General features: G+C 35.1%; 45 protein-coding genes and 1 tRNA gene (1 of these 46 running past the window's edge). 24 read left to right on the top strand and 22 right to left on the bottom strand.

Annotation, left to right across the window (positions count from 1 at the left end; translation table 11 throughout):
* The 6 genes from DCO46_RS08380 to DCO46_RS08355 form a co-directional block, all read left to right on the top strand.
* A protein-coding gene (locus DCO46_RS08380) for a GntR family transcriptional regulator (protein ID WP_116752112.1) crosses the window boundary here: on the top strand, nucleotides 1–968 show its 3' portion. It extends 49 nt beyond the left edge of the window; 968 of the gene's 1,017 nt are visible here — the last part of the coding sequence; the start codon falls outside the window, past its left edge; it ends in the stop codon at nucleotides 966–968.
* 3 nt (nucleotides 969–971) lie between these two features.
* Entirely contained in the window at nucleotides 972–2,564 is a 1,593-nt protein-coding gene (locus DCO46_RS08375; protein ID WP_116752111.1) for a solute:sodium symporter family transporter, read from the top strand.
* A gap of 420 nt (nucleotides 2,565–2,984) precedes the next feature.
* Entirely contained in the window at nucleotides 2,985–6,011 is a 3,027-nt protein-coding gene (locus DCO46_RS08370; RefSeq protein ID WP_116752110.1) for a SusC/RagA family TonB-linked outer membrane protein, read from the top strand.
* A gap of 26 nt (nucleotides 6,012–6,037) precedes the next feature.
* Nucleotides 6,038–7,570, top strand: a complete 1,533-nt coding sequence (locus tag DCO46_RS08365; RefSeq protein WP_116752109.1) for a RagB/SusD family nutrient uptake outer membrane protein — start codon at nucleotides 6,038–6,040, stop codon at nucleotides 7,568–7,570.
* 189 nt (nucleotides 7,571–7,759) lie between these two features.
* The gene (locus DCO46_RS08360) at nucleotides 7,760–10,705 is read left to right on the top strand and encodes a discoidin domain-containing protein (RefSeq protein WP_116752108.1); all 2,946 of its coding nucleotides are present in this window, start codon (nucleotides 7,760–7,762) and stop codon (nucleotides 10,703–10,705) included.
* A 58-nt stretch (nucleotides 10,706–10,763) separates the two neighbouring features.
* The gene (locus DCO46_RS08355) at nucleotides 10,764–13,103 is read left to right on the top strand and encodes a glycosyl hydrolase family 95 catalytic domain-containing protein (RefSeq protein ID WP_116752107.1); all 2,340 of its coding nucleotides are present in this window, start codon (nucleotides 10,764–10,766) and stop codon (nucleotides 13,101–13,103) included.
* Nucleotides 13,104–13,326: 223 nt separating this feature from the next.
* Here the strand turns inward: DCO46_RS08355 and DCO46_RS08350 are convergent, their stop codons facing one another.
* The 3 genes from DCO46_RS08350 to DCO46_RS08340 form a co-directional block, all read right to left on the bottom strand.
* Nucleotides 13,327–16,635 (bottom strand): DUF5107 domain-containing protein, encoded by a 3,309-nt coding sequence (locus DCO46_RS08350; protein WP_116752106.1) that lies wholly within the window; start codon nucleotides 16,633–16,635, stop codon nucleotides 13,327–13,329.
* 18 nt (nucleotides 16,636–16,653) lie between these two features.
* Complete coding sequence (locus DCO46_RS08345) at nucleotides 16,654–18,063, bottom strand: sugar porter family MFS transporter (protein WP_116752105.1); 1,410 nt, start codon at nucleotides 18,061–18,063, stop codon at nucleotides 16,654–16,656.
* Nucleotides 18,064–18,191: 128 nt separating this feature from the next.
* The gene (locus DCO46_RS08340; protein WP_243416279.1) at nucleotides 18,192–19,121 is read right to left on the bottom strand and encodes an AraC family transcriptional regulator; all 930 of its coding nucleotides are present in this window, start codon (nucleotides 19,119–19,121) and stop codon (nucleotides 18,192–18,194) included.
* Between the two features lie 115 nt (nucleotides 19,122–19,236).
* Between DCO46_RS08340 and DCO46_RS08335 the strand changes: the two genes are divergently transcribed.
* Nucleotides 19,237–20,268, top strand: coding sequence for an aldose epimerase family protein (locus DCO46_RS08335; RefSeq protein WP_116752103.1), 1,032 nt, complete (start codon nucleotides 19,237–19,239; stop codon nucleotides 20,266–20,268).
* Between the two features lie 197 nt (nucleotides 20,269–20,465).
* On the top strand, nucleotides 20,466–22,394 hold the full coding sequence (locus tag DCO46_RS08330; protein WP_116752102.1) for a glycoside hydrolase family 97 protein: 1,929 nt from the start codon (nucleotides 20,466–20,468) through the stop codon (nucleotides 22,392–22,394).
* A gap of 60 nt (nucleotides 22,395–22,454) precedes the next feature.
* Here the strand turns inward: DCO46_RS08330 and DCO46_RS08325 are convergent.
* Nucleotides 22,455–22,528: transfer RNA gene (locus DCO46_RS08325), tRNA-Met, on the bottom strand.
* A gap of 152 nt (nucleotides 22,529–22,680) precedes the next feature.
* Here DCO46_RS08325 and DCO46_RS08320 point away from each other — a divergent pair.
* Nucleotides 22,681–23,073, top strand: a complete 393-nt coding sequence (locus tag DCO46_RS08320) for an START-like domain-containing protein (protein ID WP_026984135.1) — start codon at nucleotides 22,681–22,683, stop codon at nucleotides 23,071–23,073.
* A gap of 54 nt (nucleotides 23,074–23,127) precedes the next feature.
* A complete protein-coding gene (locus DCO46_RS08315; protein WP_116752101.1) occupies nucleotides 23,128–23,967 on the top strand; it encodes an aminotransferase class IV in 840 nt (279 codons plus the stop codon).
* Here DCO46_RS08315 and DCO46_RS08310 read toward each other — a convergent pair.
* The 7 genes from DCO46_RS08310 to DCO46_RS08280 all read right to left on the bottom strand — a co-directional run bounded on the left by DCO46_RS08310 (nucleotide 23,964) and on the right by DCO46_RS08280 (nucleotide 29,766).
* Nucleotides 23,964–24,524 (bottom strand): YqgE/AlgH family protein, encoded by a 561-nt coding sequence (locus DCO46_RS08310; protein ID WP_116752118.1) that lies wholly within the window; start codon nucleotides 24,522–24,524, stop codon nucleotides 23,964–23,966. The two genes, DCO46_RS08315 and DCO46_RS08310, sit on opposite strands and share 4 nt — an antisense overlap.
* A gap of 127 nt (nucleotides 24,525–24,651) precedes the next feature.
* On the bottom strand, nucleotides 24,652–24,924 hold the full coding sequence (locus DCO46_RS08305; protein WP_012022249.1) for an HU family DNA-binding protein: 273 nt from the start codon (nucleotides 24,922–24,924) through the stop codon (nucleotides 24,652–24,654).
* Nucleotides 24,925–25,106: 182 nt separating this feature from the next.
* Nucleotides 25,107–26,054, bottom strand: a complete 948-nt coding sequence (fmt, locus tag DCO46_RS08300; protein ID WP_116752100.1) for a methionyl-tRNA formyltransferase — start codon at nucleotides 26,052–26,054, stop codon at nucleotides 25,107–25,109.
* Nucleotides 26,054–27,949: an ATP-dependent DNA helicase RecQ gene (locus DCO46_RS08295; protein ID WP_116752099.1), complete on the bottom strand. Its 1,896-nt coding sequence runs from the start codon at nucleotides 27,947–27,949 to the stop codon at nucleotides 26,054–26,056. Before DCO46_RS08295 ends, fmt begins: the two co-directional genes overlap by 1 nt.
* Before the next feature lie 63 nt (nucleotides 27,950–28,012).
* Complete coding sequence (locus tag DCO46_RS08290) at nucleotides 28,013–28,546, bottom strand: AAA family ATPase (protein WP_116752098.1); 534 nt, start codon at nucleotides 28,544–28,546, stop codon at nucleotides 28,013–28,015.
* Nucleotides 28,547–28,578: 32 nt separating this feature from the next.
* Nucleotides 28,579–28,824, bottom strand: coding sequence for a hypothetical protein (locus DCO46_RS08285; RefSeq protein WP_116752097.1), 246 nt, complete (start codon nucleotides 28,822–28,824; stop codon nucleotides 28,579–28,581).
* A gap of 27 nt (nucleotides 28,825–28,851) precedes the next feature.
* Nucleotides 28,852–29,766 carry a carboxylesterase family protein gene (locus tag DCO46_RS08280; protein WP_116752096.1) on the bottom strand — a complete coding sequence of 305 codons (915 nt, stop codon included), beginning with the start codon at nucleotides 29,764–29,766 and terminating at the stop codon, nucleotides 28,852–28,854.
* Between the two features lie 267 nt (nucleotides 29,767–30,033).
* Between DCO46_RS08280 and DCO46_RS08275 the strand changes: the two genes are divergently transcribed.
* The 4 genes from DCO46_RS08275 to DCO46_RS08260 all read left to right on the top strand — a co-directional run bounded on the left by DCO46_RS08275 (nucleotide 30,034) and on the right by DCO46_RS08260 (nucleotide 33,408).
* On the top strand, nucleotides 30,034–30,330 hold the full coding sequence (locus tag DCO46_RS08275) for a DUF493 family protein (protein WP_116752095.1): 297 nt from the start codon (nucleotides 30,034–30,036) through the stop codon (nucleotides 30,328–30,330).
* Nucleotides 30,331–30,333: 3 nt separating this feature from the next.
* The gene (locus tag DCO46_RS08270; RefSeq protein WP_116752094.1) at nucleotides 30,334–31,065 is read left to right on the top strand and encodes a DUF4290 domain-containing protein; all 732 of its coding nucleotides are present in this window, start codon (nucleotides 30,334–30,336) and stop codon (nucleotides 31,063–31,065) included.
* A gap of 87 nt (nucleotides 31,066–31,152) precedes the next feature.
* Entirely contained in the window at nucleotides 31,153–32,466 is a 1,314-nt protein-coding gene (gene murA, locus DCO46_RS08265) for a UDP-N-acetylglucosamine 1-carboxyvinyltransferase (protein ID WP_116752093.1), read from the top strand.
* A gap of 66 nt (nucleotides 32,467–32,532) precedes the next feature.
* Nucleotides 32,533–33,408: a cation diffusion facilitator family transporter gene (locus DCO46_RS08260; protein ID WP_116752092.1), complete on the top strand. Its 876-nt coding sequence runs from the start codon at nucleotides 32,533–32,535 to the stop codon at nucleotides 33,406–33,408.
* Nucleotides 33,409–33,494: 86 nt separating this feature from the next.
* On the opposite strand, the gene DCO46_RS08255 is transcribed toward DCO46_RS08260, so the two are convergent.
* From DCO46_RS08255 to DCO46_RS08245, 3 genes are all read right to left on the bottom strand, one after another.
* The gene (locus DCO46_RS08255; RefSeq protein ID WP_116752091.1) at nucleotides 33,495–35,984 is read right to left on the bottom strand and encodes a DUF5686 and carboxypeptidase regulatory-like domain-containing protein; all 2,490 of its coding nucleotides are present in this window, start codon (nucleotides 35,982–35,984) and stop codon (nucleotides 33,495–33,497) included.
* Nucleotides 35,985–36,054: 70 nt separating this feature from the next.
* Nucleotides 36,055–36,468, bottom strand: a complete 414-nt coding sequence (gene aroQ / locus DCO46_RS08250; RefSeq protein ID WP_116752090.1) for a type II 3-dehydroquinate dehydratase — start codon at nucleotides 36,466–36,468, stop codon at nucleotides 36,055–36,057.
* A gap of 97 nt (nucleotides 36,469–36,565) precedes the next feature.
* Nucleotides 36,566–37,123, bottom strand: coding sequence for a porin family protein (locus DCO46_RS08245; RefSeq protein ID WP_116752089.1), 558 nt, complete (start codon nucleotides 37,121–37,123; stop codon nucleotides 36,566–36,568).
* Nucleotides 37,124–37,402: 279 nt separating this feature from the next.
* On the opposite strand from DCO46_RS08245, the gene DCO46_RS08240 reads away from it, so the two are divergent.
* The 7 genes from DCO46_RS08240 (at nucleotide 37,403) to DCO46_RS08210 (ending at nucleotide 43,658) form a co-directional block, all read left to right on the top strand.
* A complete protein-coding gene (locus tag DCO46_RS08240; protein ID WP_116752088.1) occupies nucleotides 37,403–37,966 on the top strand; it encodes an outer membrane beta-barrel protein in 564 nt (187 codons plus the stop codon).
* A 256-nt stretch (nucleotides 37,967–38,222) separates the two neighbouring features.
* Nucleotides 38,223–38,819: a porin family protein gene (locus DCO46_RS08235; protein ID WP_116752087.1), complete on the top strand. Its 597-nt coding sequence runs from the start codon at nucleotides 38,223–38,225 to the stop codon at nucleotides 38,817–38,819.
* Nucleotides 38,820–39,010: 191 nt separating this feature from the next.
* Nucleotides 39,011–39,568, top strand: coding sequence for a porin family protein (locus DCO46_RS08230; RefSeq protein ID WP_116752086.1), 558 nt, complete (start codon nucleotides 39,011–39,013; stop codon nucleotides 39,566–39,568).
* Nucleotides 39,569–39,744: 176 nt separating this feature from the next.
* On the top strand, nucleotides 39,745–40,308 hold the full coding sequence (locus DCO46_RS08225) for a porin family protein (protein WP_116752085.1): 564 nt from the start codon (nucleotides 39,745–39,747) through the stop codon (nucleotides 40,306–40,308).
* Nucleotides 40,309–40,389: 81 nt separating this feature from the next.
* Nucleotides 40,390–41,016: a porin family protein gene (locus tag DCO46_RS08220; protein ID WP_116752084.1), complete on the top strand. Its 627-nt coding sequence runs from the start codon at nucleotides 40,390–40,392 to the stop codon at nucleotides 41,014–41,016.
* 76 nt (nucleotides 41,017–41,092) lie between these two features.
* The gene (gene xerD, locus DCO46_RS08215; RefSeq protein ID WP_116752083.1) at nucleotides 41,093–41,989 is read left to right on the top strand and encodes a site-specific tyrosine recombinase XerD; all 897 of its coding nucleotides are present in this window, start codon (nucleotides 41,093–41,095) and stop codon (nucleotides 41,987–41,989) included.
* Between the two features lie 148 nt (nucleotides 41,990–42,137).
* Nucleotides 42,138–43,658 (top strand): PAS domain-containing protein, encoded by a 1,521-nt coding sequence (locus tag DCO46_RS08210; protein ID WP_116752082.1) that lies wholly within the window; start codon nucleotides 42,138–42,140, stop codon nucleotides 43,656–43,658.
* A 79-nt stretch (nucleotides 43,659–43,737) separates the two neighbouring features.
* On the opposite strand, the gene rny is transcribed toward DCO46_RS08210, so the two are convergent.
* The 3 genes from rny to DCO46_RS08195 form a co-directional block, all read right to left on the bottom strand.
* Entirely contained in the window at nucleotides 43,738–45,300 is a 1,563-nt protein-coding gene (gene rny, locus DCO46_RS08205) for a ribonuclease Y (protein WP_116752081.1), read from the bottom strand.
* Between the two features lie 210 nt (nucleotides 45,301–45,510).
* On the bottom strand, nucleotides 45,511–45,804 hold the full coding sequence (locus DCO46_RS08200) for a cell division protein ZapA (RefSeq protein WP_116752080.1): 294 nt from the start codon (nucleotides 45,802–45,804) through the stop codon (nucleotides 45,511–45,513).
* Nucleotides 45,805–45,809: 5 nt separating this feature from the next.
* Complete coding sequence (locus DCO46_RS08195; protein WP_116752079.1) at nucleotides 45,810–46,100, bottom strand: hypothetical protein; 291 nt, start codon at nucleotides 46,098–46,100, stop codon at nucleotides 45,810–45,812.
* A 181-nt stretch (nucleotides 46,101–46,281) separates the two neighbouring features.
* On the opposite strand from DCO46_RS08195, the gene DCO46_RS08190 reads away from it, so the two are divergent.
* From DCO46_RS08190 to DCO46_RS08180, 3 genes are all read left to right on the top strand, one after another.
* Nucleotides 46,282–47,967 carry a M23 family metallopeptidase gene (locus DCO46_RS08190; RefSeq protein ID WP_116752078.1) on the top strand — a complete coding sequence of 562 codons (1,686 nt, stop codon included), beginning with the start codon at nucleotides 46,282–46,284 and terminating at the stop codon, nucleotides 47,965–47,967.
* Nucleotides 47,968–47,984: 17 nt separating this feature from the next.
* Nucleotides 47,985–50,450, top strand: coding sequence for a carboxypeptidase-like regulatory domain-containing protein (locus DCO46_RS08185; RefSeq protein ID WP_116752077.1), 2,466 nt, complete (start codon nucleotides 47,985–47,987; stop codon nucleotides 50,448–50,450).
* A gap of 102 nt (nucleotides 50,451–50,552) precedes the next feature.
* Entirely contained in the window at nucleotides 50,553–51,275 is a 723-nt protein-coding gene (locus tag DCO46_RS08180; RefSeq protein WP_116752076.1) for a hypothetical protein, read from the top strand.
* 174 nt (nucleotides 51,276–51,449) lie between these two features.
* Here DCO46_RS08180 and DCO46_RS08175 read toward each other — a convergent pair whose 3' ends face one another.
* The 5 genes from DCO46_RS08175 to DCO46_RS08155 form a co-directional block, all read right to left on the bottom strand.
* A complete protein-coding gene (locus DCO46_RS08175; protein ID WP_116752075.1) occupies nucleotides 51,450–52,151 on the bottom strand; it encodes a DUF2971 domain-containing protein in 702 nt (233 codons plus the stop codon).
* 117 nt (nucleotides 52,152–52,268) lie between these two features.
* On the bottom strand, nucleotides 52,269–54,098 hold the full coding sequence (locus DCO46_RS08170) for an ABC transporter ATP-binding protein (RefSeq protein WP_116752074.1): 1,830 nt from the start codon (nucleotides 54,096–54,098) through the stop codon (nucleotides 52,269–52,271).
* 77 nt (nucleotides 54,099–54,175) lie between these two features.
* Entirely contained in the window at nucleotides 54,176–55,903 is a 1,728-nt protein-coding gene (locus DCO46_RS08165; RefSeq protein WP_116752073.1) for a phospho-sugar mutase, read from the bottom strand.
* A gap of 151 nt (nucleotides 55,904–56,054) precedes the next feature.
* A complete protein-coding gene (locus DCO46_RS08160) occupies nucleotides 56,055–57,011 on the bottom strand; it encodes a glycosyltransferase family 2 protein (protein ID WP_116752072.1) in 957 nt (318 codons plus the stop codon).
* 10 nt (nucleotides 57,012–57,021) lie between these two features.
* Nucleotides 57,022–57,564, bottom strand: coding sequence for a DUF4199 domain-containing protein (locus DCO46_RS08155; protein WP_116752071.1), 543 nt, complete (start codon nucleotides 57,562–57,564; stop codon nucleotides 57,022–57,024).
* Nucleotides 57,565–57,671: the final 107 nt, after the last annotated feature.

Below are 57,671 nucleotides of genomic sequence, written 5' to 3'. Positions count from 1 at the left end.
TATCCAAACACGAGCAGCTGGTTCAGGGAATAATTAATGCCATTGATGAAAAGGTAGTAACAAAAGGTGATCTGCTTCCATCTGTAAATACTTTTATAAGCGAATTGGGTTTTGCAAGAGAAACTATTGCCAAAGCTTACAAAGAACTTGTTCACAGAGGAATTATCGAATCAAAAAACCGACTGGGCTATTTCGTTGCGACCAATGATGTAAAACAAGAATTAAAAGTAGCGTTGCTGATATTTGCATTTGATATTTTTCAGGAAACGTTTTATGAAAATTTCAGAAAAGGACTTGGAAAAAATGTACAGTTGGACATCTTTTTTCATCACAATAATTTTGATACGTTCGAAAATATTATTCAAAGTATAAAAGGAAAATACGGAATGTTTGTTATCGCTCCGATTCCGAATAAAAAAACACCGGATGTTTTAAAACAGCTGCCAACAAACAGAGTATTGCTGGTAGACCGTTTTATAGAAACAGATGAAGATTACAATTATGTTGCACAAGAGTTTGGAGATTCGTCTTACAATGCTTTTGTGCAGCTTAAAGATAAAATTAAAAAGTACGACGAGCTCGTTTTCTTCTTCAAGCCTTCGTCTGCAGAACCTAATGAGATTTTAAATTCATTTAAAAGATTCATGAAGGATTATGATATCAAAGGCGTTATAAAAGAAGAATACACGGCGGGTTCTCTCGAAAAAGGAAAAGTATATTTTACAATTCACAATCTCGAACTTTGGGAAATGCTGAAAGACTCTAAAATAAAAGGACTTAAGATTGGTACCGACATTGGTTTTATTTCGCACAACGATGATATCGTAAAAGAAATCATTTTTGACGGTGTAACCACATTTTCTACAGATTTTGCTGAAATGGGAAAGAAAGCCGCTGATTTTGTGTTGAACAGAAAAAAGACACAAGAGATTATTCCAACAATTCTTATTGATAGAAATTCGTTGTAATTTATGAATGTTTTATCCATTGTTAGTTTTTTACTGATTACAGGTTTAGTCGCTGTTATTTCAGCCATAAAAACGCGAAAAAGAAAGGTACAAACCACAAGCGGACTTTTTTTTGCAGATCATAACAATAACTTTTTTATAGTTGGAGGCGCTTTATTGCTTAGCAATATAAGCGCCAACCAGTTTATAGGCGAAAACGAATCCATCTACACCAACAACATGAGCGTAATGGCATGGGGCGTAAGTTCTGTGCTGGCGATGCTGCTTGTGGCCGAGTTTTTTCTGCCTATTTATTTTCGTACGGGAGCTATGACAATTCCCGATTATCTGGGAAAACGGTATGATGATTCGACTAAAAGACTGGTATCGATTATATTTTTGTGCAGTTATATTGTCAACTTACTTCCCGCAGTATTGTACGGCGGAGCAGTTGCCCTGACCGGAATGTTCAATTTCTTATATCCTTTAGAATTAACCTACTGGCAGAATATCTGGGTTATGGTCTGGCTGATAGGACTTACAGGCTGTGCTTATTCGGTTTTAGGCGGTTTGCGAGCAATATCGATTAGTGACACGGTTTTAAGTATTGGCCTATTGATCATTGGTATTGCTTTTCCTTACTTTGGATTTAAATTTTTAGGAAACGGAGACTGGTTCAAAGGGCTTCATATTTTATTTTCAGAACATAAAGAACATTTAAATTCCATAGGAGGGCCGAAGGACGAAATTCCGTTGAGCACCATTTTTACAGGAATGTTTATTATGAACCTCTATTATTGGGGAATGGAACAGTTTATCGTTCAGCAGGCACTTTCGGCAAAAAGTTTATCACATAGCCAGAAAGGAATGGGACTTGCCTGTTTAGGAAAATTGTTATGTCCTTTTATTATCAATATTCCCGGATTGGTTGGAGTTCATCTTTATCAAAACCTTGAAAATACTGCTGAGGTTTTTCCTCTTGTTGTAAAAGATACACTGCCCGGAGTTATGATTGGTTTGACAGCTGCAGTAGTTCTGGGAGCTGCCATAAGTACTTTTAATGCAGGATTAAATAGCAGCAGTACCTTATTTGTGTTAAACCTTTATAAACCGTGGTTAGAGAAAAAAAATAAAGAGGTAACAGAAAAACATCTGGTTTATACCGGACGTAAATTCGAGATCATTGTATCGGCTTTGGCGATGTTTTCTGCTCCGTTTATAATCTTCAGCAAAGCAGGTTTTTATACCTATCTGCAGCAGTTGAGCGGTATGTTCTGCCTGCCTATTTTCACCATTATTCTGATTGGCTTTGTGTTTAAAAAAGTACCGCCTCAGGCAGCAAAAACCGGAATGGTATTTTTTATTCTAGGCTATATTATTTTTAACTACGTACTCAATATCAAATTGCATTACCTGCATATGCTGGCACTTTTATTTGTTCTTACTTCTGTGTGTATGCTATTGGTTGCTAAGTTCTATCCCGGGTATAATTATATCGAAATAAAACTGGAATCGGTTGAATTATCGCCCTGGAAAAACCGCTATTGGTATTTTGGGATTTTAATAATCGGTATGATAGGCGTCTTTGTTTTATTTTCAAAATGGGGAGTAGCGTAGGAACGTATCAGGGAAAAACGTAGAGATGCACTGCCGTGCGTCTCTACGTTTTTTTTGTTTATATCGGGTGAAATATCATAGAAATTGTTCCAAATTATTTCTACGATTTTGCAGGTAAATTATACCAGTTTTCTTTTTTAAAATTATAATCCTCTTCCATTTTGTCTCAGATTTCCTTAGTTTATACATTCCTTTATTTTCTTTTTCCTTTTTAAAGCTTGGTATTTATATCAAAGCCGAAATAAATCATCAAAAAAAATATCAAATTCTTAAAACATAAATTTGGATGTAATGAAAATATTTGTATGTTTGTATTGTTGTAGTATAGTATAGTATAAGTCAATTCGTTTTCTCATATTTTAATGCTCAATAAAAGAAAAAACTAACTCACTAATTTATTAACTAAAAAACCAAATTATTATGAGAATTGCAATAAGATACTTATGCTTCTTAGTAGTTATGATGTGTGCCGGTACACTTTACTCCCAAACCATAACCGGTAAAGTTACAGACAATGAAAATTTACCATTGCCAGGCGCCACTATTCTGGTAAAAGGTACACAGAACTCTACAGTAACAGACATAGATGGCAGTTATAAATTGTCAAACGTAAAAACGGGTTCCTCTATAGAGTTCAAGTTTATAGGGTTTAATCCACAAACTGTTGTTGCTAATAAATCTGAAATTAATGTTTCTTTGACTCCGGCTACTCAGGAATTAAATGAAATTGTAATAGTTGGAGCCGCAATGAAAAAGGGAGATCTAACGGGTGCTGTAAGCAGTGTTTCGGGTGATAAACTTAGAGAAACTCCTACGCCAAATGTAGTGCAGGCGCTGCAAGGGCGTGCCTCTGGTGTATATGTACAGCAAAATGCTGTGCCGGGTCAGACAGGTACAATAAGAATTAGGGGGAATAATTCTCTAAATTTTGGCGGTAACCCAATATTTGTAATCGATGGTTTGATTACCGACAGTAATTTTGAAAACATTAATCCTGACGATATTGCAAGTATGGAAGTTCTTAAAGATGCTTCTGCTACTGCATTATACGGTTCAAGAGCAGCTAATGGAGTAATAGTTATTACGACAAAAAAAGGTTCAAGATCAGGAGAAGCAAAAATACAGTATGATACATGGACAGGTATATCTGAATTTGCAAGAACTATTCCGTTGATGAATGGACAGCAGTTATTTGATCTAAGAGTTGACGCTTATGCAAATCGCTATATGGATGAGAATCCTGCCGCTGATCGTGCTGCATATGTTAATCAAATTAAGTCGGATGGTTCGACTGTATTTGCGCCTTATGAACTGGAATCTTACAGAACAGGTAAAAGTTACGATTGGTTAGATCAGGTAACGCGTTCAGGTTTTCAGACGAATCATAATTTGAGTTTTAGCGGAGGCGGAGAAAAGGGAACTTATTTTGTGAGTTTTAATTATGTTAATCAGGAGGGACTTCTTAAAAACTCTGATTTTAAAAGATATAATGGAAAAATTAACCTTACGCAGGATTTAAAATCATGGCTGCAGTTTGGTACCAATACTACTTTTTCAAGAAGCGAGAGCAATTATCAGGAAGGGAGTGCCTTTGGTGTCGCATTGGGAGCAAATCCACTATTACCGATAGACTCTAAAGCTACTTATCTTCGTTATGGTGAAGTATTCGACCAAAACCTTTATAATCCGATAACAAGTCTTGATATCATAAATTCAAGCATGCGTAATAGACTTACAAGCAGTAATTTTTTAAGTGCAAAACCGGTAAAGGGACTTGATATCAGGACTACTTTATCTGTAGATATTGCAGATCAGGCAAATTTTGATTATGTGCCAAGTTACACAGGACAGTCACTTAGAAATTCTATGGATGGGGAAGCACATCATTATAGATATTCACAATTGAATTATCAGTGGGATAATACCGTAAGTTATAGTAGAGTTTTTGCTCTAAAGCATGACGTAAGCATAATGGGAGGATTTTCTGTAATGAGTAATTCAGGTAACAGTACAGATGTAAGAGCTCGCGGATTTGTGAGTGATGATTTGACCTATATGGCATTATCAGGAGCATATCAAAAAGAGAATGCGCAGTTAAGCTCAAATTTTACAGATTATTCGAACCAATCGTATTTCGCAAGAGCGAACTATACTTTTGATGGTAAATACAATATTACAGGTACAATAAGAAGAGATGGCTCTTCTAAATTTGGTCCTAATAACAAATGGGGAACCTTTCCTTCAATAGCAGGAAGCTGGGACATTGCCAAAGAAAATTTCCTTTCAGGATTTGAAAAATTAAACCAGCTTAAGTTTCGTGTAGGCTATGGTATGGTAGGTAATCAAAATGTAGATGCTTACAGGTATTTTGCCTTATATAATGCACAAGTGAGTAATAATTCCGGGACTTACGTGTCTGATAATTATATTGATAATTTTGATTTAAAATGGGAAAAACAGAAACAATTTAATGTTGGACTAGATGCTGGTTTCTTTCAAAACAGACTGACTGCAAGTGCTAATTATTTCCATATAAATAATGATGATCTATTAATGCTGCGTAATATGCCGGTTTCATCAGGATATAAATATAAGCTGGATAATATTGGTTCTACAACTAATGAGGGTATAGAATTAGAACTTAGCGGTGACATTATTAAAAACAAAGATTTTAAATGGAATATTTCTGCCAATATATCATCGGCAAAAAATAAGGTTACAAAACTTTACGGAGATGCTACAGAGATATACAAATTGGGAGGTTATAGTAATAACGAGATCCAGCGTACCGGTAACTTTTTCTTAGGCCAATCGGTAAACACAGTTTATGTTTTTCAATATGATGGTATAGCACAGCAGGGAGAAGACCTTAGCGGAGTAAATTATGGAAGCCGAACTGTTCAGGCTGGGGATATTAAAATTAAAGACCGTAATGGTGACGGTGTAATAAATGACCAGGACAGGTATGTGGTTGGCGATTTGAATCCTGATTATTATGGTGGTTTTTCTACAGATTTTAAATATAAAGGTTTTGGACTAAACGCAGTATTTGCTTATTCAATAGGAGGTAAAAGACCAAGCGGTATTTACGAAAGCTATATGAACTCAGGAGGAATGAGTGCTGCACATACAGACCTTTTGGATCGTTGGACTCCAACCAATACCAATACAGATGTACCAAGAGCCTATTATGGAGGTGGTAGATATACTCTGGGTGAGACAGATAAAGCAATTCAGGATGCTTCATTCTTAAGATTAAATACACTTACATTATCGTATACATTACAAGACAAAGTTACAGAAAGTGTTTTTCTTAAAAATGTAAGGTTTTATCTAACAGGATCGAATTTGTTTATTGTAACTAAATATAAAGGATATGATCCTGAAGGAGGAGATTCTTATCCTTTATCCAGAATGATAGTTATGGGATTAAATGTATCTCTTTAATCAAATTAATTTTAAAAATTATTTTTATGAAAGCAAAAATTATAGCCTTTATGGCCCTGGCAATATTATCAGCCTCCTGTTCTTCTGATTTTTTGGATGAAGAGCCCAAAAGTTCGCTTACTGCTGCCCAGGCATATGGCAGTTTAGGTAAAATAGAGCCTGTTCTCTTAGGAGCTATAACGAATTGGAGAAATATGCAAAAAGACCGTGCAGGGCTTTATACTTCTCTTGGTACAGATGAAGCACAACAAGGAGCTTTGCAGGTAACCGGAGATGCAAATCAGGCAGGACTTGATTTGTACAATGGTTTTTTAAGCCAGGAGAATCAGGCAATTGGACAATTGTGGAATGACAGATGGCCAGTAATCGAAGTTGCTGCACAAACTATTAGAGCATTAGGGACCAATACCGAAGAAGATAGCGCAAAACGTGATCTTCTAATGGGCGAAGCTAGTTTTTTAAGAGCAACATTAATGTTTGAACTTACGCAATATTGGGGTGAAATACCTATTAATGATAAAGCAAAAACTGCAGAATATGGTTTAAAACGTCAGCCTCTTGACTTGGTTTATTCTACTATAGTTGCCGATTTAGAAAGAGCAATTCAAAAACTTCCTGTAACACAGAGCAATCCTGCATTTCCTGCAAAAGGTGTGGCTCAGGCACTTTTGGGAAAAGTATATCTATATGCTCCGGAAGCGTCAGGATACCGTGACTTCGCTAAAGCAAAGCAATGGTTTGAAGAAGTTATTAAATCTGGAAAATATAGTTTACTGCCTAATTACGCAGATGTTTTTAGCCCGGATCATGCTAATTCTCCGGAATCCTTATATGAATGGCAATACAATAATAACTGGCCTGATAACAACCAGATACAATGGCAGACAGGTTCAAGAGTTTTAGCAAATATAAACCAATATGCTTATTTTGGAGGTTATGACCTTATACTTCCTACTCAATATTGTTATAAAGACAAAACAGATGGAGGAATATGGGAAGCAGGTGATGTACGTAAAGATGCCAGTATCCGTTATGATTTTACTTATAAGGGAGTTACACCTACACTTCCTGCTGGTTTTGGTGGTGATGAACTCGATCCGCACATTAAAAAATATGAAGATATTCGTGTAGAGGGAAAACAATCATTCTGGAATTCAGGAAAAAATAAAATATACATCAGGTACTCGGATGTATTACTTAACTACGCAGAATGTTTAAATGAATTAGGAAGCACAACAGAAGCTGAAGGATATGTTAATCAGGTTCGTAAAAGAGCTTTTGGAGGAACATTACCTGACGCAATGAAATGGAGCGGACTTTCTCAACCTCAGTTTAGAGAGCAAATTCTTGATGAACGTATGCGTGAATTAGCTTTTGAAGGATGGAGAAGAATGGATCTTATCCGTACAGGAAAATTGGTGGAATTAGTAAAAGCCCGTAACAAATGGGCAAAACAAAACGGTACAATTGCCGCATTTCACAACCGTTATCCTATTCCAATCGGAGAGATCAAACTTAATGATGAGATTGGTCCGGAAGATCAGAATACCGGGTATTAATATCTTTTAGAAAAGTTTTAATATAGTTTTATCGTTTGGTCATGTGATTTTGGTTAATATCACAGTTTTTTGATTTGTAATGCCATTTTGGGTATAGGTAATAACAGTACTAATTGAGTTTTCTGTTAAAAAAACTTATTCCAAAATGGCATTCTTATTTTACAATTTTTTTATCATTCAAATAACAATATGAAATTCCATACTATTCAAATTTATATCTACTTATTTGTTTTAAATGCTCTGTCGTTGAGCTTTTATGCTCAGAATAAAGTAAGCCTAAACTCTTCAGATGTTGTCTGGAAAGTAAAACCGCAGGCAGAATTAGGAAACGACAGCCTCAAAATGTTTACTCCGGATTATTCAGCTGCAGATTGGGTAAAAGCGGTAGTTCCGGGTACGGTTTTTAATTCCTATGTAGTAAGTGGTTTAGAAAAAGATCCCAACTTTGGCGATAATATTTATCAGGTCGATAAATCAAAATACGATCGCAGTTTTTGGTATCGTTCCGAATTCACCATTCCCGAAAATTTTACCAAAGAAATCATCTGGCTCAACTTTGAAGGAATCAATCGCGAAGGCGATATTTACCTTAACGGAAAAAAACTAGCCACTCTTAGCGGAATGATGCAGCGCGGTAAATTTGATATTACAAAAACGGTACATCGCAAAGCAAAAAATGTCCTTACTATTTTAGTAAGTATTCCAAAACAGCCTTTAAACAATTACGGAAGCCCGACTTATATTTCAAGTGCAGGCTGGGACTGGATGCCTTACGTGCCGGGATTAAACTCCGGAATTACAGATGATGTTTTTTTAAGCAATACAGATAAAGTTACCATTGAAGACCCTTGGGTTCATACCAGTCTGCCCACTAATGCCCGTGCAGACCTCGAAATAAAAGTAGACCTTAAAAATTCATCTACGCAAAATCAGGAAGGAGTTTTGACTGGTGTGATAATGCCCGGAAATATTACTTTCTCTAAAAAAATAAGCCTAGATGCAAACGCAGTTACAAGTGTAAAATTAAGCAAAGAACAATTTCCGGAACTTTCAATTCAAAACCCTAAATTATGGTGGCCAAATGGTTATGGAGATCCTAATTTATATACGTGCCAGTTCACCTTTAAAACAGGAAATCAAGTTTCAGATTCCCAAAAAATAAACTTCGGGATCAAAAAATATACTTACGATACAGAAGGTGGTGTTTTGCATATTTCCATTAACGGAAAACGTGTTTTTCTTAAAGGAGGAAATTGGGGAATGAGCGAATATATGCTTCGCTGCAGAGGCGAAGAATACGATTTGAAAGTCAAACTTCACAAAGAAATGAATTACAATATTATTCGTAACTGGTTAGGTTCAACAACAGATGATGAATTTTACCAGGCCTGCGATAAATACGGTATTATGGTTTGGGATGATTTTTGGCTAAATGCAAATCCGAATCTTCCTTTAGATATCCACGTTTTCAACAGCAATGTAATCGAAAAAATAAAAAGGGTTCGAAATCATGCCAGTATTGCCATCTGGTGCGGAAATAATGAAGGTTTACCTCAGCCTCCGCTGAATGGCTGGATTGCCGAAAACATCAAGACTTTTGACAACAGCGACCGTTATTATCAGCCATGTTCTAATACAGGAAATCTGAGTGGTAGCGGACTTTGGGGCAATAAAGATCCAAGGTTTTATTTTACAAAATACCCGGAACCTTATGTGGGTACAGGCGACGGCCCAAGCTGGGGTTTAAGATCTGAAATTGGTACAGCCGTTTTTCCGAATATGGAAAGTTTCAAAAAATTTATTCCGGAAAAAGACTGGTGGCCAAGAAACGATATGTGGGACAAACATTTTTTTGGACAAAAAGCCTTTAATGCTTCTCCCGATAATTACGATAAAAGCATAACAGAACGTTACGGCAAACCAAATAATCTGGAAGAATATACCAGAAAAGCCCAATTATTAAATATCGAAACCAACAAAGCCATGTACGAAGGCTGGCTGGATCATATGTGGGAAGATGCTTCGGGAATAATGATCTGGATGAGCCAGTCCTCTTATCCAAGTATGGTTTGGCAGACTTACGATTATTATTATGACTTAACAGGAGCGTATTGGGGTGTAAAATCAGCCTGCGAACCTATGCATATTCAATGGAGTCCGGTAAATAATTCCGTTAAAGTAATTAATACTACAGGAACTGATTTCAAGAATTTAACTGCCGAAGCAACGGTTTATAATTTAGATGGAAAATCAGTAGCGAAGTTCAGCCAGAACGCCGTCGTAGATTCTTATTCAAATACAGCAACAGAAAGTTTCGTAATTCCGTTTTATTCCAATCAGAAAGATTTAGCTTTTCAAAAAAATGTTATTGCATCTTCTACAGATGGAGGAAACACTAAAGATATTACAGACGGCGATTCAAATACCCGCTGGGCAAGTAAATCAACAGATGATGAATGGATTTATGTAGATCTTGAAAATGAATATATCATAAATCGCGTAGTTTTAAACTGGGAAAATGCATACGGGAAAGAATATAAAATTCAAATAAGTACAGATGCCAAAAATTGGACAGATGTAAGTACTATTAAAGATGGAAAACAAGGACTTCAGAATATTTCGTTTGATGAAACAAAAGGCCGTTATGTTCGGATGCTGGGAATAAAACGGGGTTCCGGCTGGGGATATTCATTGTATGATTTCAAAATTTTTGGAGCAGAGACTAACGCCGATACTTCCAGTTTAAGTCCGGTACATTTCATCCGATTAAAACTAAAAGATGACCAGAATAAAGTAATCAGTGAGAATTTTTACTGGAGAGGTTCAAATATGAAAGATTTCACAGATTTGAATAAATTGCCAAAAGCAAACGTAAATGTTTCCAGTAAAGTGGTAAAACAAAACGGGAAATACGTTATTAAATCGAAGATTTCAAGCCCGTCAGGAATTGCATTCGGAATCCGGATACAAGCAGTAAATGACAAATCAGGAACTCAGATATTACCGGCAATTGTGAGCGATAGCTATTTTACTTTGCTAAAAGGAGAAAGTAAAGAAGTTACAATAGAATTTGAAGAATCAGTTTTAAAAAATGGAGAAAAACCAGTTATAAAAGCAATTCCTTATAACAAATAATCAGCCTTAATCCTGCAAGGTTTCTAAAACCTTGTAGGTATAATTTAAAGACTACAATATGAATATCAAAAAAATCAAAGCATTACTCTTTATACTAATCCCCATTTTAGGTTATTCGCAAAATAATCCACTGGAATTATGGTATACAAAACCGGCATCACAATGGGAAGAAACATTACCCTTAGGAAACGGGCGTTTGGGAATTATGCCCGACGGCGGCGTTACAACCGAGACATTGGTTCTGAATGATATTACCCTTTGGAGCGGATCACCACAGGACGCCAACAATTATAAAGCATATACTTTTTTACCTCAAATAAGAGAATTATTATTAGCCCATAAAAACAGCGATGCAGAGAAACTCATAAACGAGAATTTTGTTTGTACAGGGCCAGGTTCAGGAAGCGGCGACGGAGCAAATGTACAATTTGGATGTTATCAGGTTTTAGGAAATATGACCCTGAAATTTGATTATAAAACCAAATCGGAAGCCATAAATTACAGCCGAAACCTGGATTTACAAACCGCATTATCATCAACGCAATTTACCATTGACGGAGTTACTTATAAGCGTGAATATTTTGCAGGTTTTGGTGACGATGCCCTTTTCGTAAAACTGAGCTCCAGTAAAAAAGGAAAACTGAATTTTACCGTACAGTTAGACCGGCCGGAACATTTTAAAACTGTAAATGAGAATAACAATTCCCTTGTTATGACAGGTCAGCTGAACAATGGAACTGACGGAAAAGGAATGAAATATAAAGCCAAAGTAAAAGCTAAAACAACAGACGGAACTGTTTTATATACCAATAATACAATTGAAATAAAAAATGCCACGGAAGTTGTGCTTTATATATCCGCAGGAACAGATTTTAAAGATAAAAATTTTGAATCTTCTGCAGATAAAATTTTAGAAGCTGCGATACAGAAAAAATATCAGGATCAGAAGAAAATCCATATTCAGAATTATCAGAAATTGTTTAACCGTGTGGCATTAAATTTTGGAAAATCAGCAAAAAAGGTACTGCCAACAAATGAACGTTTAGATGCTTTTTTAAAAGAACCTGATTCAGATACCGAACTTCCGGTTTTGTTTTACCAATACGGACGTTATTTAAGCATCAGCAGTACAAGAGCTGGGTTATTGCCTCCAAATTTGCAAGGATTATGGGCACATCAGGTACAGACACCATGGAACGGAGATTATCATCTTGATGTAAATGTTCAGATGAATCATTGGGCACTGGAAACAGGGAATCTTTCAGAATTAAATCTCCCACTAAAAGATTTGGTAAAAGGAATGGTTCCTTACGGAGAAAAAACAGCCAAAGCCTATTACAATGCCGATGGCTGGGTAGCGCACGTAATTACCAATGTCTGGGGATTTACAGAACCTGGCGAAAGTGCATCATGGGGAATTGCAAAAGCGGGTTCAGGCTGGTTGTGCAACAATTTATGGAACCACTATTTGTATACAAACGATCAAGCTTATCTGGCAGAAATCTATCCAATTATAAAAGGTGCCGCTCAGTTTTATAACAGTATGCTCGTAAAAGACCCGGAAACCGGCTGGCTGGTAACCTCGCCGTCAGTTTCTCCCGAAAATTCATTTTCCTTGCCAAATGGCCAGGATGCCCACGTTTGTATGGGACCAACAATTGACAATCAGATTGTACGTGAATTATTTGATAACGTAATTGCAGCATCTGCAAAATTAGATTTGGATAATGATTTAAGAACAGAACTTCAAAAACGGTTAAAACTATTACCACCGCCGGGAGTGATTAGTCCCGACGGAAGAATTCAGGAATGGCTCAAACCATATAAAGAACCAGATGCGCAGCATCGACACATTTCTCATTTATACGGATTATATCCTGCCTCTCTAATAACTCCTGAAAGCACACCGGAACTTGCCGAAGCAGCTAAAAAAACACTTGAAGTAAGAGGAGATGACGGGCCAAGCTGGTCAATTGCCTATAAAATGCTGTTCTGGTCTCGTTTGAAAGATGGAAACAGAGCGTATAAATTATTAAAAACAATATTAAGACCAACATTGGCTACCAATATCAATTATGGAGCAGGAGGAGGAGTTTATCCAAACTTGCTTTCAGCAGGTCCGCCATTTCAAATTGATGGAAACTTTGGAGCTGCAGCAGGAATTGGCGAAATGCTGATTCAAAGCCACGCCGGATTTATTGAATTATTGCCTGCTATGCCCGATGTTTGGTTAAAGGAAGGTGAAGTAAAAGGGCTTAAAGCCGAAGGAAACTTTACCATAAACATGAAATGGGAAAAAGGAAAAATCACCAAATATGAAATATTATCTCCTGTTCCGGCAAAAGTAAAAGTGAAAGTAAACGGAGAGTTAAAAGAGATTACATCTTCTAAATTATAGAGCGTGATTCCTGCAAGGTTTGGAAAACCTTGTAGGTTTAATAATCGATACTATTTGTCATTCCGAGAAACGAGGAATCTCCGCAAGTAACTCTGTAAAGTGTGTAAATCTTTGTCGATTCAGCAATGGAGATCCTTCGTTCCTCAGGATGACAAGGCTGTGAAAACAAAAAAGGTTGATGAAATTAATCATCAACCTTTTTATTTAAACCACCAATACTACTTTAAACAAAAACCGATTCTTCATTTTTCAATAAAGACAAATGTATCGTAACGCCTGAGTGACTCTTTTCATCTGTAAGAACTGTTTCGAAAGTCTGTTCAGCTTCCGCTTTTTTATCAAGACCCAAAAGGCCTAATCCTTTCATGTAGAGACAGTGAATTTTGTTTCGTTTATCTAAATCATCTTCCCAAATCATAAGATCTGGCAGCGATACCGCAAAATAATCGATCGTGATAGAATCGTTTGCATGTTTTTGGGCATACGCCACTAACTTTTCAAAACGTTTACCGGCCTCGGCAGCATTATTTAATTTTAAGAATGCCAAACCCTGATAGAAAATTTTGTCCGGCTGCTGATCATTATAAAAAATAGCGGCTGTAGGTTCTTCTAATCCCTGAGTTGCTTTTTGCCACCAGTTTTGAGCTTCTTTCAGATCATTTTTCTTTTCGTAAGCAACGCCAAGCCAGTAATGAATATCATTTTCCTGTGCGCCCGGCAGTTTTCCTTCGCCTAAATTATCAGGATAAATTTGAGCCTGTTCCAAAAGTTCTATCGCTGCGTCATAATTTCCTTGAGAGATTTGCTGTTTTGCAATTTCAGTTAACGAAATAAGATATTGTCCACTTACTTTTCCTTCGCCACCTTCCCACGGATGGAAAATTCGGTTTTGTAATAAAGTAAGTGCTTTATCGTGTTTTCCTAAAAGATTATAAATAGCAGTTCTTTCTAAATAAACATCATCACGCTGAATTACCAATTCTAAATGTTTTTCTAAGAAAGCAAGTCTGAAAACTAAATCTCTGTTCAAACGTTTGTACAATTGGTCTAATTCCATCAGGATTCTTGAATCTTCTAAATCCAATGAAAAAGCTTTTTCTAAACTCAAAAGTGCTTTTTGTTCGTCGCCCAGTTTGTTGTAATACGCCAATGACAAATTACGATGTACCGTAGGGAAACTATTGTCTATAGCAACAGATTGTTCCCAGCAGGAAATAGCATCATCATAAAACTTCGCAGCATACCAAAAATTACCTAAATAATACAACGCTTTAGCATCATTGGTTTGTTTCTCAATTACATTTTGAAGTACCAGCGCAGCTTCAACCTGATTTGGGAAACAATAATCCGGTTTTGCCTCAGAAGCCATTTTGAAACATTTTTCGGCTTGACCGAAATCATTTAATTTTTCATAAAAAGAACCTGCAAAATACCATGCCATTGGATATGTATTTTCGTCTTTCAGCCCCTGAGTTAATAAGCTGGCCGCTTCTTCATAAAAGCCCGCTGCTGCATAATCCAAAGCATATTCGATATACGTATGAATATTGTTTCGGATAAGAGAATTAAAATAGCTGAGGTCTTTTTTATCATGACTTAAAAGATATTTCTCGTAAAGCAATCCAAAATTAAAACAGTCGTCTTGCAAATAGCTGTTTATAAGGGCAAGCGCTTTTTCTTTTTGATTTAATTTTCGAAGAAGCGTCACTTGAAAATGCAATGCTTTATGATCCTCAGTATTTTTAGAAATTGCTTTTTTAATATGTGTTAATGCCAAATCATAATCGCCTTTTAGTGCATCAAGCTGGGCAACATAAAAATAACCCTGATTTTGCCAGGCCGCATTCCATGTTGATTTATAAAAAGCCGCGTAAGCATCTTCGTTTTTATTTTGATATTTAAGACATAATCCTAAATTGAAATACGCTTCACCTTCATACGGATTTGGATTTCGTTGCGTCAGCGTTTTTATGGCTGCTCTAAAATAAGGTTCAGCTTCTTTAAATTTTGCCCTGCGCATTAACCACAATCCCATTGCATTATTCGAACGAATGTCTCCAGAATCACGTTTTATAGCTTCTTCGTAATACGGAATCGGACTGTAAGTTGCGTGTCTGTATTGTTCTAAATGCTGAGCCGTTAGAAACAATTGTTCGTTATTTACAATATCTTCCGGAGCAAGAGCAGGTTTTGCAGCTTCTGGAATTTCATCTTCGTTTTGACCTTCGTAATTCCAATCCACCAAAACTTTATCATCTGTATCGGTTACAGCAATTGATAAACCTTCTAAACCAAAATTAAAATCAATGGTTTCTTCAAACGAATTGTATGGCGATGCATCATATTGTTTTTGGAATATAACAACATCATTATTTTTTAAAGTAACAGTTGTTTTAGGATAAACGCCCGTTGTATAAGCTTTAATGACTAATTTATCATCAATGCTTTCTAAATTAACCATCGCATTTTTGGTCGCATTTTTCACAATCCCCAAATCACGGTATGGCATAAAATATTGCGTAAAATCCTTTTGTTCGCCCGGCATAATCCACGTAAAATCCGGTTGATTATCCGTATAAACACCACACATTAATTCAATATACGGGCCGTCTTCATCCGTAAGGTTACGATCCCATGCGCGACCGAAATCTCCGTGTCCCCAGGTCCATTGTTTTTTTCCCGGAGAAACATGATGATTCGCTACGTGAAGTAATCCGCCTTTTGAATCATTTTCGTATCCGCCCACAAAATTATATTTAGAGGCAATCGCCATATATGACGTTGGAACCGGAATATTTTTATAACGTGAAATATCAGTTCCCGGCGAATAATCGACTTTATAATATGTTCCTTTTGCAATTGGGAAAGAAGAAACATCGCGTTTTCCATGATCAAAAACAGCATTTACATCTGGTGGAAAAACAGACTGATAATCATCATTTACCTTAACTGCCGGATTTGCCCACCATAAAAAAGTCTGCGGGAACGATGTTCTGTTGTATAACTGCGCTTTGATTTCTAAATAAGCCTTATCAGGATATAATCGGAATCCTGCCATACCTTTGGTTCTAAACATACGTTCGACTTCGCTGCACCAAACTGTTGCACTTCCGTCTTCGTGTTCTTCTATAGTGAAATCAACCGCATCAAAAGTAGTGGGTCTGTGATGCTGCGGCCAGTTAAACTCAATTCCGCCAGAAATCCACGGACCTGTAAGTCCTACCAATGCAGGTTTTACCACCTGATTGTAATACACAAAATGGCGATTTTTAGTTTTATCATACGCCATATGAACCCGTCCGCCAAGTTCAGGCAAAATCATTATTTTGATAAATTCATTTTCAAGATAAACCGCCTGATATTCTTTGTTGGTTTTTTCATCTGCTATTTTTTCAATAACCGGATACGGGTATACAGATCCGTTACTTCCCTGATACACTCTTTTCTCAATAAACACAGGATTTTTTTCAGGTTTGCCCACCTCATAAGTTGGCAGGATTATTTTTTCCTTCCAAACATTTACTTTTTGCATGATGTAATGAAATTTAGATTATTGAATATTCTTCGATTGATGATCAGAAACCATTAGTTCCTCAATCTCTTCAAGACTTTTGTTTTTTGTTTCAGGAAGTTTTCTGAAAACAAATACAAATCCTAGGGCGCAGATAATACCGTACACCCAGAAAGTTCCTGAAGTGCCCAGGTATTCGTTGAAAATTGGAAATGTCTGCACCAATAAAGCAGAAGCAATCCAGAGCGCAAATGTGGCTATTGACATCGCAACACCTCTTATTCGGTTTGGGAAAATTTCAGATAAAATAACCCAGGTAATAGGAGCAAGGGACATGGCGTAGATTGCAATGGCTAATAATACCAGTAATAATAAAGGAAAACCGGTAACATTGATATAATAAAAATAGCCCAATAAAGCATAGATTATCGCCAATGCAGCAGAGCCAAAAAGCATTAATTTTTTACGTCCAATTTTATCTACAGTTCCCATCGCAACCAACGTAAAAACTAAGTTGATGCTTCCGGTAATTACGATATTCATAAACAAATCGTTGATGCTGTAACCGGCTGAAACAAAGATTTCCTGAGCGTAATTAAAGATGATATTAATACCACACCATTGCTGAAAAGCGGCCAGAACAATTCCAATTGTCAATATTGGCAAAGCCTTTTTGTCCAGTAACATTTTGAAATCTGTTTTCTCTGTTTCGTCTGTAAAAGTTTCTTTTATTTTTGTGATAGCTTCTTTTCCGTAAGCTAATCCGCCAATTTTGGTAAGCGTTGCTTCTGCGGTATCATTTTTTCCTTTTTTAGCCAGATATCTGGGGCTTTCGGGAATTAAAAACATTAAAAGGAAGAATAAAACTGCCGGGAAAAATCCTGCCCAAAACATCCATCTCCAGCCCGTTTGACCGTTCCATGAAGCCAGAATTTGAGCGTGCGTATAACCGGCAGGAATAACTTCTGTAATCAGCATATTGGTAATTTGTGCGGCCAGAATTCCTATAACAACGGTAAGCTGGTTAATCGATACAAAAAGCCCGCGGGTTTCCTGGGGTGCAATTTCTGCGATATATAAGGGAGATATTGTAGAGGCAATTCCAATTCCGATGCCCCCAATAATACGCCAGATAATAAATACCGTAAAGGTTTCTGAAGCTCCGGTACCAAGTGCACATAAGGAGAATAATACGGCAGCAACGATTAACATTGGACGTCTTCCGTAGGTGTCTGCCAGTTTTCCGGCAACTGCAGCACCTGCCACACAGCCAACAAGGGCACTGCTCATAGCCCATCCCTGAAGGGCAGGAGAATCTGTGATTCCAAAATAAATTTCGTAAAATGGTTTTGCACCACCTATTACAACCCAGTCGTAACCAAAGAGTAAACCACCCAATGCTGCAACAAGGCTAATTGATAGTAAAAAGGTATAATTATAATTTTTCATAAAAAGGTTTTAATAGCTTTTGTAAAATTAGCGGAATAGGAACCTTTGATTTATGGATATTTTTTTTGAATAGATGGATTATAATCTGATTTTTTCATGCAGTGCATTAAAATACGAAAACCATTGCGCTACTGTTTGTATTCTGTACGGTATTGTATGGGTGAAGTACTCATTATTTTTTTGAACAAACGGGAGAAATACAACGGATCATTAAAGCCCAGGTTAAAACTGATTTCCTTTATACTCATCGTAGTGAAACTAAGGTACTGGCAGGCTTTCTGCATTTTTAAATAGTTGAAATAATGTATGGGAGAATAGCCGGTCTGCTTTTTAAATAAAGTAAAAAAATGGGAGGATGAATAATTAAAATAAGCAGCCACATCATTGATTTTTAACGAAAGATCCAGATGTTTTTTCATATAGTCAATAGCGGATTCAATAGTATTATCCTCTGAAAATTTTCGGTTCTTTTGAATGAAGAATTTCTCATATAAAAAAGCATTCAGCAATTGCCATAATGAAAGATTTGCAAATTCGAGATTACTGGCGCTGTAACCGTCTTCCATAACATCAAGTATATTTTCAAAAAGTTCAATGCGTCTTTCTTCAAGCGAAAGCTGCGGTGCTGAATCAGGAAACTCCGTTATGAATTTATCGTAAAAGTGAGGTGCCTGCGGTCCGGTAAAATGAATCCAGTAAATACTCCACGGATTTTGTTTTAAAGCATAATAATCATGTGCAACTTCAGGAGGTATAATATAAAAGGTATTGGCTTTGAGTGTTATGGTTTTATGTTCTTTGCTGATAATACCTTCTCCTTTATAACAGTAAATCAGGATGTATTGTTTACTTCCGTGTTTTCGTTTCATCGAATGATGGCTTGCATTTGGGAAAACACCAATATCTGTAAAATACAAACTCGCAATAAGAGGATTCTTTTTAATGTTTGAAAGGATGTTTTTAGGAATCACAATCATGCGCTGCCCTAAGAAACCTTCTTTAACTTTTATTTTTTCTTTTTGAGATGAATTTTTCATTTTACGGATTGTCTTTTCCAAATATCGTAATTTAATCCATGCTTTTAAAAAAAATGTCCATTTTGAGACGAATAATCAAAAGTACATTTGAAACACTATTATAACCCTGATGTTTTTAATCTTTTTTTAAAACAATATGAATCCTTTAAATACAATTGTATATGAGCCTTTTGGCTGGTATGGTGAAAAAGAAATTTTTAAATTCACACTTACAAATGTTCACGGAAATTATGTAGAGCTGCTTAATTATGGGGCCATAGTAAAATCCATAATAGTACCGGATAAAAACGGAATTAAAGAAAATGTAGTTCTCGGATTTTCAACTTTAGAAGGTTATATAAAAGATAAATCTTATATAGGAGCAACTGTAGGCCGTTTTGCTAACAGAATCAATAATGCCGAATTTTCTATTGGAGACAAAACCTATTATTTAGATAAAAATGATGGCAAGAACAATAACCACAGTGGTTCGGCCGGATTTAACAGCAAAGTTTTTGATTTTAGTATAGAAGAAAACGCTGTTATTTTTAATTTGGAAAATGAAAGTGGGGATGGCGGTTTCCCAGGAAATTTAAAATCTAAAGTCATCTATAAATGGACAGATAAAAATGAACTTAAAATTGAATTTCTGGCTGCGACAGATGAACCCACTCCGATAAACTTTACAAACCATTCTTATTTTAATTTATCAGCTTGTGCTGAAAAAATACAGCATCATTATCTCAATATCCAGGCTGACAAAATAGTAGAAAGTACGGAAGATTATATTCCGACAGGAAGAATTTTGCCAGCCGGAAAATATTCTTTTTGCCATAACAAACTAGGAGAGGTAATGAAAGACGGCGGGCTCAATACCTATTATGTTTTTAATGAAAATAAGGACGATAAAAATTCGGTTTGTGAATTATTCGAAGAAATATCGGGAAGAATAATGCGCGTATTTACGTCTTATCCGGGTGTTCAATTGTATACAGGCGATTATTTAAACAGTGCCGAAATTGGAGATCATTCTAAATTTTACCAACCTTTTGACGGACTTTGTTTAGAATGCCAATATTATCCGGATAGTCCCAATCATGTACATTTTCCAAATACAATTTTTGGTGTGGGACAAGTCTACAACGAAACTATTACCTATGCTTTTGATATTATGATTGCTGAAAATTAAAAAAAAATATATACTGGTATTAAAATGGTTTTTTGTCACGAACCGAGCCACAGCGAACAGTCGAAGCAATTCCACGAATTAGCAAGAATTAATTAGTGGAAATTAGTGTAATTCGTGGCAAAATAACCTTTACAATCTTTGCGAAAATCTATGCTTTAAAATAACAAAATTGAACTATCACCTTTAAAAATTATATAATGAAAAAAATGTTTATTCATCGAACTTTGAGCTTACTGATACCTGCAGTATTTTTTGTACTGACAAGCGGTAAAGCTCAAAACAAAGACCTTTACCTGAAGTCTAAGGATAATTTAAATAAAATTACGTTGTCTTTAACCGAAGATGGAAAGTTGTCGTATAATGTTAGCCGCAGGGATAAAGCGATAATCTTAGATTCTCCGCTGGGTCTGAATCTTGAAAATAATGATTTTACCTCTGGTTTGTCTGTTGTGAAAGTTTCGCCTATCGAAGAGAAGCGTGAAAAATACGAGCTTAAAGTCGCAAACAATAAAGTTGCCGATCATGTTTTTAAAACTAAAAGCATAACGTTTAAGAACAAACAGGGCGCTTTGATTATAATCGATTTAATTGCCGGAGAAGAAGGTGTTGCTTTTAGATATAAGTTTGCCGGGAAAGAAGATAAAACCAGGGTTGTTAAAAATGAAATTACAGGATTTCATATTGATCAAAATGCAAAAGGCTGGCTTCAGCCTTATAACAAAGCGGGAGATTATACCCCGGGTTATGAGGATTTTTATGTGAATGTAAAATCCGGAGATCCGATAAGCGGTGCGCGAAATGTTTCAGTTGGCTGGTGTATGCCGGCGCTTTTTAATGTAAATGATTCTAAAAATTGGGTTTTAATTGCAGAATCTGGAGCCGAAGGTACATTTCCGGGCTGTCATCTTCAGCCGGATTCTAATGACGGAATCTACAAAATAGCATTTGCAGAAAAAGACGAAAAATTTACGCTGCCTTTACCGGACACAAACGCTTATCCTGAATCAAATTTGCCGTGGACAATGCCATGGAGAGTAATTATGATTGGCGATAAAGCAGGAGATATATTATTATCCACTTTGATTACGGATCTGGCTCCGGCCTCTAAAATTGAAGATACTTCATGGATTGTACCGGGAAAGGCAGCCTGGTCATGGTGGTCGCATCCTGATGATTTTACGCCAGAAATGTATAAGAAATTCACTGATGTTTCGGCCTCATTTGGTTTTAAATATACCCTTTTTGATGCCGGATGGGAAAAAGCCAATAAAGAAGGAAAAATTATCGATCATGCTTTGTCTAAAGGAGTTCAGCCATTAGTCTGGGGATATTCTGCAGAATATTTTAATCCGGAAAAAAGGAAAAAGAGGTTTAAGGAACTGGCTGATATGGGAGTGAAAGGCGTTAAAATAGATTTTTGGTGTTCGGACAGGCAAGAAGTAATGAGTACGCTCCAGTCGGTTTTTGAAGATGCAGCCAAAGAACATTTGCTTGTAAACCTTCACGGTACAACAGTTCCAAGAGGATGGCACAGAACATGGCCGAACTTTGTAACGGCAGAAGCTATTTTAGGAACGGAAAGTTATTTTTACGAACCAAGGTTTCCTGAAATGGCAGCGCAGCAAAATACAGTATTGCCCTTTACAAGAAACGTTGCGGGACCTGCAGATTATACTCCGTTTGCTTTGACATTTAGAAAATATATCCGTTTAAACACGGCAGTGCATGAGCTGTCAATGGCTATGATATATACGTCCGGAATTATTCATTTTGCCGATTCAGAAGAGGTTTTTAATTCACTTCCGAATGAACTTAAGGATTTATTAAAAGAGATGCCGGCAACCTGGGATAAAACAGAATATGTAATTGCAGAACCGGGCAAGGCAATTGTTTTGTCCCGTAAAAAAGATAATCTGTCTTATATTATTGGAATAAATGGTACTAATTCCAAATTACCAGTTTCAATTGATTTGACTAAATATGGCAAAGGTTTTTCAAAATTCAGGATTATTTCTGAAGGGAAAGATCCATTAATGGACTTTCATGTACAGACTAATCCCACAAGTAGTAAGTGGCAGTATACTTTAGCTCCAAAAGGAGGATTTATTATTCAGTTTATAAAATAATTGAAGATATTAAAAGTAAAAAACCCTTAAACATTTACTGTTTAAGGGTTTACCTTTTTGTAGCGAGGACGGGAGTTGAACCCGTGACCTCAGGGTTATGAATCCTGCGCTCTAACCAACTGAGCTACCTCGCCAAGACTGCTTTCAGGAATGTTCCTTATTGCGGGTGCAAATATAGAAATTATATTAAAGCGAACAAGTATAAAATGAAGAAAAAAAAATATTTTTAAAAACGCATTGTTTTTGGACATATATTCTTATATTTCGAAAAAATTAAAAGTAGCACATGGATCCAAAAATACGTTACGAAATCGAGTTTCCCATAAATTCTTCGCCGCAATTATTATATCAATATATATCAACTCCGTCAGGTTTATCAGAATGGTTTGCCGACAATGTAAACTCGAGAGGGGAATTTTTCACTTTCATCTGGAATGATTCACAGGAAAAAGCGCGTCTTGCTTCTAAAAAAACAGGTGAAAAAGTAAAGTTTAAATGGGTTGATGAAAGCAGTAAGGATACTGAATATTTTTTTGAACTTCATATTTTAGTCGATGAACTGACTAAAGATGTTTCATTAATGGTAGTCGATTTTGCAGAAAAAGAAGAAGTTGGCGAAGCTAAACAATTGTGGGAGAATCAAATCTCAGACCTTAAACATCTTATAGGATCTGTTTAGCAAAAGTCTATTTTATCCCTTATATTTGCCCTGAACAAAATTCAGGGTTTTTTTATGATCAATTTTAACGGAAACATAGTAGAGCGGGAAGAGAATATATTAACTCAAAACCGCGCTTTTTTATATGGTGATGGTGTTTTTGAAACACTAAAAGTAGTCAACAATAAAATCTTGTTTCTTGAGGATCATTATTTTAGGTTAATGGCGTCTATGCGCGTTGTCAGAATGGAAATTCCGATGAATTTTACAATGGAATATTTTGAAGAGCAGGTTTTAAAAGTTGTTCAGGAAAATAATTTTTCGGCCTCTGCAAGAGCAAGGATTACCGTTTTTAGAAATGATGGTGGTTTGTATTTGCCAAAAACAAACGAGGTTTCTTTTTTAATCCATACAACGATACTCGAAAATACATTATATGCTTTAAATACGTCTCATTACGAGGTTGATTTATATAAAGATTTCTATGTAACGAAGCAATTATTATCGTCGATTAAAACGACTAATAAACTCATTAATGTTACCGGAAGTATTTATGCACACGAAAATGGTTTAGACAATTGTATTTTGCTGAATGACACCAAGAATGTTGTAGAGGGATTACAAGGAAACTTATTTATGGTTACTGGCAAAAAACTAATTACACCTCCGGTTTCAGAAGGCTGCCTAAACGGTGTGATGCGCAGGCAAATTTTAGCTTTGGCTAAGAAAATGGAAGGCATAGAAGTATCGGAAGAAATAATTTCTCCATTTGACCTTCAAAAAGCTGACGAATTATTTCTGACAAATGTAATCACAGGAATACAGCCGATAAGCAAATATCGAAAAAAAGAGTTTACAAGTAATCTGGCTCATTTATTAGTACAGAAGCTAAATGAATCTATATCTGAAAATTAATTCAGATATGGATTTTCAGGTGCATTTGACCAAATAAGATAATCTCCGCCCAGCTCAATAATTTGTTCTTTCCAAAAATGAGTGGTAGATTTTCCGATAATTTTATTTTTGTAATTATTATCGGCAATAATCCAGGAGTTTCCCTGCATTTCATTCTCAAGCTGATTTTCATCCCAACCGGTATAGCCTAAGAAAAAACGAATATTATTTTTGCTAATAGATCCGTTGTTTATTAAGTCTTTGGTCGATTCAAAATCTCCTCCCCAGTAAATTCCATTAGAAATCTCGACACTATTCGGGATCAATTCTGGAATATTATGGATGAAATAAAGATTATCCTGTTCTACAGGACCTCCATTATATATCTTAAAAGAAGCATCAATCTCCGGGATTAAATCATTAATAGTATATTTTAATGGCTTATTAATGATAAAACCTATCGATCCTTCTTTGTTATGGTCTGCTAATAAAATTACCGATCTGTTAAAAGATAAATCTCCAATTATTGAAGGCTCGGCAATAAGCAGGTGTCCTTTTTTTAATTTTTCTGAAATCATACGGCTACAATTTTTATTAAATTTACTCATAAAATTTTTAAAAACCCAATAAAATCGTCAAACCGCATAAAAAAACCCTCCATAAGGAGGGTTTTAATTATATTATAAGTTTAGAGAACTTTCTTACTTAGTTCACTGCACCTTCTAATTCAGCACCAGCTTTAAATTTTACTACATTTTTAGCAGCGATTTTGATAGTTTTTCCAGTTTGTGGATTTCTACCATCTCTAGCAGCTCTAGCAGATACTGACCATGATCCGAAACCTACTAATGAAATTCTTCCTCCTTTTTTCAAAGTAGTTCCTACATTACCTAAAAAAGATTCTAAAGCTAATTTAGCCGCAGCTTTTGTAATTCCTGCATCAGCAGCGATAGCATCGATTAATTCTGATTTGTTCATAATAATTAGTTATTAATTGTTGGTTAAAAAAAAAATTGTTAATACACAAATTTAGTAGGAAATCCGTTGCGTGCAAGTGTTTTACCTAATTTTAGCAAAAATTGTTGATAACTTGTTTTTTTTGTTCATAAAGCATGTTGTTCGTCGATGAAAAACAGGTAGAAACCCCTGTTTTATTGGCCTTAGTGGACTTTTGCCTCTTCAGAAAAAGTAAAGCCATTCAGCAATTCTGCAACCTGCATTCTCTTTTTTCCGGGTAATTGCAAACTCAGAAGTAAAATATAACCATTCTTAATAGCAATTTTGATTTCTTTTTTGCTGCTAATTATGCTTCCTGTTTCATGAGAATGTGATTCTTCAATCAGCTTAGCTTCATATATTTTGATGCTTAATTCTTCATTTTTATCTTTTAGAAAACACCACGCAGCCGGATAAGGACTTAAACCACGTATGAGATTATTGATTTCGTCACCAGATTTTGTCCAGTCGATCTTACAATTTTCTTTATTTAGTTTATAAGCGGTTTTAATTTCTTCATTATCTTCCTGAATTGTTGTTGTTACATTCCCTTTTTCAATCACTTTCAGGGTATCAATTACAGTTTCACTTCCTAAATGCATCAAACGGTCGTGCAACTGTCCTGCATTTTCTGTTGGATCAATAGCGATCTCCGAGTTTAGAATCATGGCACCGGTATCGATCTTGTCATCTATGAAAAAAGTAGTAACACCTGTTTTGGTTTCACCGTTAATAATCGCCCAGTTGATTGGTGCCGCACCTCGATAATTGGGCAGCAAGGAAGCGTGAAGGTTAAAAGTTCCTAAACTTGGCATTTCCCAAACCACTTTTGGCAGCATTCTAAAAGCAACAACAATTTGCAGATTGGCATTTAAAGCTTTTAGTTCTGTCAGGAAATTTTCATCTTTTAAGCTTGTGGGCTGTAATAAAGTTAAGTTGTTTGCCAAAGCATATTCTTTTACAGCCGAATATTTTATTTTTTGTCCGCGCCCTGCAGGTTTATCTGCAGCAGTAATTACGCCAACAACATCATAATTGTTTTTAATAATGGTGTCCAGAATGCCGACAGCAAATTCCGGAGTTCCCATAAATATAATTCTCAATTTTTCCATTATAATTTTAAAGTGTATTTATTGTTCGGTTGTATGATAATGTGATTGTTTTCTAATAATTCCTGAAGTGCCGGAATAATATCTGAGGTATCCATTTTTATTTGGGCCTGAATTTCTCTTGACGTCAGCGCAGCAGTTTTCAGTAAAGACAGAATTTTATCGGCAATAGAATCTGCTTCGGTGATTTTGCCTTTCTGTGTAATGCAGTAGGAGCAGACACCGCAGTTTGAATTGGTTTCTTCTCCAAAATAATCCAGAATCAAACGGTTTTTGCAGGTTTTGTTTTCTTTTATATAATGAAGGACAGACAGAAGCTGTTCTTTTTTAAGCTGATTTTGTTTTTCTAAATATTTAGAAACCCTGTTTATGGTTAAATCGTCTTCGCGAACTTCATTAAATAATATAGTAGCGTCGTTGTTCTTGGATTTATATTCTATAATTTCTTTCTCTTGCAGTTTTTCTAAAATAGCACTGACCTGAGCTTCAGAACAATTTGATTTTTTGGCTATCAAAGGCAAATTAAACGGCACTTTCATATCGTAAATTCCGGGATAGGTTCTTAAAATTGCCAATAGAATCTCTTCATCATTCGGATTAAGGCTCATGTATCGAATCACTTCTTTAGATTCAATCAAAAACTGGATCGTAATCTTTTCAGAGAATTCCTGAGACATCGTGATAATTCCCTGCTGATTCAAAAATTGTAAAGCATTATAAGTTTTAAGAGTTGAGAAATCATATTTCTGGCAGAAATGATTCATTTTAAAAGAAAAAGAGTCATTTAAACCTTCTCCGTATGCTATCTGAAAATAGTTGCAGAGTTTGTTATAAACCGATTTCAGGAATTTTTTATCAGGAAGAACACTTAAAAATTGCTGTTCTGTCTGATTACTGTCAGAGGCACTGGTTAATAAAACGGCAAAAGATTTCCCGCCGTTTCTTCCGGCTCTTCCGGATTCCTGGTAATAATTTTCAATATTTTCAGGAAGCTGTGTATGAATAACTGTTTTTACATTATCCTTGTCAATACCCATTCCAAATGCATTCGTGGCAACAATAACCTGCGCCTGTTCCGACATCCACAATTGCATGTTTTTATCTTTTTCTTTTGCCGAAAGTCCGCCGTGGTAATAGGTTGCCCTAAAACCAAGTGACTGCAATTGAGTTGACATATATAAACACGATTTTCGGTTTCGTACATATATTATAGAAGGCTGGGGATTTTTCTTTAAAATCTGTTCAACACGATATAATTTGTCTTCCACTTCAAAAACCATGTAGGCGATATTTTCCCTTGCAAAAGACTGTTGAAAAAGTTTCGTGTCTTTTAATTCCAATTCAGTTTTAATATCTTCAATTACTCTTGGAGTTGCAGTTGCAGTAAGAGCCAGAAACGGAATTTTAGGAAAGAATTTTTTGAGTTCGGAAATTTTCAGATAAGCCGGCCGAAAATCATGTCCCCATTGCGAAACACAATGCGCTTCATCAATAGCTATTAAATTTATAGGTAAATTTTTGATGCGCTCTAAAATCCAGTCCGACTGAAGTCTTTCCGGAGAAAGGTATAAAAACTTGTAATTTCCGTATTGGCAATTGTCCAGAAGATCAATGATCTCTTCGGTATGAATGCCACCGGTAAGTGCAATGGCTTTGATGTCTCTTTTTTGCAAATTCGCTACCTGATCTTTCATCAGGGCAATCAAAGGCGAAATTACCAGGCAGATCCCATCCTGCATCATTGCGGGAACCTGAAAACAGATTGATTTTCCGCCGCCGGTAGGTAACAATGCAAAAGTGTCCTGACCATCCAGAACCGAATCAATAATTTCTTTTTGAAGCGGTCTGAAACTGTCGTGTTTCCAGTATTTTAAAAGGATTTCCTGCGCCTGAAGCATTGCTTTCGTTTTAAAGTTAAAAATTTAGAAATCAGTTTCTAGCTTACAACTTTAAACCAAATGCTAAATTTTGTCTAAGATATAAAGAATTCTGTTCTCAACCGTATCTTTCGGGACTTCTATTAAGTCATAACCGTACTTCTTATAGGTTTCGATAAGATGTTTTTGAATTTCCAATGCCTGTTCAAAATTTTCATAACGCTCCGTGTCGCTCTGATAAATTTCTTCCCAGGGTGGTAAAATAAAAGTTTTAGAATATTTATAATCCTCACAGGCTTTTGTAAAATGCTCCGGATATTCATCGCCAATATAATCCATATAAGCGACAACATCAGGAATTCCCCTGTCGATAAAAACTACATTATCAGGTTCTTCTTTAGCATTTTTAAATTGCTGAATTCGTCCTTCCAACAGCATTTCACTAAACAATAAAGGCTCTTCCAGAAACAACTGGTCAATACCTCGCTGCTGTGCTTCGAGTGTAACTTGTCTTGAAATTTCAGGGTAACAGCAGTAGCCACGAGCCACTAATTCGTTAATAAGCGTAGATTTTCCTGTACCAGGACCGCCAAGGAGAACTATGATTTCTTTTTGCACTTTCGTAAAATAAAGCGCAAATTTACCTAAACTTATTGGTATTTAAAAAGAATATTTGCTTTGAGCGAATGATTTCGCATTTTTTGGTTGCACGGGTTCCTGCTGTTCGCTTCAATCTTTTGCTTTTTAAAGAAAAAAGCAAAAGGATTTCCGCTTCCATCAGGGCTAAAGAGGAGACATGGTTTTGCTTTTGGAATGATTTCTAACATTGTGTATCCTGCAATCCCGATCAAGGGAAACTGAATAGTGGTTTTTACATAGCCATTGGTTTCAATCAATGGAACATGATGGTTTATAGAATTTCTTTACTCACAAAATAAATATTTCCCGGAATCCTTACCTTTCTTATCAGAAGGAACAATCAAATGCGATTCAAATTTCTTTCCTTTCAAAACATCATTCACAAAATCCAAAACATATTGTTTTCCGTCATGAAAAAGATAACCCGAAAATTCATGTCCGCCGCCACAGAAAGTAATCAGTTCAATATCTTTATGAAAATCATTCATGTGATTGTACACGGCATAAGAACCAAACAAAATCAGCCAGCCGGAAGCGTTGGTCGGGCAGGAGCGATGTGAGCCCGCGCTGTACGGAACCGTTTCGTCATTATTTCCGTGTGCCAGTAACATCGGAATTGCTTTTTCTTTCGTAATCAGATTAATATCCTGAATAGCGCCCGAACCCCCAATGAAACCTTTATATCTGAAGTTTTCCGGTAAATTATTTTTGTACAAATTCATCAGTTTGTAATCCCAGAAAGAAGCATGAAAACCAATTTCGGCACCTGCACTAATGCCTGAAATAAAGATTTTTGAGGTATCAAGATTATATTGATCTGCATTTTCAACCAAAAAAGAAGTCGCCTGCCACATATCGCTAACGCCAATCTGAATCGCTTTTATTTTTTCGGTCAAAATTCCTTTACAGCCAAAATCTTTTCCTTTCATATACAAACTGTACGAAATACTGGCAACCGCATAACCGTTTTTCGCCATAAACATTCCGAATTCTTTCTCACTCGTACGTTCGCCTCCGGAAAATCCTCCTCCAAAAGCAAACATTATCAACGGAATTTTTTCACCAGCTTTTTTCTTCGGCAGGTATAAATCCAAATCCAGTTTTAAGGTGTCATTTTGGAAATAAGTTAAAGTTTTGACTTCTTGTGCATTTATGTTGTGAAAAATGAGAACAGTAAAAATAAAAAAGATTTTTTTCATTGTTATATGTTTTTAATCGTACAATCCCGAAAGTCATCGGCAGGAAAGCGCAGGGTTCTTCAAATATAAAGGTTTAACACTAATTTCACGAATTTTAATTAATCAAAAGTCAGTAAAATTAATGAATAGATTTACTGAAATATAATTAGTGTAAATTAGTGAAATTCGTGGCGAAAAACAGGTTGTTTTCTGAAAGGAAAAAATCTAAAATCTAAAATCTGAAATCTGAAATCAAAAGCGTATATTTGCGTTTATTTTTAATTACGAATGGAAAACGATAAAGAAAAGAACACCGCCGAATTTTACGAAAGATTAAAGGTTGAGCTGGATAACTCAAATACCTGGCCTGCAGAATATTTGTATAAATTTATTGTGCCTTCTGTAGCTGATAATGTAGAGCGGGTAGAGAAAGCTTTTGACAGAATGGGAGCGGTTATCAAAACCACAAAATCCAAAACAGGTAAATTTACCAGCGTTTCTGTAGATGTTACGATGAACAGCGCCGATCAGGTGATTGATAAATACAAAGAGGTTTCTACAATAGAAGGTATAGTTTCATTATAACTTATGGTCGAAAAATATAAAAAAGAAAACGCAAACGACGTTGTTTTTAACTTAGAATATAATTCTGAAAGACAACGTTTACTTATTCCTGAATATGGTCGTCATTTGCAAAAACTGATTGATCAGGCAACTATTATCGAAGATGCTGAAACACGCAATAAAGCGGCGAAATACATCATTCAGGTTATGGGAAGTCTAAATCCGCATTTGCGTGATGTACCTGATTTTCAGCATAAACTTTGGGATCAATTGTTTATTATGTCTGATTTTAAATTAGATGTAGAATCTCCATATCCAATTCCGTCCCGTGACGTGTTGCAGCTAAAACCGGATGTTTTACAGTATCCGCAAAACTTTCCTAAGTATAGATTTTATGGTAACAATATCAAATACATGATTGATGTTGCCAACAAATGGGAAGATGGCGAAATGAAAAACGCATTGGTGCTGGTAATTGCCAACCACATGAAAAAATCATTTCTGAGCTGGAACAAAGACACTGTAAAAGACGATGTGATTTTTGAGCATCTATATGAATTGTCCGGAGGAAAAATCAACCTTGTGCAAAGTACAGAGGAGCTTTTAAACACCACTGATTTAATGCGTACCAATAAACGCATGTCGAATAAAATTTCGACAACAGGACAGCCAAAAATTCAAAGCAACAAGAACAGTAATAATAACAATAAAGGCGGAAAACAAAAGCCTTTTCAGAAAAATAACAATCAAAAATAGAGTTGCTAAGATACTAAGGAACTAAGAGACTGAGATTTTAGCTCAGAACCTTAGGATCTCAGAACCTCAGAACCTTAATAAAAGAACATGGGAATATTTAAAATCGAAGGGGGAATACCTTTAAAAGGAGAAATCACTCCACAAGGAGCAAAAAATGAGGCATTACAAATTTTATGTGCCGTACTTCTTACAGGAGATAAAGTAAGAATTAATAATATTCCTGATATTATCGATATCAATAAATTAATCACTTTGTTGGGTAATTTAGGGGTGAAAATTCAAAGAAACGAACCAGGTTCTATTACGTTTCAGGCCGATGAGGTTAATGTTGGATATTTAGAAACAGAAGCTTTCAAAAAAGAAGGTGGAGCGCTTCGTGGTTCTATTATGATTGTTGGGCCGCTTTTGGCTCGTTTCGGAAAAGGATATATTCCAAAACCGGGTGGAGATAAAATTGGACGCCGAAGATTAGATACACACTTTGAAGGTTTTATTAACCTTGGAGCAAAATTCAGATATAACAGAGAAGATCACTTTTATGGAGTAGAATCTCCAGAAGGCGGTTTGACCGGAACCGATATGCTTTTGGACGAAGCATCTGTAACCGGAACAGCAAACATTGTAATGGCTGCCGTTTTAGCAAAAGGAACAACTACAGTTTACAACGCTGCTTGTGAGCCTTACTTACAACAGTTATGTAAAATGCTGAACTCCATGGGTGCTAAAATCACCGGAGTTGGTTCTAACTTATTGACTATAGAAGGTGTTGAAAGCCTTGGAGGATGCGAGCACAGAATTCTTCCGGATATGATTGAAATCGGCTCATGGATTGGTCTTGCGGCCATGACAAAAAGCGAAATCACAATTAAAAATGTAAGCTGGGAAAATTTAGGTTTGATTCCGAATACTTTCAGAAAGCTTGGAATTACTATCGAAAAACGTAACGATGATATTTACATTCCGGCCCACAAAGACGGATATGAGGTAAAAACGGATATCGACGGTTCGATCTTAACTATTGCCGATGCACCATGGCCAGGATTTACACCTGACTTATTAAGTATCGTTTTGGTAGTGGCAACACAGGCAAAAGGTGATGTTTTGATTCACCAAAAAATGTTCGAAAGCCGTTTGTTCTTCGTAGATAAATTGATTGATATGGGAGCAAAAATCATGTTATGTGATCCGCACAGAGCTGTGGTTATGGGACATAATTTCGAATCTCAATTAAAAGCAACAACAATGTCTTCTCCGGATATTCGTGCGGGAATCTCATTATTGATTGCAGCTTTATCAGCAAAAGGAACAAGTACGATTCAGAATATCGAACAAATTGACCGTGGATACGAGCGTATCGACGAGCGTTTGAGAGCAATCGGAGCAAAAATCGTGAGAGCGTAAAAAAGTTAGCCACGAATTACACAAATTTTTAATTTAATTCGTGGCAAAAAAATAAATGTCGTTTAAATGACAAATGAACAAAAAGCTATAAAAGCTACATACTTTAGTATAGCTGGAAATACCTGCCTGGCCCTTGTAAAAGGTTTGGCAGGTTTTTTTGGCAATTCTTACGCCCTGATTGCCGATGCGATCGAATCGACTACGGATATATTTTCGTCATGCCTGGTTTTGTTCGGAATCAAATATTCTAACAAGCCTGCAGATGAAAATCACCCTTACGGGCATGGGCGCGCCGAACCTCTGATTACTTTTTTAGTAGTGGGTTTTTTGATTACTTCGGCCACTATTATTGGTTACGAAAGCATTGCAAACATCAATACTTCGCATGATTTGCCAAAATCGTGGACTTTGTATGTTTTAGGCGCAATAATAATCTGGAAAGAATATTCTTTCAGACTGGTTATGAAACGCAGTAAACAAACCAATAGTTCTTCTTTAGCAGCTGACGCCTGGCACCATCGAAGTGATGCGATAACTTCGGTTGCCGCTTTTATTGGTATTTCGATTGCCCTGATTATGGGAAAAGGCTACGAATCTGCAGATGACTGGGCAGCGCTTTTTGCGGCTTTCTTCATTTTGTACAATAGTTATAAAATTTTCAGGCCTGCGCTTGGCGAAATCATGGATGAGAATTTAAATGATGATCTGGTTGAAGAAATCCGAATACAATCATTAAAAGTACCCGGTATTTTAGGAACTGAAAAATGCTTTATCCGAAAAGCGGGTATGCGGTATCATGTAGATCTTCATGCGATTGTTTCGGCAAAAATTTCAGTGAAAGAAGGTCACGAATTGTCACATAAACTTCAGGATACTTTAAAAGAAGAAATTCCACAATTAGGAAATGTTCTGATACACATTGAGCCGGATGATTATCACTAAAAAAAAGATGCTAAGGGACTAAGATTCTAAGATGCTAAGTTTTTTTTCCTCAGTACCTTAGAATCTTAGTCCCTTAGAACCTTTTTCTAATCTAACACATTCAAAATCTTCAAGCCAAAAACGACACCATTTTGTTGAATTCCGCCTTGGTAAGAATGTATATAATCAATTCTGAAAAGCTTAAATTTTCCAAAACCAAGGTTGTCTAAACCAACCGTAAGCTCAGAATAAGGTTTTCTGTTTGGTATTGCCAGGGAATGAAAACCTAGATTCATTGTTGATTTTAGAAGGTTCAGTAACGGAATTTTATTCATAATGAATCCCATGTCATTGTGTTCCAAATGCATTTCAAAATAACTGTCATTTGTACTGTTAGTGTAATATGGCATTAAATTAAAAACATTCAGATAACGGTCGCTCTGGCCAATATGAGTTTGGTTTCCGTTAAAATGTCTGTAATCGATAAATGAAATATTTTCAGCATTGAAGAACTTTCCAGCTTTAAAGTTCATTCCCAGGATGCCTTTGTTTCCTAACGATAAATCATATAAAACCGCAGCTCCAATTCGTTCAAATTCATACTTTTTTTCATTAGCGGCAAATGCTTTTTCATACGCTAAAAATAAAGTTGGGTATCTGTCATCTTTAAAATTATACCTTCCGTCAGGTCTCGAGATATATTTGTTTCCAAAATTAATTCTCGCAGTCAGATTGGCTTTAAATAAGTGATGCGGATCAAAAGCGGGAGTTTCAAAATCATTTGGCGCGAGCGGATTATTAGAAGAATAAATATCATCTCTTTTGAAAAATGAATAATCGGTTGTATTAAAAAAAGGTTTACGTTGCTCATAACCCAATTTTGCATTCAGATTAATTCCATTTGCAATATCCTGGGAATAGTTAACCTGAGCGAATTCCAAATTATATAATTTCATGTAATTGTCCTTAAAAAACAAAGAACTTATTGAGTTTACAAATTTACTGATTGGCTCTCCACCATTAAATTGTGCCACTTTTGTTCCTCCCGAAGCGTTTATTGTAGCATAATTGATACTGTTGAATTTGTGATTGAACTCTCCCGTAACACGAAAACGCTCATCAGAAAATCCATAATTAAAATTGGTTTTTACAAAAGTACTTTTCCCCTTTTCTTCATTCCAGTTTTTAAATGAAAAACCCGAATCAAAATTAAAACCCTGAACAGTATTAAAGCTTAATGAAGTTATATTCAGTAAGCCGTCATATTCAAATGAATATTTTTTAAAGGTATTTTTGTATTCATAACCTTTTAAAATATCCCAGACTTTAAATTTATTGTTTTTCGCGTCTATGGAATCTGTATATTTTTGAGATTTCCTAATCGTTTGGAGACTGTCTTTTTTGGTGTAATCAGCACTTTCTTCAAGAGTTAGGGGGATTGGGCGAATTTGATTCCAGAATTCATCATCTTTTTTATTGGCATTCAGATCAAAAGCAACAATTTCATTTCCGAAAGTTTTCTTTTCAAACGAATCCGGAAATTGATAATTGGAGTAAATATAATTGAACTGCCCTGAAAATTTCACACCAAAAATCCCGGCATTAAAAGATAATATTTGGGCATTTTTGGACCAGATTTTAGTTGTGCTATTATAACTAAAACTCTGCTTCAGCGTCATGATTTCAGTAAATTCGTTTTTCATACGATATCCTTTTATGTCCAAATCTAAGGCATAAATGGCAAAACTGTCATCAACTATATAGATATAACCTTCAAAAACGGGTTCTTTGTCGCGCTTTGGTGTTACTTTAATTTTATGTATTTCGTTATTGTTATCGTCAAAAAATGTGCCTTCAAGTTTGTAGTTGTAATAACTGAAAGCATTATTGGCAATTGGAGAAATCAGCTTTATATCAAAGTCCAAAGTGTTGTCATAAAAATCATAAGTTGATAAAGCCGCTGTGTTATAACTGTATCCCCGATTATTTCCTGAAATTTTTGATGCAATAATATTTTCTTTGAGGTTATTGGGCTTTTCAAAAGTAACCTTAGAAATGGTTTCAGACAGATATAAAATCCCTGTCCCTGTAGAATCAAGGTTAGAAGCCATGTCCTCACCGAGATCTATTTTTTGGCCTAATATTTTTTTGGGTAAATCTTTGACTTTGAAAATTCCTTTTGAATAAAAATCGGCCGTATAACGCAATGTTTTTTCGGAGTTTTCTTTTTTGTTTGCAATAGCACTTTTTATAATCGCATTGGCAGGATTATTTTTAGGATCTATTATAACTTCGTTTAAAGTAAAGCTTTCTTCCTGCATTTTTACATCCAGGACAGTGATTTTAGAATCAGTATTTACTATGATTTTTTGGGTTTTAAAACCTAAATATTGAAAAGTAATTTTGTGTTTGCCTGCTTCTTTTACATTTAGCTGATATTTTCCCAGCTCGTTTGAAGTTGTTCCTGCATAAGTATTCTCTTCAAATACGGAAACAAATGGCAATGGATTTCCTTTGTCATCGGTTATGGTTCCTTTGATTTGGGCAAAGGAGGTAATGGAAAAAAATAAAACGGCGAATAAAATATAGTTTTTCATGGAAGTTCTTTCTCTAACAAAAATAAAATAACTTAAAATCGCAGCTATTAAAAATTTGTTAAATAAAGACTTACAGAAAAGACTGAATTGCGAGGTCGTAACTTTTTAATCCAAAACCTAAAATTACACCTTTGGCATTTCCGGATAAATAAGACTGATGTCTGAAGCTTTCGCGTGCATAGGTATTCGAAATGTGTACTTCGATTACCGGAGTTGTAACGGCTTTTATAGCGTCGCCCAAACCAATTGAAGTATGCGTGTAAGCTCCTGCATTTAAAATAATTCCATCAAATGTAAAACCACATTCCTGAATTTTACCAATCAGTTCACCTTCTATATTACTTTGGTAATAAGAAAGTTCAATGTTCGGGTATTTTTTTTGCAACGTTTCAAAATAATCTTCAAAGGTTTGACTTCCGTAAACTTCAGGTTCTCTTTTTCCTAAAAGATTCAGATTTGGACCGTTAACAATGCAGATTTTCATAAGTGAATTAGTTTTTAATGAATGATTATGAATTGTAAAAATAAAAAAACCGCTCTAATTAACAGAGCGGTTTTTATAAAAGTATGTGATATTATTTTTAGAACATAAATCCGGCAGAAATTTGGAATACAGAGTTTTTAACGTCTGCATCTTTAGAAGCTTCAGTTAATCCTATACCATAACGACCTTGTAAAAAGAAGTTTTCAGTAAGTTTTACACCCAAACCTGCATTAAGACCGAACTCGAAAGTTTCACCATTCTCAACATCAAAGTCATTTCTTTCACTAACAAGGAAAGAAGCTTGTGGACCTGCCTCAATACTAAATGTTTTATTTAAATAAATTTTAGCCATTACCGGGATAGAGATATAACCTAACTCATTTTTAATATCGCCACTAACATCTTGAAATTTATAAGATGCACCAGTAGTAGAATATAAAAGTTCTGGCTGAATAGAAAATCTGTCTAATAATTTTATTTCTGCAACTAAACCTGCATGATAACTAGTGATACCTTCTTTATCAATTGATTCTGGAAAATCTCCCGTTTGATTAGCAAAGTTAACCCCTGCTTTTACTCCAAGTTTTAATAATTGAGCCTGAATTGTTGCTGACGTTGCGATGAACAATACAGCTGCTAAAAATATCTTTTTCATAATTTTTTTTAGATTAAAGTTGTTTTATCAAATCAAAACTACAGAATTGCGTGATTTATTGTATTATGCTTTGCATAAAATTATTTTTAGAATTCACATGTTCAGTAAATAATTTGCTTGCTTTTGTAGACTTCGGGCTTTAATTTCTTGTTTCTGAAGCCGTTGTAAAGTATAAAAAAATATTTGTCTTATTCTGATAGTCTGCTTACTAATCGTGGCTATTTTATTACATTTCTGTTTTTACTTTTGACCCTTGTAATTAAAAAAAAAACACAAATAATGAAAAGAATTTTTTTAGCTGCTATTGCAGTAATGGGGTTTACATTTGCTAATGCGCAAACGACCGGGTTTTCTAAAGGGAATACATTTATTTCAGGGGCATTATCAATCAGTTCTGATAAAACCGGAGATGCTAAATCCAATGGATTTGAAATTGAACCAAAAGTTGGCTATTTCCTAACAGAAAATATCGCTTTAGGAGGTAAATTAGGATTTCGTTCGGATAAGTTTGAAAATGACTCAAAAGACAATGCATTTACAGTAGGAGCTTTTGGTAGATATTATTTTACTCCTGCTTCTCAATTTTCTGTATTTGGCCAGTTAGGATTAGATTACACAGGTCATAAACACAAACCAGGTAATGGAAAATCAAATGAATTGGGTGCAGGCTTAGGTTTAGGTTTAAGCTATTTCCTATCTAACCACTTTGCTATTGAAGCTACTTGGGCAGGTCTAAACTATAGTGTAAACAATAATGGTGGTCACGGTGCTGATAAAACTAATTCTTTCTATTTAGGTTCTGATTTAAGAGAAGTACAATTTGGAGTTGTATATAAGTTCTAATAATAGTATCGGTTAATTAATTAAACCTTCCTTATTTAAGGAAGGTTTTTTTGTTTAAATACAATCCTAAAGACGATTTAGAATGATATTGTGATATTTTTGCGTATGGTTTAATTTATTGTTAATAAATTTTCATTTTTATTTTAACAAAATTTTTTGGCCTAATTACTACTTTTTTTGTTAAAATACAAATAATTTTTTAGTAAGTATAAGTGTATATTTGCCCATTAAAATTTTTTAACCAAAACAAATCAGAATGAAAAAAATTATGTTAACTGCTGCTGCAGTAATGGCGTTTGCATTTTCTAATGCACAAGAAACTAAGTTTGGAGTTAAGGGTGGTCTTAACTTAACTAATTTAACTGGAGATGTTGAAGGTACTTCATCATTAATCGGTTTCCACGTTGGAGGTTTCGCAGAAATTAAACTTACTGATAAATTTGCAATTCAACCAGAGCTTTTGTTTTCTACTCAAGGAGCAAAAATTGAAGAAACATTTTTTGATGAGTCTTATGAGTACGATACTAAATTGAATTATTTAAACATTCCTGTATTGGCAAAGTTTTATGTAACTGAGGCTTTTAGTGTTGAAGCAGGTCCACAATTAGGAGTATTATTGTCTGCAAAACAAGATGGTGAAGATGTTAAAGATTTCTACAAATCAGTAGATTTTGGTTTCAATGTTGGAGCTGGATATAACTTTACAGAAAATCTTTCAGTTGGTCTTCGTTATACTATTGGATTATCTAGTGTTTTCGATACTCCAGACTCTGATGAGCTTGAAGGTTTTGAAATCGAAGATATCGACGTTAAAAACAGCGTTTTTGCTTTATCTTTAGGATATAAATTCTAATAAGAATTTTATATATTATACGAGCCTCCCTTGATTCAAGGGAGGCTTTTTATTTTAAGAATTTGATATAACTAGAGTGTTATTGATGTTATTTTGGTTTAATTACAACTAAATCCATTAAAAATCAAATTATCTTTTAATAAGGATATTTCTATATTTGGGAAATTTAAATTTTAACCAAAACAATTAAAATGAAGAAAATTATTTTATCTGCGATTGCAGTTATGGCATTTGGGTTTGCAAATGCACAAGAAACAAGATTTGGAGTAAAAGGAGGTTTGAACTTTGCTAATCTTGGCGGCGATGCAGAAGGAGATCTTGTAACCAGCTTTCACGTAGGTGCTTTAGCTGAAATTAAATTAACTGATAAATTCGCGATTCAGCCTGAGATAGTATTCTCTGGTCAGGGAGCAGATTTTAGTGAAGATGGTTTTGATTCATTGATCAAGCTTTCTTATTTGAATGTTCCGGTTATGGCAAAATATTATGTAATTGAAAAGTTAAGTCTTGAAGCCGGACCACAAATTGGATTTTTACTATCTGCAAAGAACGAGGATGTAGATGTAAAAGACTCTTTTAAAAGTATAGATTTTGGTTTTAACCTTGGAGCGGGTTACGATATTACAGAACACTTTTTTGCAGGAGTTCGTTATAATATAGGTTTATCAAATATTTCTGATTTCCCGGATGAAGCTGATTTTAAAACTAATAATTCTGTTTTTTCAGTATCTGTAGGGTACAAATTCTAATAAGAATATTATATACTATATGAGCCTTCCTTAATTTAAGGGAGGCTTTTTTTTATTTAGAACATTAACAAAATTTTGGCTCTTAATTACTACTATATTTGTTAAAAACAAAATTATTTTTTAATAAGGATATCTCTATATTTGAAAAATTTATTTTTTAATCAAAACAGAATAAAATGAAAAAAATTATTTTAGCTGCAATTGCAGTTATGGTATTTGGGTTTGCAAATGCACAAAAAGCTCGATTTGGAGTAAAAGGAGGTCTTAATATAGCTACTATTGGTGGTGCTAATGATGCTAATTCATTAGTAGGTTTTCAATTAGGTGGATTTGCTGAAATCAACGTTTGGAAGAAATTGTTCATTCAGCCAGAGCTTGTGTATTCTGCTCAGGGAGCTAAATTTGATGGCTATTTTGGAGATCGTGATTATACTGTAAATTTAAATTACATTAATATTCCAGTATTGGCTAAGTATTACATTACAAAAGAATTTACTGTTGAAGCAGGTCCACAACTTGGTTTCCTGGTTGCTAGTAAAAATATTGAAGATGAAAAATCAGTTGATGTTGCGTTTAATTTAGGAGCAGGATATAATTTTACAGATAATTTTTCTGTAGGTATCCGTTATACTATCGGATTGTCAAGTGTTTATGATTACGATGATTATTATGACGGTTATTATTATAATGACAGATATACTAATAATGTTTTAGCATTAACTGCAGCATATAAATTCTAATTCTTTTAGAATATGAAAAAAAAACCTTCCTTAACCGGAGGGTTTTTTTAGAAATATCAATCAATAAAAAAATCAAAAACAATGAAAAAAAGTATTTTAGTATTAGCGGCAATTTTGGTGTTTGGATTATCAAATGCTCAGGAAGCTAAATTCGGTTTAAAAGGGGGATTGAATGTTTCTAACTTTACGGGAGATACAGAAGGCGCAGACCTGAAATCGAGAATCGGATTCAATGTGGGGGCTTTTGTAGCCATTAAGTTTTCTGAAAAATTTACTTTGCAACCCGAAGTTTTATATTCTGCACAAGGTGCCAATTTTGAAAATGTAGGGGCAGAAGTAGACGGCATGGGTTTCTATACAGGTGATATTAAATTTAAATTAGCTTACATAAATATTCCGGTAATGTTTAAATATTACGTTGCTGAAAAATTTAATATAGAAGCAGGTCCGCAAATTGGTTTTTTAACTACAGCTAAAACTGCAACCAAATTAGATGGCTTTAGCCAGACTGTTGAGCAGGACATAAAAGATAGTTTTGAAACTATTGATTTTGGGTTGAATTTTGGTGCGGGTTACGATTTTACAGAGCATTTTTCTGCAGGAGCGAGATATAATTTGGGATTATCTAATATTGCTAAAACTGAATCTGGTGATGATACAAAACTTCATAATTCAGTTTTCTCATTGTCGATTGGATATAAATTCTAAAAACACTTGTTTTTAGCCTGTAACCTTCCATCACCGGAAGGTTTTTTTATGTCTAAAAATGTTTTACTTTGTCATTATGAATTGGAACACATACATAAAAGATTATCAGTCTTATTTGAGGATTGAAAGAGGTTTGTCTAAAAATACTATAGAGAACTATGGCTTTGATATTGAGCGGTTGTGTCTTTTTTTAGACACCAACCGAATAGAAGTTTCGCCATTAAAAATTACAGATGAAACAATACAGCAATTCATTTATTCAGTTTCAAAAGAAGTAAACCCAAGATCTCAGGCCCGTATAATTTCAGGTTTGAAAAGCTTTTTTAATTATCTGGTTTTTGAAGATTACCGGAATGATAATCCTTTAGAGTTAATAGAATCTCCTAAAACAGGCCGTAAATTGCCGGACACGCTGTCTGTTGAGGAAATTGATGCATTGATTGCTGCAATAGATTTAAGCTCAAATGAAGGGGAGAGAAACCGTGCTATTCTGGAAACGCTCTATGGTTGCGGACTTCGTGTTTCTGAACTCGTTTCGCTAAAAATCTCTGACTTGTATTTCGAGGAAGGTTTCGTGAAAATTACCGGAAAAGGAAACAAAGAACGTTTCGTTCCGATCGGTAAACTGACTGAAAAATATATTCGGATATATCAGGATGCGATTAGGAATAAGTTAAACATAAAAAAAGGCTTTGAGGATACGTTGTTTTTAAACAGGCGTGGGGGGCAGCTAACGCGTTCTATGATTTTTGCCATCATAAAAGATCTGGCTGTAAAAATCAGTTTAAATAAAAATATCAGCCCGCACACTTTGCGACATTCTTTTGCAACGCATTTGCTTGAAAATGGAGCAGATTTGAGATCAATCCAGTTAATGCTTGGACATGAATCGATTACCACTACTGAAATCTATGTGCATCTGGACAGACGATTTTTAAAAGAAGTGATGCATTCTTTTCATCCGCGAAAATAAGTACGTGCAATAATTTTAACAAATAGCCGTTTTTTAAGTTTAAAATTTTAATACCTTGCTATTAGATTTTATTTCAAAGAAATAAGTGTCCTTACTTTTTTGGCTTGAATATTTAAAGAATAATTCAACTTACATAAATAAGTAATATATGGTTTTTGATTTATATGAAAATGAGAATTGCTTAGAGGTAAATAATTTTTACCGGAAATTATTTGCAGAAATGCCTGATTTGCTTTTTCAGTTCATTATTGATAAAGACAATAAATATTCTTTTCCTCTCGTCAGTAAATCAATAGATGAGATTTTTGAGCTTACGGTAAGCGAATTCACAAACGACATTATATTTATAATTTACGAAAGGATATTTCCCCAGGATCGTGATATGTTTTTTCAGTCTTTGGTAAAAGCCCGAAAAGAAATTAAACCGTGGGAACTGGAATTCAGGGCCGTTTTGCCCAAAAAAGGATTACGCTGGTTTAAAGTTTCGGCTAAAACAGAATCAATTCCTGATGGTTGTGTTAGTTTTTGCGGACATGTTTCTGATATTACAGACTTAAAAGATAAGGAAGAAAAGCTCCGGATTTCAGAAGAGCGGTTTCAGTTTGCTCTTGAAGCTTCTACAGCCGGTATTTGGGATTGGGATATCGTTACAAACAATGTTTTTTACTCTTCATTATCATTAAAGATTTTAGAATTAGATTCTGCTGATATTTTTGATGATCCGGAACGCTGGGATAAAATTGTGCATCCGGATGATCTTCCAAAATATTATTCGGATATCCACGAACACTTTGATAACAAAATTCCTTATTATGAAAATTATCATCGTGTAATGACTTCAAGCGGTAATTATAAATGGATCTTAGACAGGGGAAAGGTAATAAAACGTGACGAAAATGGTAAGCCGCTCCGTGTCATAGGAACTCATACTGATGTTTCTTTGCAGAAAGAGAAAGAATTGGAACTCTTGAAAACAATGAAATTGTACAGTGACCAAAACAGCCGGTTGCTGAATTTCTCTCACATTGTTTCGCATAACCTCAATACACAGGCGGGTAATATAAAATCGATCTTAGATTTCATTGATGCAGATGTTGATAAACAAACAATTAATGAAATGCTGCTCCATTTGCGTACTGTATCAAATGATCTGAATGAAACTATTTCTAATCTCACACAGATTGTAAAAACACAAAGCAATATAAATATTGCAGTTGCTCCCCTGAAATTGTATGACTATATTGAAAAAACCATTTCAACTATAAAAGGTTATGATAAGCAGACAAATGTTTCTATAGTAAACAATGTCCCAAAATATCTGACTATAAATTTTAATCCGGCATATCTTGAAAGTGTTTTGTTGAATTTTACAACAAATGCTATAAAATACGCGCATCCGGACAGGGATCCTGTAATTGTTTTTGATTTTGGAATAGAAAGGGAGGGTTATAAATCACTAAAAATTACGGATAATGGTTTAGGGATTGATTTGAATGTTTATGGCGATTTGTTATTCGGAATGTATAAAACATTTCATAAACATGAGGAAGCCCGCGGAATCGGTTTGTATATTACCAGGAATCAAATTGAAGCTATGAAAGGAAGTGTTTTTGTAGAAAGTGAAGTAGGAGTAGGAACCAGTTTTAAAATTGTATTTAACGATATGTAATGATTTTAAATTGAGCATAAAATAATAAAGGCTATCATTCAATTATGATAGCCTTTATTATTTTATAATTAAAACAGAATTACTTCGCAATATTTACTGCTCTGGTTTCTCTGATTACTGTTACTTTAACCTGACCCGGGTAAGTCATTTCAGTCTGGATTTTTTGTGAAATTTCAAAAGATAAGTTTGCTGCATTGTCATCAGAAACTTTTTCGCTTTCTACAATAACACGAAGTTCTCTACCAGCCTGGATAGCATAGGCGTTTTTCACACCGCTAAATCCGTAAGCTACTTCTTCAAGATCTTTCAGACGCTGAATGTATGAATCTAGAACCTGACGTCTTGCGCCTGGTCTTGCACCTGAAATAGCATCACAAACCTGAACGATTGGTGATAACAATGATTTCATTTCAATCTCATCGTGGTGGGCTCCAATAGCATTACAAACTTCTTCTTTTTCACCATATTTCTCTGCCCATTGCATACCTAACAAGGCGTGAGGTAAATCGCTTTCGGTATCCGGAACTTTACCAATATCGTGAAGTAAACCGGCTCTTTTGGCCAATTTTACATTTAAGCCAAGTTCAGCTGCCATGATACCACAAAGTTTAGAAACTTCTCTCGAGTGCTGCAATAAGTTTTGACCGTAAGAAGAACGGTATTTCATTCTTCCCACAACTTTAATCAATTCCGGGTGTAATCCGTGAATTCCTAAGTCGATTACGGTACGTTTACCAACTTCAATAATTTCGTCATCAATTTGTTTGGCAGTTTTTGCCACAACTTCTTCAATTCTTGCCGGGTGAATACGTCCGTCAGTTACTAATTTGTGCAATGACAAACGCGCAATTTCTCTACGAACCGGATCAAAACAAGAAAGAATAATAGCTTCTGGTGTATCATCAACAATGATTTCAACTCCTGTTGCAGCTTCTAACGCTCTAATGTTACGACCTTCACGACCAATAATTCTACCTTTTACATCGTCAGATTCAATGTTAAAAACAGAAACGCAATTCTCAACTGCTTCCTCAGTTCCAACTCTCTGAATCGTGTTAATGATAATTTTCTTAGCCTCTTGCTGAGCAGTAAGTTTTGCCTCTTCAATAGTATCCTGAATGTGAGACATAGCTTTGCTTTTGGCTTCAGCTTTTAATCCTTCAACTAGTTGCTCTTTTGCTTCTTCAGCTGAAAGTCCTGAAATTACTTCAAGTTGTTGTAGCTGACTTTTGTGCAGTTTGTCAACTTCACTTTGTTTTTTATCTAGAATTTCAATTTTACTATTGTATTCCTGAGTTTTAGCTTCAAAATCATCATTCACTTTTTTGGCTTTTGAAAGCTCATTTGATACTTGTGATTCTTTATCTCTAACTCTTTTTTCTACTTCAGCTACTTTTTTATCTCTGGCTAAAATAACTTGTTCGTGCTCAGATTTCAATTCGATAAAACGCTCTTTTGCCTGAAGGATTTTGTCTTTTTTAATATTTTCTGCTTCTAAATTAGCGTCTTTTAATATGGAAGCTGCTTCTTTTTTAGCATTTTTGATTAGATTAGAAATATTGCTTTTTTCGATGATTTTAGCTATTACAAAACCTGCTGCAATACCTATAATACCTGAAATAATGATCGTTATTATGTCCATGTTTGTTAAAATTTATATATAAAAAAAGCCTACATTAATTGCTTGTATAAACTCGTAAAGACAAGTTTTGAGCTAACTCACTGTTCAAGTTTCCTCGCAATAAAGCGTGGCATGCTATAGTAGTGATGATTTGCTCATTCTAATTTGTTAGTGTTGAGTTTACCAATTGTGAACTAATGTAGGCAGTATCTTAGTTTCTGTAAAGAACGTTTAATTTTCGAGATATTGATCTAAAAGCAAATTTAATCTTTTAATTCTTTCGATGGTTTCCTGTCCATCAACATTGTAATCGATATGCTTTTGTTCTGCTTGCGAAGCAAATTGTAAGGCACACATGGCCAGTACATCCTGTTTGTCACGAACCGCATAACTTTCTTCGAATTGCTTGATCATAGCATCAATTTTTTTAGAAGCACTTCTAAGTCCTTCCTCCTGAGATGGTTCTACCGTTAATGGGTAAACGCGGTCTGCAATTGATATTTTAATTCTAAGCTTTTCGTCCATGTTTTCTAGTCTGATAATTGTGCTATACAGTAATCAATTTCGCGAATTAATGAATTTATTTTAAGCTTTGTCTCTCTCTTGTTATTGTCGCTGCCGAGCAACGAATTGGCTATCTTAAGTGTTTCATATTGCTTTCTCAAAGCTTCCATTTCTTCAGATTGTTTCTGGATGATTTGCGCAGCTTTGTTTAATTGTAGTTTTAATTCCTGATTGTTCTTCTCTAACCCTTTTGATTTTTCAAAAAGCTTTTCGACTTTATATTCAAGAGTATCAATTATTTCGGCAATTACACTCATTATAAATCCTATTCATTACTTAATCCTACAAAGTTAGTATTCCTTTTTATTAATGCAATTTTTTCTGGATTTTTTTGCATTAAAAATAGATAAATAAATGAAATTCAATTAATTGTGCTTTTGTAGCTTTTTACTTGCTTTTAATGGCTTATTTTTCTTTATCTTAGCAAAAATGTTGTTTATGAGAATTTCACTGCTTGCCCTTTTTTTTTGTAATTTTATTTCTGCACAGACTCAGTATCCTAAAGATTATTTCCGTCCTCCACTAGATATTCCGATGCAGCTTTCCGGTAATTTTGGTGAGTTGCGCCCAAATCATTTTCATGCAGGTTTCGATCTAAAAACAAATCAAAGAGAAGGTTTAAACGTGTATGCTATTGCAGATGGATATGTATCCAGAATAAAAATCTCCACATTTGGTAATGGTAAATGTATATATATCACGCATCCAAATGGTTATACTTCAGTTTATGGGCATTTGCAAACTACAATTGGTCCTATTCAGGAGTATGTTCAGAAAACACATTATGCTGAAAAATCTTTTGAGATTGAAATGTATTTAAAACCGGATGAGCTTCCTGTTACAAAAGGACAATTGATTGCCTTATCAGGAAATACCGGATCTTCAGAAGGTCCGCATCTGCATTTTGAAATCAGGGATTCAAAAACAGAATTTGTTATCAATCCTATGTTTTTTGGCTATGATCAAAAACTGAATGACAACAAAAAACCAACAATTTCAAGTGTGTTTGTTTATCCTCTTGGCGAAAATACAGTGGTCAATCAGTCAAAACAACCTTTGTTGTTAAATCTTTCACTTCAAAAAGATGGTACTTATCTCGCAGGGAAAGTTAAGGCAAATGGCAAAATTGGTTTTGGAATCAATGCAGTAGATTTTGATGATGTTTCGAATAACCGAAATGGAGTTTTTAAAGTCACTGGTTTTTTAAATGGAGACCCGAAGTATAATTATAAATTTGACACGTATTCATTTGATGAAATGCGCTACATAAACGCATTGATTGACTATCCGAGATATAAAAAATCGGGGCAACGTGTACAGAAGTTATTTATGAAAACTCCTTTTGCTTTGAGCATTATAAAAACGGATTCACTTCACGGAATTATTCCAGTTGAGCCCAATTTGGCATCAACCTACAGAATCGAAGTTTCTGATTATTTTGGGAATCTTAATTCTGTTACCATTCCTATTGAATATGATTCGGAAACTCCGATTGTAAATGCGGAACCGATTACTTCAAAATATTTTGTTCATGCCAGTAAAGATTCCAATTTTGAAAAGGACAATATGTCTGTTTTTTTTCCGGCAGGAACTTTTTACGATGATTTTAATATGAATTTTGATGTTAGGAATAATAAAATTTATATTCATGATGATACCGTTCCTGTTCATTCCAATTTTACAATCACAATAAAAGACAGCCTTTATCCTGAGTCTATGCGGGATAAACTATACATAGGAAAAGGAACCGGTTATAACGGGACTATTAGAAAAGGGGATGTTTTTACTGCAAAATCAAAAATCTTAGGCCAGTATGGTTTGGTTTTAGATACGATTCCTCCTGTGATAAAAATTGTAAAATCGGTTGAAGGAAAATGGATCAGCGACCAAAAGAAAATTGATTTTACAATTGGCGATTCTTTGTCGGGAATTAAATCATATAACGGATATCTGAACGGAAGCTGGGTTTTGTTTGAATATGAAAACAAGGCCAGAAGAATTACACATACTTTTGATCCGCAATATTTGGTTGAAGGTGAAAACTTTTTGAAAATTGAAGTAATTGACAATGTAGGAAATTCTGCTATCTTTGAAACTCATTTTTTTAGGAGTCAACAAAAATAAAACCAAAACCAAAACGTTTGAATTGTAGTAAGTTAATATTCGTTTTCCTTTTTTTCTGCATCGGCTATATTTCATTTGCGCAGAATGCTCATGTCAAAGGAATTATTTTAGATAGTGAAAACAGGCCGGTTTCTGACGTAAATATATCTTCGTCCGGAAAAGTCGCGCAGACCAATTCAGATGGTTTTTTTGAAATCGAAGTGCCATCCAACAAAAAGGTATCTTTGATTTTTACTCATATTTCGTTGAAAATGATGAGCCTTACCGTGAATTTAAAGCCAAATGAAACTTTTGTTTTTAATCCGGTTATGAATAATACCGCTGAACAAATGGGAGAAGTTTTTGTTTCTTCCAATAATAAAAAGCGTGTTCAGGGAATTACGACAATTGACGCTGCAACAATTAAGAAAATTCCGGGAGCAAATGCCGGAATTGAAAATATTCTGAAAACTTTACCGGGAGTAAATTCAAACAACGAGCTGAGTACACAATATGCGGTTCGTGGTGGGAATTATGATGAGAATCTGGTTTATGTCAATGAAATCGAAGTCTATCGCCCTTTTCTAATTCGTTCGGGCCAGCAGGAAGGATTAAGTTTTACGAACACCGATTTAGTTCAGAATGTTGATTTTTCTGCCGGAGGATTTCAGGCAAAATTTGGTGATAAATTATCTTCAGTTTTAGATATTACATATAGAAAACCAACTGAATTTGGTGCTTCTCTTGAGGCAAGTTTGTTGGGAGGAAGTGTTTCTGTTGATGCTGTTTCAAAAAATAAAAAATGGTCTGCCGTTACAGGTGTCCGTTACCGAAATAACAGTCTGCTGGTAAACAGCCAGGATACTCAGACCAATTATACGCCTACTTTTGTTGATGTTCAGACGAATGTGAATTATGATATTTCTGAGAAATGGCAAATGAGTTTTTTAGGGAATATTTCGCAAAACAAATATTTATACCAACCTCTGACCCGTGAGACCAAATTCGGAACCATAGACCAGCCAATGGCACTGGCAGTTTATTATGACGGAAGGGAGAAAGATCAGTATGATACGTATTTTGGAGCTTTAAAAACCACTTATAAAGTTTCACCGGGTTTTACTTTAAAAATTATAGGTTCTCTATTTCATACAAAAGAAAAAGAACATTTTGATATTTTAGCGCAATATCGATTAGGAAATGTAAATTCTGACGGAACAACGAATGTTGATGATGTTGATTTTACACGCGGAATTGGTTCCCAGCTTAACCATGCCCGAAATGATCTTGATGCATTAATTGCAAACGCAGAAATTAAAGGTTTCAAAGAATGGAGAGACAGCCAGTTAGAATTTGGAATTAAATATACCAGAGAATCTATCCGCGACAGGGTAGTAGAGTGGGAAGTAATTGATTCTGCAGGATTTTCTATAAATCCGCCCATTATAATTTTACCTGAAAATAACCAGCCCAACGAGCCTTATACGGGGCCATTATTGCCTTATCAGGACGTTCGTGCGACCAATTTCAATACAATAAACAGGTTTTCTGGTTACACGCAATGGAATCAAAAAGCAGAAATTGGTTCTAGTCAGGTTTGGTATAATATCGGAGCCCGTTTTCAGAGTTGGAGCGTTTCAGGGGCAGCAATTGAAGGAAAAAATCAGATTGTTTTTAGCCCAAGAGCGCAATTTGCCTTAAAACCCGATTGGGAAATGGATATGGTTTTCAGGCTTTCGGGAGGATTGTACCATCAGCCGCCTTTTTACAGGGAACTTCGTGATTTAAACGGGGTGGTTAATCCAAATGTAAAGGCTCAGGAATCTGTACATATTGTTTTGAGTAACGATTATAGTTTTAAAATGTGGGACCGCCCTTTTAAATGGGTAACGGAGATTTATTATAAATCACTTTCTGATGTCAATACCTACTCAATAGATAATGTCCGTATTCGTTACGTTGCAAATAACAATGCAAAAGCTTATGCACAGGGTCTTGATTTTAGATTGAATGGTGAATTTGTGCCGGGAACGGAATCCTGGATTAGTTTCGGCTATTTAAAAACGGAAGAGAATTATGAAGACAAGGGATATATTGCCAGACCAACAGATCAGCGTTTAAAATTTGCGATGCTGTTTCAGGATTATATGCCGAATATTCCAAGTGTAAAATTATATCTGAATTTAGTTTACAACACCGGTTTGCCGGGCGGAGCTCCGTCTTATTCGGATCCTTACGTATACCAAAACAGATTAAATGACTACCGAAGAGCGGATATTGGTTTTGCAAAAGTATTTGTAGACAGTAGTACTAAAACAGCTAAAACCAACTGGCTGAAGAATTTTAAGGAATTGTCAGTAGGCGTTGAGATTTTTAATATCTTCAATAACCAGAATGCAATAACGAATACATGGGTGCGCGATGTATATTCTAAAAATCAATATGCGATACCAAATTATATGACTTCAAGAGTTTTTAACGTTAAGTTGAATGCGAGGTTGTAATAATAGGTTTTTTGTCCTCAGCTTCCATTGCAGTAATATTCAATAAAATCAAAAATTACAATCAAAAATACTATATTTGATATTCTAATATAATTTTCAGACATGAAAAATTCCTTAAAATATATAGCCTTAGTAATCATCGGAACATTAGCAAGTTGTAAAGATGAAGCTCCAACGCCAAAAGTAATTTATGATGCTACAAATAAAGCAAGTGTGGTAAATAAAACGGATTCAACGCAGATAGAAGTAGCCGATTTACCAATTCAGATGGAAGGAACAAATTATCTGATACATCCGGTGGGAGATTTAAGAGTATTTGAAAGAGGAACAAAAGCACGTTACGGATCTTCCAGTGTAAACGATGTGAGTTTTACGATTTCAAATTTAGGTGAATATGAAATTACAGGATATTTGCAAAACCTGAAATTTCAAAAAACAGATTCAGATTCCATTCGGCCTTTGACAGACAAGCCGGTTTTGATTTTAACCGCTACTTATTTAAAAACGGTGGCTGACAAAACTCAAAATCAGATTATGGTTTACACTCTGGCAGATTCTGACACCAATAAAGATAGTAAAATTGATGCAGGAGATATTAAAACGTTGTATTTGAGTAATATTAGCGGAGAAAATTTCACTAAGATTTCAGAAGATTTTCAGGAATTGATCGACTGGAGTTTAATCGAATCTAAAAACCGTTTATATTTCAGAACAATTGAAGATACTAACCAAAACGGTCAATTTGATAAAAATGATGTTTTGCATTATAACTATATAGATTTAGCTTCTAAAAAATGGGAAGTTAAGGCTTATAAACCTATTTAAAGGTGCTAAGATAGGTACTAAGGTACTAAGATGCTAAGGTTCTAAGGTTTTTCAAATCTTCGACATAAAGAAAGCCTGTTAAAATATTTTTTAACAGGCTTTCTTGTGTCCTAAGAAAAAAAAATCTTTTAAGCTTTTTAGAAAAAAAACTTAGAACCTTAGCATCTTAGCCCCTTAGATCAAAATATCACTTTCCAAATCTGATTTTTCGATTTCAAAACCAAAATCAAGTATTTCTACTAGCTCAATAACAAGTTTTTTATACCAGTTTTCAGATTTTGGATGAATGTATATTTTTTCAATTAACTGATTGATATCTACATTGATTTTTAAGCCGTCATTTAGTTTTAAGGTACTTTTTGACGTATCTGTGATAATACGAACTTCACGCTCATACTGGAAACTTTTTCGTTTAAACAAAAACGGAAAGAACAAATCATCAAACGGAATATATTCCTTTTTGTAATCGATGTAATTTACTTCGCCAATATACTGGTCAAAATTATTCTCCGGTTTTAAGGCTTTTTGCAACCTTCCAATTGTCGATTGTATAGCCAGTCCTTCACTGTTCTGGGTAAAAATCTGCCACATGGCAAAAGATTCATACTCGTTGATATGCCAGCTGCTTATGGCAACCCTTTCACGATGTGTTTTGTAATAATTTAAAAAGTCAGGATTGTCTATTGCGAGTTTTTTAATTTCCTCGTAAGTTGGTTCGCTAAAAGTACCTTCGTACTGATCTTCAAATTTATCCGAGCGCGACATGAATAGTTTTCGCGAAAGTAATAAATCCAGGAATTTAGATAAGTCTAAGTATTTCCAAACAATAGTATCCGGATCATCAGGCAGTTTTATGTTCGGATTGTTGAGATACATTTTCTAATAAGGAGATTTGAATAGTTGTATCTAAGTTAAAAAAAATAAACACAGATTAAAGAAATTAAGATGAGTTTTAATAATTCTTTAATCTGTGTTTTATGTGTTTTTTGAATCTTAAGACTCGAAAGACTGCATCGTTACCAGTTTGTTGTATGTTCCGTTATGAGCAATTAATTCTTCATGAGTTCCCTGTTCTACAATTCTTCCTTTTTGCATCACTACAATTACATCTGCTTTTTGAATCGTCGAAAGGCGGTGTGCAATTACAATTGAGGTTCTGTTTTGCATCATGTTTTCTAAAGCAACCTGAACAAATTTCTCGCTTTCGGTATCCAATGCAGAAGTTGCTTCATCCAAAATCATAATTGGTGGATTTTTTAGTACCGCACGGGCAATAGACAAACGTTGTTTCTGCCCTCCGGAAAGTTTGTTTCCGCTGTCACCAATGTTTGTATAAATTCCTAAAGGCAAATCTTTTACAAATTCATAGGCATTTGCAATTTTTAGCGCTTCGATAATTTCATCATCTGTAGCGTCTAATTTCCCTAAGGAAATATTTGCTTTTATAGTATCATTAAATAAAATACTGTCCTGAGTAACTAATCCCATCAGGCCACGAAGCGAATGAAGGTTCATGTCTTTGATGTTGATTCCGTCAATAGAAATAGTTCCGTCATTCACATCATAAAAACGGGTCAGTAAATTGGCAATAGTACTTTTTCCGCTTCCAGACTGCCCAACAAGTGCAACGGTTTGTCCTTTTTTAATGTTAAGAGAAAAATCTTTTAGAACAGTTTCTTCCTCATATTTAAAGTTGATGTTTTTAACTTCAATATTGTGGTCAAAACTTGTTTTTTCTATCGCATCTGGTTTGGAAGCTATGGTGTTCTCCTGATCTAAAATTTCCAGTACGCGTTCTGCTGCTGCATTTCCTCTTTTTACTCCGTAAGAAGCTTTAGAAATGGCTTTTGCAGGCGTAAGAATGTTATAAGCTAGTCCCATGTAGGCAATGAAAGCGGCACTTTCAAGTGTTTTGTCAATCAAAACCATCTGACCGCCGTACCATAGCAAAATAGCAATTACGGCAATTCCCATAAATTCACTGGCAGGAGAAGCTAAATTTTGGCGATTACCTATAGTGTTTGATAATTCAAAAAAACGTTCTGTAGAGCTCTTGAAAACAGTGTTGAAATAGTTTTCAGCATTATATCCTTTTACCACTTTCAAACCGCCGATTGTTTCTTCTATGGTTGATAAAAAAGTTCCCTGTTCCTGTTGTGCTTTTGTAGATTGTTTTTTAAGCTGTTTTCCGATTAACGAAATAATGTAGCCGGAAACAGGAATAAAAATAAAGACAAACAGCGTTAGTTTAGCACTGATGATTAACATCATAATGATAGTAAAAATGATTGTCAGGGGCTCTTTTACAATAAGCTCAAGTATGGCCAGAAAAGAGTTCTGCACCTCATTTACATCAGCAGAAATTCTCGAAATTACGTCTCCTTTTCTTTTTTCAGAATAAAAAGCCAATGGCAGTTCCAGTGTTTTTTTGTACATCGCATTTCGCATGTCCCTTAAAACCCCGTTTCGTAAGAAAGTAATGAAAAACATAGCAAAATAATCGGCTAAATTTTTCAATAAAAAGATTCCAATGATAATGGCGACCATTATCGATAAAACGTAACCCGATTCATGAGTGCCTTTTGTTGTTGTAATATAATAGTTTAAATAATCTTCACCATATTCTTTCGCTTTTAAAATCCCCTGAAATACCGGTCTTACTGTGATTTGCTTGTTTTTATCAAACAAAACCTGAAGCATTGGTATCAATGCAACAAAGGAAAGCGTGCTAAAAAGCGCGTACAAAACATTAAAGAAGATATTTAAAAACGCGTATTTTTTATACGGATATATAAAAGGAACTATTTTTTTGAAATTACTCATTTTAGGTTGTCATTTTTACCATTAAAACCCGGCAGTTAAAAAAATGCCGGGTTTTTAAAAAATATATTTGTATTCTGTTATTTCAACTGCATTCCTGCAATGATGTTTTGTATTTTTTCGTCTAAATAGCTTTCTGCCGCATCAAAGTCCAAAACCGATTCTAATTCTGCATTTACACTAATGTAAAACTTAATTTTTGGTTCCGTTCCGCTTGGTCTTGCACAGATTTTAGATCCGTCTTCAGTATAATAAATCAATACATTGGATTTTGGTAAATCCATTACAGATTCTTCACCGCTCAATAAATTCAAAGCAATTGATGATTGATAATCCTCAACCATAATCACACGCTGCCCATTAATTTCTTTCAAAGGATTCTGGCGCAAATCAATCATCATCTGATTGATTTCTTCAAGGCCTTCCATTCCTTTTTTAGTTAATGAAACCAAATGCTCTTTATAAAAGCCATTCTCAACATAAAGTTGTAAAAGTTCTTTGTAAACAGTACTTCCGGCCGCTTTTGCCTGTGCTGCAACTTCACATATTAATAAAGTAGCCGCAACAGCATCTTTATCCCTCACAGCATCACCAACCATAAAACCAAAGCTTTCTTCGCCTCCTCCAATAAATTGAAGTTCAGGAAAATCCTTGATCATTTTGGCAATCCATTTAAAGCCTGTTAAGCCAACTTTGCATTCAACACCATAACTCGTGGCTAATTCCATCATCATTGGCGTAGAAACAATTGTAGAGCCAACGAATTGTTTTCCATTGATTTTCCCGGCTTTTTTCCATTGTTTCAACAGAAATGAAGTCATCAAAACCATAGTCTGGTTTCCGTTAAGCAAAATCATTTTACCATCGTTGTTTCTAACGGCAACGCCCAAACGGTCGCAATCCGGATCTGTTCCTACAACAATGTCAGAATTTGTTTTGTCTGCCAGGGCCAAAGCCATGGTAAGAGCTTCCGGTTCTTCCGGGTTTGGAGATTTTACAGTAGGGAAATTTCCGTCCGGAACCGCCTGTTCAGGAACAATATGCACATTGGTATAACCCGCTTGTGATAAAGTATCAGGAATAGATTTTATTGAAGTTCCGTGTAAGGAAGTAAAAACGATCTGTAAATTTTCTTTTGCCTCTGCCGGAGTATTAAAACTTGCATTTTCAATAGATGATTTTACAAACGCCTTGTCGATTTCAGTGTCAATATACTGAATCAGTTTTTCGTTTGCCTGAAATTTGATTTTATCATAACTCAGGTTTTCGATAATGTTGATGATTTCTGCATCCTGTGGCGGAACAATTTGCCCTCCGTCTTCCCAGTATACTTTGTATCCGTTATATTCCGGCGGGTTGTGAGAAGCTGTAAGTACAATTCCGCATTGACAGCCCAAATATTTAAGGGCAAAAGATAATTCCGGAGTTGGTCTTAAATCAGAAAATAAATAAACCTGAATTCCGTTTGCAGAAAAAACATCTGCAACAACCTTAGCCAGCGTATTACTGTTATGACGGCAGTCATACGCAATCACAACTTTTAAAGGCTGATTTGGAAAAACCTGATGCAGATAATCTGAAAGACCCTGCGTGTTTTTTCCAAGCGTATATTTATTAATTCTGTTGTTTCCAATTCCCATTACACCGCGCATCCCGCCAGTTCCAAATTCAAGGTTTTTATAGAAACTTTCCTCAAGTTCTTTTGGTGATGTTGTCATTAATTCCTTAACGGCAGCCTGTGTTTCTTTATCAAATGTTGGCGTCAGCCATTCGTTTACAGCATTTAAAATATTAGGTGCTATATTCATGTAAATGTCTTTTTTAAGTTTAAACTAAAGATAAGTTTTTTTCAGGAGCTATCCTGCTGTCCGCTTTATCTTTTGTGCTTCCCGATAGCTATCGGGGCCACAACAAAAGGATTGCTTCCCGAAGCCGGGGCTTCAGGGCTGGGTCAGTACGTTAAAAATTAACCTCGCGGGCTACTTTATAACGTTCTTCGTTGTTTTTCGTTCTCAAAATAATTTCACCCAGAAATCCGGCCAAAAACAATTGAGTTCCTAAAATCATTGTGGTCAGTGCAATATAGAACCACGGATTATTGGTAACCAAAGTATATTTCAAACCATTATACATATGGTATAATTTTGAAATTCCGATATAGGCTGCAGAGCAGAAACCAATAATAAACATAATAGAACCCATTGCACCAAATAAATGCATAGGTCTTTTTCCAAATCTTGATAAGAACCAGATCGTAATCAAATCAAGGAAACCGTTTATAAAGCGTTCCATACCAAATTTGGTTTCGCCGTATTTACGTGCCTGATGTATTACTATTTTTTCGCCGATTTTATTAAAACCGGCATTTTTTGCTAAAACCGGAATATAACGGTGCATTTCGCCCGAAACTTCAATGTTTTTTACAACGGTGTTTTTGTATGCCTTTAAACCACAGTTAAAATCATTCAGTTCTACTCCCGAAGTTTTTCTGGCAGCCCAGTTAAATAATTTTGAAGGCAGGTTTTTTGCCACAACAGAATCGTAGCGTTTCTTTTTCCAGCCCGAAACCAAATCATATTTTTGGGCGGTAATCATTTCATATAATCCCGGGATTTCGTCAGGGCTGTCCTGTAAATCGGCATCCATCGTAATAATTACATCACCTTTGGCTTTTGCAAAACCAGCGTGCAAAGCCTGGGATTTTCCGAAATTCTTCATGAAGCGAATGCCTTTTACATTCGAATTTTCATTAGAAAAACCTTCAATAATATTCCAGGAATTATCTGTACTTCCATCATCTACAAAAATGATTTCATAAGAATAATTGTTAGACTGCATCACCCTGATAATCCATGAATAGAGTTCTTGTAGTGATTCCTCCTCGTTAAGAAGGGGTATAAGTATAGATAAGTTCATTTATATTTTATTATAGACTATAAGGTTTTTCATTCTTCACGATTGCTCCTACAATTAGTGAGTATATCAGGCCAATGAATGCATACATAACAAGCGTTACAGGGAAAACAATTAACGGATTCATGAATTTTTTAACCATGCCAAGTCCCATTTCCAGTTCTTTTTCGGTCACGTTTGGATTCTGCTTAAGCATTCCGATTTTAGAAATTTCAAGCATTTCATCTATAAATTCAGGGAATATAAAGTTGAAAATAACATTGAAAATACCATATACCAATGCAGCAATAACGGCTATTGAAACGCCAATCTTTAAACATTCGGAAAAAGATATAAAACCATTATTAATATTTTTCTTGTAATTAGTACATCCTAAAAATATAAAAAGGATAGGTAAAACCAGGTAATTTGCCAGGTTTACAATTATACCGGCACTAGTATTGACCAGTGATTTCATGCCAATTACATACATAATGACAAATTCTAAAACCATTATAGTTCCAAATAAAACACCAAACATTATTCCTGATTTGGCAGGAGAAATATTTTTATCCATATGATTACATTTTTTTAATCCACAAATATAGCAATTCCGAATATAAACAGAGGTAAAAAAAGCTTTTTGAATTTAACTAAAAAAAAGTGAGCTAAACATTTGTTTAT

This window comes from Flavobacterium sp. HTF (genome assembly GCF_003105115.1).
Lineage (GTDB): Bacteria > Bacteroidota > Bacteroidia > Flavobacteriales > Flavobacteriaceae > Flavobacterium.
Note: the sequence above shows the minus strand (reverse complement) of the source record. Positions and strands in the feature narration are given on the sequence as shown.

Coding starts and splice junctions, on each gene's coding strand:
- DCO46_RS08375 (WP_116752111.1), top strand. CDS start 972: ATGAATGTTTTATCCATTGTTAGTTTTTTACTGATTACAGGTTTAGTC.
- DCO46_RS08370 (WP_116752110.1), top strand. CDS start 2,985: ATGAGAATTGCAATAAGATACTTATGCTTCTTAGTAGTTATGATGTGT.
- DCO46_RS08365 (WP_116752109.1), top strand. CDS start 6,038: ATGAAAGCAAAAATTATAGCCTTTATGGCCCTGGCAATATTATCAGCC.
- DCO46_RS08360 (WP_116752108.1), top strand. CDS start 7,760: ATGAAATTCCATACTATTCAAATTTATATCTACTTATTTGTTTTAAAT.
- DCO46_RS08355 (WP_116752107.1), top strand. CDS start 10,764: ATGAATATCAAAAAAATCAAAGCATTACTCTTTATACTAATCCCCATT.
- DCO46_RS08350 (WP_116752106.1), bottom strand. CDS start 16,635: ATGCAAAAAGTAAATGTTTGGAAGGAAAAAATAATCCTGCCAACTTAT.
- DCO46_RS08345 (WP_116752105.1), bottom strand. CDS start 18,063: ATGAAAAATTATAATTATACCTTTTTACTATCAATTAGCCTTGTTGCA.
- DCO46_RS08335 (WP_116752103.1), top strand. CDS start 19,237: ATGAATCCTTTAAATACAATTGTATATGAGCCTTTTGGCTGGTATGGT.
- DCO46_RS08330 (WP_116752102.1), top strand. CDS start 20,466: ATGAAAAAAATGTTTATTCATCGAACTTTGAGCTTACTGATACCTGCA.
- DCO46_RS08320 (WP_026984135.1), top strand. CDS start 22,681: ATGGATCCAAAAATACGTTACGAAATCGAGTTTCCCATAAATTCTTCG.
- DCO46_RS08315 (WP_116752101.1), top strand. CDS start 23,128: ATGATCAATTTTAACGGAAACATAGTAGAGCGGGAAGAGAATATATTA.
- DCO46_RS08310 (WP_116752118.1), bottom strand. CDS start 24,524: ATGATTTCAGAAAAATTAAAAAAAGGACACCTGCTTATTGCCGAGCCT.
- DCO46_RS08305 (WP_012022249.1), bottom strand. CDS start 24,924: ATGAACAAATCAGAATTAATCGATGCTATCGCTGCTGATGCAGGAATT.
- fmt (WP_116752100.1), bottom strand. CDS start 26,054: ATGGAAAAATTGAGAATTATATTTATGGGAACTCCGGAATTTGCTGTC.
- DCO46_RS08295 (WP_116752099.1), bottom strand. CDS start 27,949: ATGCTTCAGGCGCAGGAAATCCTTTTAAAATACTGGAAACACGACAGT.
- DCO46_RS08280 (WP_116752096.1), bottom strand. CDS start 29,766: ATGAAAAAAATCTTTTTTATTTTTACTGTTCTCATTTTTCACAACATA.
- DCO46_RS08275 (WP_116752095.1), top strand. CDS start 30,034: ATGGAAAACGATAAAGAAAAGAACACCGCCGAATTTTACGAAAGATTA.
- DCO46_RS08270 (WP_116752094.1), top strand. CDS start 30,334: ATGGTCGAAAAATATAAAAAAGAAAACGCAAACGACGTTGTTTTTAAC.
- murA (WP_116752093.1), top strand. CDS start 31,153: ATGGGAATATTTAAAATCGAAGGGGGAATACCTTTAAAAGGAGAAATC.
- DCO46_RS08260 (WP_116752092.1), top strand. CDS start 32,533: ATGACAAATGAACAAAAAGCTATAAAAGCTACATACTTTAGTATAGCT.
- DCO46_RS08255 (WP_116752091.1), bottom strand. CDS start 35,984: ATGAAAAACTATATTTTATTCGCCGTTTTATTTTTTTCCATTACCTCC.
- aroQ (WP_116752090.1), bottom strand. CDS start 36,468: ATGAAAATCTGCATTGTTAACGGTCCAAATCTGAATCTTTTAGGAAAA.
- DCO46_RS08245 (WP_116752089.1), bottom strand. CDS start 37,123: ATGAAAAAGATATTTTTAGCAGCTGTATTGTTCATCGCAACGTCAGCA.
- DCO46_RS08240 (WP_116752088.1), top strand. CDS start 37,403: ATGAAAAGAATTTTTTTAGCTGCTATTGCAGTAATGGGGTTTACATTT.
- DCO46_RS08235 (WP_116752087.1), top strand. CDS start 38,223: ATGAAAAAAATTATGTTAACTGCTGCTGCAGTAATGGCGTTTGCATTT.
- DCO46_RS08230 (WP_116752086.1), top strand. CDS start 39,011: ATGAAGAAAATTATTTTATCTGCGATTGCAGTTATGGCATTTGGGTTT.
- DCO46_RS08225 (WP_116752085.1), top strand. CDS start 39,745: ATGAAAAAAATTATTTTAGCTGCAATTGCAGTTATGGTATTTGGGTTT.
- DCO46_RS08220 (WP_116752084.1), top strand. CDS start 40,390: ATGAAAAAAAGTATTTTAGTATTAGCGGCAATTTTGGTGTTTGGATTA.
- xerD (WP_116752083.1), top strand. CDS start 41,093: ATGAATTGGAACACATACATAAAAGATTATCAGTCTTATTTGAGGATT.
- DCO46_RS08210 (WP_116752082.1), top strand. CDS start 42,138: ATGGTTTTTGATTTATATGAAAATGAGAATTGCTTAGAGGTAAATAAT.
- rny (WP_116752081.1), bottom strand. CDS start 45,300: ATGGACATAATAACGATCATTATTTCAGGTATTATAGGTATTGCAGCA.
- DCO46_RS08200 (WP_116752080.1), bottom strand. CDS start 45,804: ATGGACGAAAAGCTTAGAATTAAAATATCAATTGCAGACCGCGTTTAC.
- DCO46_RS08195 (WP_116752079.1), bottom strand. CDS start 46,100: ATGAGTGTAATTGCCGAAATAATTGATACTCTTGAATATAAAGTCGAA.
- DCO46_RS08190 (WP_116752078.1), top strand. CDS start 46,282: ATGAGAATTTCACTGCTTGCCCTTTTTTTTTGTAATTTTATTTCTGCA.
- DCO46_RS08180 (WP_116752076.1), top strand. CDS start 50,553: ATGAAAAATTCCTTAAAATATATAGCCTTAGTAATCATCGGAACATTA.
- DCO46_RS08175 (WP_116752075.1), bottom strand. CDS start 52,151: ATGTATCTCAACAATCCGAACATAAAACTGCCTGATGATCCGGATACT.
- DCO46_RS08170 (WP_116752074.1), bottom strand. CDS start 54,098: ATGAGTAATTTCAAAAAAATAGTTCCTTTTATATATCCGTATAAAAAA.
- DCO46_RS08165 (WP_116752073.1), bottom strand. CDS start 55,903: ATGAATATAGCACCTAATATTTTAAATGCTGTAAACGAATGGCTGACG.
- DCO46_RS08160 (WP_116752072.1), bottom strand. CDS start 57,011: ATGAACTTATCTATACTTATACCCCTTCTTAACGAGGAGGAATCACTA.
- DCO46_RS08155 (WP_116752071.1), bottom strand. CDS start 57,564: ATGGATAAAAATATTTCTCCTGCCAAATCAGGAATAATGTTTGGTGTT.